Annotated in this window: 50 protein-coding genes (2 of these 50 only partly in view); 31 read left to right on the plus strand and 19 right to left on the minus strand. The window is 70.4% G+C overall.

All coding sequences use genetic code 11. The features are described 5' to 3' along the window. Positions 1-211: the beginning of an ABC transporter ATP-binding protein gene (locus AB0M01_RS26660; RefSeq protein WP_363674098.1), read on the minus strand. Its footprint begins 515 nt before the window's first position; 211 of the gene's 726 nt are visible here — the first part of the coding sequence; its start codon is at positions 209-211; its stop codon lies off the left edge, out of view. Between the two features lie 127 nt (positions 212-338). Here AB0M01_RS26660 and AB0M01_RS26665 point away from each other — a divergent pair, with 127 nt between their 5' ends. The 9 genes from AB0M01_RS26665 to AB0M01_RS26705 all read left to right on the plus strand — a co-directional run bounded on the left by AB0M01_RS26665 (position 339) and on the right by AB0M01_RS26705 (position 7,589). After that, a complete protein-coding gene (locus AB0M01_RS26665) occupies positions 339-1,076 on the plus strand; it encodes a metalloregulator ArsR/SmtB family transcription factor (RefSeq protein ID WP_363674100.1) in 738 nt (245 codons plus the stop codon). Then, complete coding sequence (gene sufB, locus AB0M01_RS26670; protein WP_363674102.1) at positions 1,073-2,485, plus strand: Fe-S cluster assembly protein SufB; 1,413 nt, start codon at positions 1,073-1,075, stop codon at positions 2,483-2,485. The genes AB0M01_RS26665 and sufB overlap by 4 nt, the downstream gene beginning before the upstream one ends. Beyond that, entirely contained in the window at positions 2,485-3,675 is a 1,191-nt protein-coding gene (gene sufD / locus AB0M01_RS26675) for a Fe-S cluster assembly protein SufD (RefSeq protein WP_363674104.1), read from the plus strand. The genes sufB and sufD overlap by 1 nt, the downstream gene beginning before the upstream one ends. A gap of 2 nt (positions 3,676-3,677) precedes the next feature. After that, the gene (locus tag AB0M01_RS26680) at positions 3,678-4,013 is read left to right on the plus strand and encodes a non-heme iron oxygenase ferredoxin subunit (protein ID WP_363674106.1); all 336 of its coding nucleotides are present in this window, start codon (positions 3,678-3,680) and stop codon (positions 4,011-4,013) included. Between the two features lie 25 nt (positions 4,014-4,038). Further along, on the plus strand, positions 4,039-4,803 hold the full coding sequence (gene sufC, locus AB0M01_RS26685) for a Fe-S cluster assembly ATPase SufC (protein ID WP_363674108.1): 765 nt from the start codon (positions 4,039-4,041) through the stop codon (positions 4,801-4,803). After that, positions 4,803-6,056, plus strand: coding sequence for a cysteine desulfurase (locus tag AB0M01_RS26690; RefSeq protein ID WP_363674110.1), 1,254 nt, complete (start codon positions 4,803-4,805; stop codon positions 6,054-6,056). Before sufC ends, AB0M01_RS26690 begins: the two co-directional genes overlap by 1 nt. A gap of 3 nt (positions 6,057-6,059) precedes the next feature. Then, positions 6,060-6,518 (plus strand): Fe-S cluster assembly sulfur transfer protein SufU, encoded by a 459-nt coding sequence (gene sufU, locus AB0M01_RS26695; protein ID WP_363674112.1) that lies wholly within the window; start codon positions 6,060-6,062, stop codon positions 6,516-6,518. Beyond that, positions 6,511-6,894 (plus strand): metal-sulfur cluster assembly factor, encoded by a 384-nt coding sequence (locus tag AB0M01_RS26700; protein WP_363674114.1) that lies wholly within the window; start codon positions 6,511-6,513, stop codon positions 6,892-6,894. The genes sufU and AB0M01_RS26700 overlap by 8 nt, the downstream gene beginning before the upstream one ends. A gap of 68 nt (positions 6,895-6,962) precedes the next feature. Next, positions 6,963-7,589 (plus strand): acVLRF1 family peptidyl-tRNA hydrolase, encoded by a 627-nt coding sequence (locus AB0M01_RS26705; protein ID WP_363674116.1) that lies wholly within the window; start codon positions 6,963-6,965, stop codon positions 7,587-7,589. Here AB0M01_RS26705 and AB0M01_RS26710 read toward each other — a convergent pair. From AB0M01_RS26710 to AB0M01_RS26720, 3 genes are all read right to left on the minus strand, one after another. Continuing rightward, positions 7,574-8,119 carry a hypothetical protein gene (locus AB0M01_RS26710; RefSeq protein ID WP_363674118.1) on the minus strand — a complete coding sequence of 182 codons (546 nt, stop codon included), beginning with the start codon at positions 8,117-8,119 and terminating at the stop codon, positions 7,574-7,576. The genes AB0M01_RS26705 and AB0M01_RS26710 overlap by 16 nt on opposite strands. Then, complete coding sequence (locus tag AB0M01_RS26715) at positions 8,119-8,661, minus strand: hypothetical protein (protein WP_363674120.1); 543 nt, start codon at positions 8,659-8,661, stop codon at positions 8,119-8,121. The genes AB0M01_RS26710 and AB0M01_RS26715 overlap by 1 nt, the downstream gene beginning before the upstream one ends. 124 nt (positions 8,662-8,785) lie before the next feature. Beyond that, entirely contained in the window at positions 8,786-15,919 is a 7,134-nt protein-coding gene (locus AB0M01_RS26720; protein WP_363674122.1) for a hypothetical protein, read from the minus strand. A gap of 179 nt (positions 15,920-16,098) precedes the next feature. Here AB0M01_RS26720 and AB0M01_RS26725 point away from each other — a divergent pair, with 179 nt between their 5' ends. The 13 genes from AB0M01_RS26725 (at position 16,099) to AB0M01_RS26785 (ending at position 28,051) form a co-directional block, all read left to right on the plus strand. Continuing rightward, positions 16,099-16,563 carry a hypothetical protein gene (locus AB0M01_RS26725; protein WP_363674124.1) on the plus strand — a complete coding sequence of 155 codons (465 nt, stop codon included), beginning with the start codon at positions 16,099-16,101 and terminating at the stop codon, positions 16,561-16,563. 63 nt (positions 16,564-16,626) lie between these two features. Then, complete coding sequence (locus AB0M01_RS26730; protein ID WP_363674126.1) at positions 16,627-17,349, plus strand: hypothetical protein; 723 nt, start codon at positions 16,627-16,629, stop codon at positions 17,347-17,349. Further along, positions 17,349-18,152: a hypothetical protein gene (locus AB0M01_RS26735; protein WP_363674128.1), complete on the plus strand. Its 804-nt coding sequence runs from the start codon at positions 17,349-17,351 to the stop codon at positions 18,150-18,152. The genes AB0M01_RS26730 and AB0M01_RS26735 overlap by 1 nt, the downstream gene beginning before the upstream one ends. Beyond that, positions 18,149-19,459, plus strand: a complete 1,311-nt coding sequence (locus AB0M01_RS26740; RefSeq protein ID WP_363674130.1) for an ATPase, T2SS/T4P/T4SS family — start codon at positions 18,149-18,151, stop codon at positions 19,457-19,459. Before AB0M01_RS26735 ends, AB0M01_RS26740 begins: the two co-directional genes overlap by 4 nt. Before the next feature lie 9 nt (positions 19,460-19,468). After that, on the plus strand, positions 19,469-20,374 hold the full coding sequence (locus AB0M01_RS26745; protein ID WP_363674132.1) for a type II secretion system F family protein: 906 nt from the start codon (positions 19,469-19,471) through the stop codon (positions 20,372-20,374). Next, the gene (locus tag AB0M01_RS26750; RefSeq protein WP_363674134.1) at positions 20,371-21,291 is read left to right on the plus strand and encodes a type II secretion system F family protein; all 921 of its coding nucleotides are present in this window, start codon (positions 20,371-20,373) and stop codon (positions 21,289-21,291) included. Before AB0M01_RS26745 ends, AB0M01_RS26750 begins: the two co-directional genes overlap by 4 nt. A 100-nt stretch (positions 21,292-21,391) precedes the next feature. After that, the gene (locus tag AB0M01_RS26755) at positions 21,392-21,610 is read left to right on the plus strand and encodes a hypothetical protein (RefSeq protein ID WP_363674136.1); all 219 of its coding nucleotides are present in this window, start codon (positions 21,392-21,394) and stop codon (positions 21,608-21,610) included. 3 nt (positions 21,611-21,613) lie between these two features. Next, positions 21,614-22,126 carry a TadE/TadG family type IV pilus assembly protein gene (locus AB0M01_RS26760; protein WP_363674138.1) on the plus strand — a complete coding sequence of 171 codons (513 nt, stop codon included), beginning with the start codon at positions 21,614-21,616 and terminating at the stop codon, positions 22,124-22,126. After that, a complete protein-coding gene (locus tag AB0M01_RS26765; RefSeq protein WP_363674140.1) occupies positions 22,123-22,557 on the plus strand; it encodes a TadE/TadG family type IV pilus assembly protein in 435 nt (144 codons plus the stop codon). Before AB0M01_RS26760 ends, AB0M01_RS26765 begins: the two co-directional genes overlap by 4 nt. Beyond that, positions 22,541-23,335 carry a Tad domain-containing protein gene (locus AB0M01_RS26770; protein WP_363674142.1) on the plus strand — a complete coding sequence of 265 codons (795 nt, stop codon included), beginning with the start codon at positions 22,541-22,543 and terminating at the stop codon, positions 23,333-23,335. Before AB0M01_RS26765 ends, AB0M01_RS26770 begins: the two co-directional genes overlap by 17 nt. A gap of 23 nt (positions 23,336-23,358) precedes the next feature. Further along, positions 23,359-24,030, plus strand: coding sequence for a hypothetical protein (locus AB0M01_RS26775; protein WP_363674144.1), 672 nt, complete (start codon positions 23,359-23,361; stop codon positions 24,028-24,030). A 93-nt stretch (positions 24,031-24,123) separates the two neighbouring features. Then, positions 24,124-25,056 (plus strand): hypothetical protein, encoded by a 933-nt coding sequence (locus tag AB0M01_RS26780; protein ID WP_363674146.1) that lies wholly within the window; start codon positions 24,124-24,126, stop codon positions 25,054-25,056. A gap of 13 nt (positions 25,057-25,069) precedes the next feature. Further along, positions 25,070-28,051 (plus strand): hypothetical protein, encoded by a 2,982-nt coding sequence (locus AB0M01_RS26785; RefSeq protein WP_363674148.1) that lies wholly within the window; start codon positions 25,070-25,072, stop codon positions 28,049-28,051. 66 nt (positions 28,052-28,117) lie between these two features. Here AB0M01_RS26785 and AB0M01_RS26790 read toward each other — a convergent pair whose 3' ends face one another. Then, on the minus strand, positions 28,118-29,029 hold the full coding sequence (locus AB0M01_RS26790; protein ID WP_363674150.1) for a neutral zinc metallopeptidase: 912 nt from the start codon (positions 29,027-29,029) through the stop codon (positions 28,118-28,120). 106 nt (positions 29,030-29,135) lie between these two features. Here AB0M01_RS26790 and AB0M01_RS26795 point away from each other — a divergent pair, with 106 nt between their 5' ends. Next, positions 29,136-30,734 carry an ABC-F family ATP-binding cassette domain-containing protein gene (locus AB0M01_RS26795; RefSeq protein ID WP_363674152.1) on the plus strand — a complete coding sequence of 533 codons (1,599 nt, stop codon included), beginning with the start codon at positions 29,136-29,138 and terminating at the stop codon, positions 30,732-30,734. A gap of 45 nt (positions 30,735-30,779) precedes the next feature. On the opposite strand, the gene AB0M01_RS26800 is transcribed toward AB0M01_RS26795, so the two are convergent. Next, on the minus strand, positions 30,780-32,270 hold the full coding sequence (locus tag AB0M01_RS26800; RefSeq protein ID WP_363674154.1) for a heme peroxidase family protein: 1,491 nt from the start codon (positions 32,268-32,270) through the stop codon (positions 30,780-30,782). Positions 32,271-32,579: 309 nt separating this feature from the next. Between AB0M01_RS26800 and AB0M01_RS26805 the strand changes: the two genes are divergently transcribed. The 3 genes from AB0M01_RS26805 to AB0M01_RS26815 all read left to right on the plus strand — a co-directional run bounded on the left by AB0M01_RS26805 (position 32,580) and on the right by AB0M01_RS26815 (position 35,561). Further along, entirely contained in the window at positions 32,580-33,350 is a 771-nt protein-coding gene (locus AB0M01_RS26805) for an enoyl-CoA hydratase/isomerase family protein (RefSeq protein WP_363674156.1), read from the plus strand. Between the two features lie 70 nt (positions 33,351-33,420). Continuing rightward, a complete protein-coding gene (locus AB0M01_RS26810) occupies positions 33,421-35,298 on the plus strand; it encodes an ABC transporter ATP-binding protein (protein ID WP_363674158.1) in 1,878 nt (625 codons plus the stop codon). Between the two features lie 68 nt (positions 35,299-35,366). Beyond that, complete coding sequence (locus AB0M01_RS26815) at positions 35,367-35,561, plus strand: hypothetical protein (RefSeq protein WP_363674160.1); 195 nt, start codon at positions 35,367-35,369, stop codon at positions 35,559-35,561. On the opposite strand, the gene AB0M01_RS26820 is transcribed toward AB0M01_RS26815, so the two are convergent. Beyond that, on the minus strand, positions 35,558-36,061 hold the full coding sequence (locus AB0M01_RS26820) for a hypothetical protein (RefSeq protein WP_363674162.1): 504 nt from the start codon (positions 36,059-36,061) through the stop codon (positions 35,558-35,560). The two genes, AB0M01_RS26815 and AB0M01_RS26820, sit on opposite strands and share 4 nt — an antisense overlap. A 68-nt stretch (positions 36,062-36,129) precedes the next feature. Here AB0M01_RS26820 and AB0M01_RS26825 point away from each other — a divergent pair, with 68 nt between their 5' ends. Continuing rightward, a complete protein-coding gene (locus AB0M01_RS26825) occupies positions 36,130-37,194 on the plus strand; it encodes an ATP-dependent DNA ligase (protein ID WP_363674164.1) in 1,065 nt (354 codons plus the stop codon). Here the strand turns inward: AB0M01_RS26825 and AB0M01_RS26830 are convergent. Beyond that, positions 37,191-39,368 (minus strand): glycoside hydrolase family 3 C-terminal domain-containing protein, encoded by a 2,178-nt coding sequence (locus tag AB0M01_RS26830; RefSeq protein WP_363674166.1) that lies wholly within the window; start codon positions 39,366-39,368, stop codon positions 37,191-37,193. The genes AB0M01_RS26825 and AB0M01_RS26830 overlap by 4 nt on opposite strands. Positions 39,369-39,497: 129 nt before the next feature. Here AB0M01_RS26830 and AB0M01_RS26835 point away from each other — a divergent pair, with 129 nt between their 5' ends. Further along, entirely contained in the window at positions 39,498-40,037 is a 540-nt protein-coding gene (locus AB0M01_RS26835) for a DUF1707 and FHA domain-containing protein (protein ID WP_363674168.1), read from the plus strand. 16 nt (positions 40,038-40,053) lie between these two features. Here the strand turns inward: AB0M01_RS26835 and AB0M01_RS26840 are convergent, their stop codons facing one another. From AB0M01_RS26840 to AB0M01_RS26855, 4 genes are all read right to left on the minus strand, one after another. Continuing rightward, positions 40,054-40,824 (minus strand): PIN domain-containing protein, encoded by a 771-nt coding sequence (locus AB0M01_RS26840; RefSeq protein ID WP_363674170.1) that lies wholly within the window; start codon positions 40,822-40,824, stop codon positions 40,054-40,056. 3 nt (positions 40,825-40,827) lie between these two features. After that, complete coding sequence (locus AB0M01_RS26845; protein ID WP_363674172.1) at positions 40,828-41,262, minus strand: hypothetical protein; 435 nt, start codon at positions 41,260-41,262, stop codon at positions 40,828-40,830. 52 nt (positions 41,263-41,314) lie between these two features. Beyond that, a complete protein-coding gene (locus AB0M01_RS26850; protein ID WP_363674174.1) occupies positions 41,315-41,740 on the minus strand; it encodes a hypothetical protein in 426 nt (141 codons plus the stop codon). A gap of 79 nt (positions 41,741-41,819) precedes the next feature. Then, positions 41,820-42,803: a LysR family transcriptional regulator gene (locus AB0M01_RS26855; protein ID WP_363674176.1), complete on the minus strand. Its 984-nt coding sequence runs from the start codon at positions 42,801-42,803 to the stop codon at positions 41,820-41,822. 214 nt (positions 42,804-43,017) lie between these two features. On the opposite strand from AB0M01_RS26855, the gene AB0M01_RS26860 reads away from it, so the two are divergent. Then, positions 43,018-46,332 carry a M28 family peptidase gene (locus AB0M01_RS26860; RefSeq protein WP_363674178.1) on the plus strand — a complete coding sequence of 1,105 codons (3,315 nt, stop codon included), beginning with the start codon at positions 43,018-43,020 and terminating at the stop codon, positions 46,330-46,332. A 111-nt stretch (positions 46,333-46,443) separates the two neighbouring features. Here AB0M01_RS26860 and AB0M01_RS26865 read toward each other — a convergent pair whose 3' ends face one another. Beyond that, the gene (locus AB0M01_RS26865; protein WP_363674180.1) at positions 46,444-47,430 is read right to left on the minus strand and encodes a zinc-binding dehydrogenase; all 987 of its coding nucleotides are present in this window, start codon (positions 47,428-47,430) and stop codon (positions 46,444-46,446) included. A gap of 114 nt (positions 47,431-47,544) precedes the next feature. On the opposite strand from AB0M01_RS26865, the gene AB0M01_RS26870 reads away from it, so the two are divergent. Next, positions 47,545-48,768, plus strand: coding sequence for an ROK family transcriptional regulator (locus tag AB0M01_RS26870; RefSeq protein ID WP_363674182.1), 1,224 nt, complete (start codon positions 47,545-47,547; stop codon positions 48,766-48,768). Here the strand turns inward: AB0M01_RS26870 and AB0M01_RS26875 are convergent. The 6 genes from AB0M01_RS26875 to AB0M01_RS26900 are packed head-to-tail and all read right to left on the minus strand — an operon-like array spanning position 48,765 to position 55,176. After that, a complete protein-coding gene (locus AB0M01_RS26875; RefSeq protein WP_363674184.1) occupies positions 48,765-50,141 on the minus strand; it encodes a GH1 family beta-glucosidase in 1,377 nt (458 codons plus the stop codon). The genes AB0M01_RS26870 and AB0M01_RS26875 overlap by 4 nt on opposite strands. Further along, the gene (locus AB0M01_RS26880; protein ID WP_363674186.1) at positions 50,138-51,175 is read right to left on the minus strand and encodes an aldo/keto reductase; all 1,038 of its coding nucleotides are present in this window, start codon (positions 51,173-51,175) and stop codon (positions 50,138-50,140) included. Before AB0M01_RS26880 ends, AB0M01_RS26875 begins: the two co-directional genes overlap by 4 nt. 38 nt (positions 51,176-51,213) lie before the next feature. After that, on the minus strand, positions 51,214-51,981 hold the full coding sequence (locus AB0M01_RS26885) for a VOC family protein (RefSeq protein ID WP_363674188.1): 768 nt from the start codon (positions 51,979-51,981) through the stop codon (positions 51,214-51,216). A 33-nt stretch (positions 51,982-52,014) separates the two neighbouring features. Continuing rightward, the gene (locus tag AB0M01_RS26890; RefSeq protein WP_363674190.1) at positions 52,015-52,890 is read right to left on the minus strand and encodes a carbohydrate ABC transporter permease; all 876 of its coding nucleotides are present in this window, start codon (positions 52,888-52,890) and stop codon (positions 52,015-52,017) included. Then, complete coding sequence (locus AB0M01_RS26895) at positions 52,887-53,849, minus strand: sugar ABC transporter permease (RefSeq protein WP_363674192.1); 963 nt, start codon at positions 53,847-53,849, stop codon at positions 52,887-52,889. Before AB0M01_RS26895 ends, AB0M01_RS26890 begins: the two co-directional genes overlap by 4 nt. A 4-nt stretch (positions 53,850-53,853) precedes the next feature. Continuing rightward, positions 53,854-55,176 carry an extracellular solute-binding protein gene (locus AB0M01_RS26900; RefSeq protein ID WP_363674194.1) on the minus strand — a complete coding sequence of 441 codons (1,323 nt, stop codon included), beginning with the start codon at positions 55,174-55,176 and terminating at the stop codon, positions 53,854-53,856. A 298-nt stretch (positions 55,177-55,474) separates the two neighbouring features. Here AB0M01_RS26900 and AB0M01_RS26905 point away from each other — a divergent pair, with 298 nt between their 5' ends. Continuing rightward, on the plus strand, positions 55,475-56,734 hold the 5' portion of the coding sequence (locus tag AB0M01_RS26905) for an alkaline phosphatase family protein (RefSeq protein WP_363674196.1). 36 nt of this gene lie beyond the right edge of the window; the window shows 1,260 of its 1,296 coding nt (coding positions 1-1,260); it begins with the start codon at positions 55,475-55,477; its stop codon lies beyond the right edge, outside the window.

Raw genomic sequence — 56,734 nt, forward strand, 5'->3', positions numbered from 1 at the left:
CGGCGACCGGGTCGAGCCCGAGCACCCGGACCGCGCCGGAGTCCGGCCGCCGGAAGCCCTCCAGGGTCTCCACGGTCGTCGTCTTGCCGGCCCCGTTGGGGCCGAGCACGGACGTGACGGTTCCGCCGGTTACGGTGAGAGTGAGGCCGTCGACAGCGGTCTTCTCGCCGTACCGGACGACTAGGTTGTCGATCTCCACCGCGACTGGCACGTGTGCAGTGTAGGAAACGAACCGACGTGACGCTGCTCACGCCTCACCTCGAGCTGAGGCGGAACGGCGTGAACCGGTTAGGGGAGCCTTATTTGAAGGGCCCTGGCAATTACGCGACACTGATGTTGTGAAAACTCCCACGCCTTCGAACCGCACGCCTTCGGGCGCCGCGGCGGCGCGGGACGAGTCCACCCGGGACCGGGTCGCCCGCTCGATCCTGACCAACGGGCCGTCCAGCGCCGCGGTGCTGGCCGAACGGCTCGAGCTGACCCCGGCGGCGGTCCGCCGGCACCTGGACCACCTGCTCGGCGAGGGGCTCGTGGAGTCCCGCGAGGAGCGGGTCTACGGTCCGCGCGGCCGTGGCCGCCCGGCCAAGGTGTTCGTGCTGACCGACAGCGGCCGGCACGCGTTCCACCAGGCGTACGACGACCTGGCCGCGACGGCGCTGCAGTTCATCGCCGAGGCCGGCGGTGACGAGGCGGTGGCGGAGTTCGCGCGCCGCCGGGTCGCCGAGGTCGAGGACCGGTACCGCGAGCTGCTGGACGCGGCCCCGGAGGGCGAGCGCACCCAGGTGCTGGCTCAGGCGCTGAGCAGCGACGGGTACGCCGCCTCCACCCAGCAGGCCGGTGCCGGCGCCCAGCTGTGCCAGCACCACTGCCCGGTCGCGCACGTGGCCGAGCAGTTCCCCCAGCTGTGCGAGGCCGAGACCGAGGTGTTCTCCCGCCTGCTCGGCAAGCACGTCCAGAGACTGGCCACCATCGCCCACGGCGACGGGGTCTGCACGACGCACATCCCCGGCTCGCACCCAGTGTCCGAGCCGGTTTCTCCTGTATCCGACGGCGAATCTGCGAGGACTGCACGATGACGCAAACCGCTCACCCCGAACTGGAAGGCCTCGGCAACTACCAGTACGGCTGGGCCGACTCCGACGCCGCCGGCGCGGTCGCCAAGCGCGGCCTGAGCGCCGACGTGGTCGCGGGCATCTCCACCCTCAAGAACGAGCCGGAGTGGATGCTCGACCTGCGGATGAAGGGCCTGAAGCTCTTCGACCGCAAGCCGATGCCGTCGTGGGGTGCCGACCTGTCCGGGATCGACTTCGACAACATCAAGTACTTCGTCCGGTCGACCGAGAAGCAGGCCTCCAGCTGGGAGGACCTGCCCGAGGACATCAAGAACACCTACGACAAGCTCGGCATCCCGGAGGCGGAGAAGCAGCGCCTGGTGGCCGGCGTCGCCGCGCAGTACGAGTCCGAGGTCGTCTACCACCAGATCCGGGAGGACCTGGAGGAGCAGGGTGTCATCTTCCTCGACACCGACACCGGCCTGAAGGAGCACCCGGAGCTGTTCCAGGAGTACTTCGGCTCGGTGATCCCGGTCGGCGACAACAAGTTCGCCGCGCTGAACACCGCGGTCTGGTCCGGCGGCTCGTTCATCTACGTGCCCAAGGGCGTCAAGGTGGACATCCCGCTGCAGGCCTACTTCCGGATCAACACCGAGAACATGGGCCAGTTCGAGCGGACCCTGATCATCGTCGACGAGGACGCCTACGTGCACTACGTCGAGGGCTGCACGGCGCCGATCTACAAGTCGGACTCGCTGCACTCCGCGGTCGTCGAGATCATCGTGAAGAAGGGCGCCCGCTGCCGCTACACGACGATCCAGAACTGGTCGAACAACGTCTACAACCTGGTCACCAAGCGCGCCACCTGCGAAGAGGGCGCGACGATGGAGTGGATCGACGGCAACATCGGTTCCAAGGTGACGATGAAGTACCCGGCCGTGTACCTGATGGGCGAGCACGCCAAGGGCGAGACGCTGTCGGTCGCGTTCGCGGGCGAGGGCCAGCACCAGGACGCCGGCTCCAAGATGGTGCACAACGCGCCGCACACCTCCAGCTCGATCGTGTCGAAGTCGGTGGCCCGCGGTGGCGGCCGGACGTCGTACCGGGGTCTGGTCGAGGTGGCGCCGGGTGCGCACCACAGCAAGTCCACGGTGCGCTGCGACGCGCTGCTGGTCGACACCATCAGCCGCTCCGACACCTACCCGTACGTCGACGTCCGCGAGGACGACGTCGCGATGGGGCACGAGGCGACCGTCTCCAAGGTCAGTGACGACCAGCTCTTCTACCTGATGAGCCGCGGGATGGCCGAGGACGAGGCGATGGCGATGATCGTCCGCGGCTTCATCGAGCCGATCGCCCGCGAGCTCCCGATGGAGTACGCGCTGGAACTGAACCGACTGATCGAGCTGCAGATGGAAGGGGCCGTCGGCTGATGACCGCCACCGAGACCCTGGTTGCCACCGGCAACCGGGCGCACTCCCACGGACCGGGGTCCCCGGTGCCGTTGCAGGCCCGGAGCGAGCGGACCACGTCGTACGACGTCGCCGACTTCCCGGTGCCGAACGGCCGCGAGGAGGAGTGGCGCTTCACCCCGGTCAAGGCCCTCAAGGGCCTGTACGCCGACGAGGCGGGCACCGAGGCGCCGAAGCTCGAGGCGCGCGGCCCCGAGGGCGTCGTCGTCGAGACCGTCGCCGTCGACGCGCTGAAGGCGCTCACCCCGCAGGACCGGATCGCCGCCGTCGCCTGGAACCACGCCGCCGACGCGCTCGCGGTCCGGATCCCGGTCGAGGCCGAGCTGTCCGAGCCGGTGCACGTGAACGTCGCGAGCCTGGGCGGCCGTGGCTACGGGCACCTGGTGATCGAGGCCGGCCGGCACAGCCGGGCGACCGTGATCGTCGACCACACCGGCTCCGGCGAGTACGGCGCCAACGTGGAGATCGTCGTCGGTGACGGCGCCGAGCTGCGGGTCGTCTCGATCCAGCAGGGCGACCACGAGTCGATCCACGTCGGCCAGCACGACGCCGTCGTCGGCCGCGACGCCAAGCTGAACCACGTCGCGGTCACCCTGGGCGGCAAGATCGTCCGCCTGTCCACCAACGTCCGGTACGCCGGTCCCGGTGGCGACGCCGAGCTGCTGGGCGTGTACTTCGCCGAGTCCGGTCAGCACCACGAGAACCGGCTCTTCGTCGACCACGAAGCGATCAACTGCAAGTCCAACGTGCTCTACAAGGGCGCGCTGGCCGGGGACGATGCCCGCTCGGTGTGGATCGGCGACGTGCTGATCCGGGCCGCGGCCGAGGGCACGAACACCTTCGAGCTGAACCGGAACCTGGTCCTGACCGACGGCGCCCGCGCCGACTCGGTGCCGAACCTGGAGATCGAGACCGGTGAGATCGAGGGCGCCGGGCACGCGTCGGCGACCGGCCGGTTCGACGACGAGCAGCTGTTCTACCTGCAGGCCCGCGGCATCCCCGAGGACGTCGCCCGCCGGCTGGTGGTGTCGGGCTTCTTCAACGACATCATCGGGCGGATCGGCGTACCGGAGGTGGTCGAGCACCTGCACGAGGTGATCGAGCAGAAGCTGGCCCGCACGGCCGAGCTGACCGCGGCGGCCAAGGCCTGAGCATGAGCGACTCGTTCGAACGCGCTTGCGCTGTCGCCGACGTCCCCGACGAAGGGGTCGTCTCGACCGAGGTCGGCGGGGTGGAGGTGGCCGTCGTGAAGAGCGAGGGCCAGTACTTCGCCGTCCGCGACGAGTGCTCGCACGCGCAGATCCAGCTGTCCGAGGGCGACGTCGGCAACTGCGAGATCGAGTGCTGGCTGCACGGCTCCCGGTTCGACCTGCGCACCGGTGAGCCGACCAGCCTGCCGGCCTACGACCCGGTCCCGGTCTACCCGGTCCGGCTCGACGGCGACGACGTCCTGGTCGACGTCAAGAACCCCCTGAACCAAGCTTCCTAAAGCAGACGGAGATAGAAGAAAACCCATGGCGACACTCGAGATCCGCGACCTGCACGTGTCGGTCGACACCGAGAACGGCCCCAAGGAGATCCTGCGCGGCGTCGACCTGACCATCGCCGGTGGTCAGACGCACGCGATCATGGGCCCGAACGGTTCCGGCAAGTCCACGCTGGCGTACTCGATCGCCGGTCACCCGAAGTACAACGTCACCGGCGGCACCGTGACGCTGGACGGCGAGGACGTGCTCGACATGGCCGTCGACGAGCGCGCCCGGGCCGGCCTGTTCCTGGCCATGCAGTACCCGGTCGAGGTCCCCGGCGTGTCGGTGTCGAACTTCCTGCGCACCGCCAAGACCGCGATCGACGGCGAGGCCCCGAAGCTGCGCACCTGGGTCAAGGACGTCAACAAGGCGCTGGCCGACCTGGACATGGACGCCGACTTCGGGCAGCGCAACGTCAACGAGGGCTTCTCCGGCGGTGAGAAGAAGCGCCACGAGATCGTCCAGCTGGAGCTGCTGAACCCGAAGATCGCGATCCTCGACGAGACCGACTCCGGCCTCGACATCGACGCGCTGAAGATCGTCTCGACCGGTGTCAACCGGTTCGCCGAGGCCGGTGACAAGGGCGTCCTGCTGATCACGCACTACACCCGGATCCTGCGCTACATCAAGCCGGACTTCGTGCACGTGTTCGTCGACGGCAAGGTCGCCGAAGAGGGTGGCGCCGAGCTGGCCGACGAGCTCGAGGCCAACGGCTACGAGCGCTTCGTCAAGACCGGAGCGAAGGCCTGATGGGCGCCCGGACCTTCAGCAGTCCGCTGGACCTGCAGTCGGTCCGGGCGGACTTCCCGATCCTGTCCCGCGAGCTCGCGGGTGGGTTCCCGCTGGTCTACCTGGACTCGGCCAACTCCTCGCAGAAGCCGGCGCAGGTGGTGCAGGCGCTCGAGGACCACTACCTGAAGCACAACGCGAACGTCGCGCGCGCCATGCACCAGCTCGGTGCCGAGGCGACCGCGGCGTACGAGGGTGGCCGGGACACGGTGGCCGCGTTCATCGGCGCGGCCAACCGCGACGAGATCGTCTTCACCAAGAACGCCTCCGAGGCGCTCAACCTGGCGGCGTACACGCTCGGGGCCGGCCTGAAGCCCGGTGACGAGGTGGTGATCTCCGAGATGGAGCACCACAGCAACATCGTCCCGTGGCAGCTGGCCTGCGAGCGGACCGGCGCGACGCTGAAGTGGTTCGGCGTCACCGAGGAGGGCCGGCTCGACCTGAGCAACGTCGAGGAGCTGATCACCGAGCGGACCAAGGTCGTCTCGCTGACCTGGGTCTCGAACGCGCTCGGCACCATCAACCCGATCACCGAGATCGCCGCCAAGGCGCACGCCGTCGGCGCCGTGATGGTGGTCGACGCGTCGCAGGCGGTGCCGCAGTTCCCGGTGGACGTCGCGACGCTCGGCGCGGACCTGCTGGCCTTCACCGGTCACAAGGTGGTCGGCCCGACCGGGATCGGTGTGCTCTGGGGCCGGTACGACCTGCTCGCCTCGCTGCCGCCGTTCCTGGGTGGTGGCGAGATGATCGAGGTCGTCCGGATGACCGGTTCGACGTACGCGCCGCCGCCGGCCCGGTTCGAGGCCGGGACGCCGCCGATCGCGCAGTCGGTCGGGCTCGGTGCCGCGCTGGACTACCTGTCCGGGATCGGGATGGACAAGGTCGCCGCCCACGAGCAGGCCATCACGGCGTACGCGCTGGACGGTCTGAAGACCGTGCCGGGGCTGAAGATCCTCGGGCCGACCGACGCGGTCGACCGTGGCGGAGCGATCAGCTTCGAGCTGGACGGCGTGCACCCGCACGACGTGTCGACCGTGCTGGACACCCGGGGCATCGCGGTCCGGGCCGGGCACCACTGCGCGCGGCCGGTGCACGAGCGGTTCGGAATGCAATCGTCGACCAGAGCGTCTTTCTACCTGTACACGACACCCGAGGAGATCGACGCGCTCGTCGACGGACTCGGGTTCGTCCGAAGCTTCTTCAAGGTGGACTGAGATATGCAGCTGGACAGCCTGTACCAGGAGATCATCCTGGACCACTACCGCAGCCCGCACCACGCGGGTCTCGCGGAGCCGTACGACGTGGAGGTGCACCACGTGAACCCGTCCTGCGGGGACGAGGTCACGCTGCGCGTCGAGCTCGACGGCGAGACCGTGACCGGCGTGACGCACCAGTCGGTCGGTTGCTCGATCAGCCAGGCGGCGACGTCGGTGATGAGCGACCTGGTGATCGGCAAGCCGGTCGCCGAGGGAATGGCGACGTACGAGAAGTTCCTGGAGCTGATGCAGGGCCGCGGGAACGTGGAACCGGACGAGGACGTGCTCGAGGACGGGGTCGCCTTCGCGGGCGTCGCCCAGTTCCCGGCCCGGGTGAAGTGCGCGCTGCTGGGCTGGTCGGCCTGGCGCGACGCCACCGCCCAGGCGCTTGCCAAGACAGAGGGAGTCACCAATGCCTGACCAGACCGAAGAGAAGATCGAGCTGCCCGAGGTCGACCTCGAGGCGGCCGCGGCGCCGGCTGGTGGCAGTGTCGCCGTCGAGGACGTGACGGAGGCGCTCAAGGACGTCGTCGACCCCGAGCTCGGGATCAACGTCGTCGACCTGGGCCTGATCTACGGCGTCACCGTCGACGACACCACCACGGCGATCATCGACATGACGCTGACCTCGGCGGCCTGCCCGCTGACCGACGTGATCGAGGACCAGACCCGGATGGCCCTCGACGGCCTGGTCAACGACTTCCGGATCAACTGGGTCTGGATGCCGCCGTGGGGCCCGGAGAAGATCACCGACGACGGTCGCGACCAGCTCCGTGCGCTCGGCTTCAACGTCTGAGCGACACCCCAGTACTGCGCAAGCCCGGGTCAGGTGGCCCGGGCTTTCGCATGCGCTAGCGTCGGCGGGTGACTCGAATCGTCTCCGTCGCCCCCGAGCGGCTCGACCAGTGGCTGACCGGTTTCGGTGAGCGGCACGGCGAGACGTCGTACGACGTGTCGCCCGAGCTGGTGCGGCTGGTGGGGGAGGACGGCGCGGTCGCCGAGGTGTTGGTGCCGTTCGGGCCGCTCGCCGAGTTGAGCCGGGACGGGTTGGTCGCTCATGTGTTGGAGGAGCGGCGGCTTGGGCTGCTGCTGGTGCGTCGGGGTGGTTACGGCGCGGGGGTGTTCGTCGGGCGGAAGCTGACCGACTCCAAGGTCGGCTCGCGGCATGTGCAGGGGACGACGAAAGCCGGTGGCTGGTCGCAGCAGCGGTTCGCGCGGCGGCGGGACAACCAGGCGCGGGAGGCGTTCAACGCGGCGACCGAGGTCGCCGTACGGATCCTGGCGCCGGCCCGGCTGGACGTGCTGGTCACCGGGGGAGACCGGAAGGCGATCGACACCGTGCTGGAGGACCCGCGGCTCAAGGAGCTGCGCGGGCTGGTTCGGCCACCCTTTCTCGGGGTGGCCGATCCCAAGCAGAAGGTGCTCGAGCAGGCGGGCGTGGACGCCCGCGCGGTGCGGATCGAGCTGACCGACCCTCAGCCTTCGCCGTAGAGCTTGCGGAAGTCGATCAGCGTGTCGCGGTAGAACTCGTAATCCTCGGTCAGCTTCGCGCGGGTGAAGAGCTCGCGGTCCTCCTCGTGCGTGCGCAGGCCGAGCTCGGTCCAGAAGCCGTCGTCGGGCACCTCGTCGGCGCCGTCGGGCAGGAACTTCAGCGCCTCGGCCATCGCGTCGCGGGCGAACTCCCAGTTCAGCTCGACGGTCGCGCGGTCCTGGCCGGGCTGGCCGGTGTAGTCCAGGTCGGCGTCCTGCGCGCGCTGCGCCCAGACCGACGCGAGCTGCACCCAGTCGCCGGCGTCGAGCAGCAGCGAGTTGCCGAGGCCGAAGCGGGCCTCGCTCAGCCGGGCCGCCTCCTCCGTGCGGTACAGCACCTCGACCTCACCGGCCGCCGAGCTGACCGTCCAGGCCTCCTCGCCCTCGGTACGGGTGGTCTCGGGCGTCGCGGTCACCCGCGGCGCCTCGACGGCGGTGGCCAGCACGCTCAGGTAGACCTCGGCCTCGGCCAAGGTCCTCGCGGTCAGCATCAAAGAACTCCCGGATCGCTGTAGCTGTCTCGGACGACGAGCAGTCTGTCCACCCGAAACCTACCGGGTTCGGCGTCCCGGAGCGCGCGCCCGGCCTCGGTCCAGAAGGCGTCGTCCGGTACGGCGTCGGCGTCCGGCGGGACGAACTTGAGCACTTCCTCGACCGCCGCCCGAGCGACCGCCAGCACCGTGCTCGCCTGCTCGTCGTCGGGTGCGGCGTCGTCCGGGACGGACGCGGCGGCGCTGTCGGCGACCTCCATCCACTGGCCGGCGTCGATCAGCTCGGACGCCTCGGGACCGCCGAAGTTCGGGAACGGGCCGAGGGACTCGCTCTCCGGCAGACCGAACAGGTACTGCCGGGAGGCGCCGCAGCTCGAGCAGACACCGGAGTAGCTGATCACCAGCTCGCCGTCCTCGTCCGCGAGCCCGTGCTCCCACGGAGTGTCGATCGAGCCGCAGTCCGGGCACGGGTTCAGCTCCAGGAACAGCAGCGTCTCGTCACCGGTCCGGGCGATCGCGTACGTCGGTTCGTCGTCGCTCACCGAGCTCCCCTCTCGAAGGACTCCAGTCTCACCCAGCATGCGCGGATGGTGCCGAAGCTGGCCGGATCAGGCCTCGTGGAGACCCGGGCCGGCGTCACGGAGGCCCGGGCCGGCCCGGCGGCGCTCACTGGACGCCCATTCCGCTACCCCGCTTGCCGCGGGCCATCGCCACGTGCCGCGCGGCGTGCGCCTTCGCGCCCTGCGCGCGCTCCGGCTCGTTGTGCGGCCCGGAGCGGCTGTGGTCGAGCCCGGTCAGCGCCGACGCGGGCACGCCCTTGTCCTCCAGCGCCTGCACGACCATCCCGCTGAACCGCTCGCCGGCGCCCTTGGCGTCGTACAGGGCCCGCAGGTCCACCTTCCCCTCGGCGAGCATCGCCAGCGACGGGTGCAGCGCGCCGAACGCGGCGCCGTACCCGTTGTCGTCCTGGCCGACCATCGTGCCGTTCGGCAGCGCCCGGTACTGCTGCTTGCTGCCGTCCTGCTGCTTCATCGTGACCAGCACCTCGACCTGCTCGCTGCGTGCCCGCGCGAGCGCCTCGACCAGCGGCCGGTACGGCGCGACCGTCCGCGACCCGTCGGCCCCGGTGACGACCTCGCTGGCCGACACCCGGCGGACCGGCACCCGCTTGGCCAGCTTCGCGAGCTCGTCGGGGTTCCAGTTCTGCATCGGCGCCTGACCGGCCTCCATCCGGGCCTGCATCGCCTCGAACTCGTGCCGGAACATGCTCAGCGTCACCACACCGGTCGCCGCGTTCTCGAAGGTGGCTTCGTGGGTGGTCTTGGTCTGGTGGTCGCGGGTCGTCCGCTGCCGCCGCGCGTCGACGTGGAAGGTGACCAGGAGCTGCACGGTGACCAGCTCGCCGGACTCGTTGGAGTTGGTCTCGTCGCGGTTGCCGGAGGTGTCGGCGCTCTTCTCCTTGGCCTGCTCGCCGAACGACATCCCGACCGACACCCCGGTGGTCGGGTCCGAGGTCCCGATCTTCCGGCTGATCGGTGCGAGCCGAGTGCTCTCCTGGGTCGTGTTGACGGCGACCTGGTGCCGGTGCGCCTCACCGAGCTGCGCGACCTCCGCGTCGTCGGAGACCAGCTGCAGACCGGACAGATCGGCCCGCAGCCGAAGCCGCACCTGCCGTGACCCGTGACCAGGCACCGGCAGACCAGGCGTCCACGGGCTGCCGGACCTGTCGGAGCGCTCGAACGCGATCCGCCGGGCGCTGCCGTTCAGCTCCTCCCGGATGATCGCCTTGTTCAGCTGTACGCCGGCCCGCGTGAGCCAGCGCCGGTTGCCCAGCTCGCTGGTCACCCGGGTGACCAGCGCGTCGTCGAAGTCCGGGTCGTCGATCGTCTCCTGCTCGTTCGGCAGCTGGCCGTTCTGGTCGTGCAGCTGGATGCCGCGCAGGAACTTCTGCGGCGACAGGACCACCGGGCGGTGGTCGGTGAAGGCCGGCGGGTCGAGCGGCACCTGGTTGACGTCGGACGCGGGGACGAGCAGCGTCAGCCGGCCGGTCGCCTCGCGGCGGTGCGGCTCCGGGCGCTTCTCGTCGTTGCGGAACCGGTCGACGGTCTGGCGCAGCTTGCCCTTGGTGTCGGCACCGACGCCGGGGGTCTCCTCGACGTCGACGACCAGCCGGAAGTCGTGCTCGACCCGCCTGGTCTTGGACCACAGCGCGCGGCTCAGGTGCGTGTTCTGGTCGACGACCTGGGAGGACTCGGCGGTGGTCAGCTCGGTGCTCAGCCCCGCCGACCCGGCGTCGCCGTCGGTGATCCCGCCGCCGAGATCACCGGTGTACCCGGTGCTGCGGGTGATCCCGCGACCTTCCTCGGTGTAGTCGTAGCCCTGCAGGATGATGAGCGCGTTCTCGCTCTGCTCCTTGTCTTCGGCACCTTCCGCCTTGGCGGCGGCCGGCGCCTCGTCGATCGTGATCGCGCTGGTGCGCACCATCCGGACCCGGACCCGCAGGTTCCGCGGAGCCGACGTCCCGGGCTCCGCGCCGCCGAACGGCAGCTCCATCGTGAAACCGCTCGGGTCCTTCATCTTCTCCGCGTGCCCGCGCCAGCGGATCCCGCCCAGCTGGCTGCGGATCGCCGCGCTCACGGCCGGGTCCTCGACCGCGTCCGGGACCGCCTCGGCGACTGCCGCGTGCACCTCGCGCTCCAGCGTGCTGACGTTGCCCTCGCCGTCGCGGAACAGGTCGCGGTCGACCAGCCCGGCGCCCATCGTCGTCCGGTAGTGCTCGGGCAGCTCCGCCTCGGCGCGCTGCTCGGCGATCTCGGCCGCGTCGGCCGCGACCTGCTCGAAGGTCTCCGGCTGCGACCGCGGCTTGGTGACCTTCGCCGTACGGCGCAGCAGGTCCTTCAGCTGGTCGTCGGTGTGCGTCCCGGCGAGCCCGGTCGTCACCCCCTGCTTCTCGACCTGGTAGCGGCGGATCATCGCGGTCGCGGTCCGCCGGTCGAGGCTGAGGTTGCCGTCCTGCAGCCGCTCGACCGCGTCGGCGACCTTCTGCAGCGGCAGTGCGAGCTCCTTCTCGCCGTACATCCGCAGGGCGTCCCGCTCGGGCAGGGTGAGCATCACCCGGCCGCCGTCCAGCGGCACCCGCTTCGGCGTCGCCAGGCCGGACGCCTTGATCCGCGCCTCCAGCTTCAGGTCGCCGACGAACTGGTAGTGCTGCCCGTCCTTGATGTTCAGCCGTTCGACACCACGGATCGCCAGCTCGTTGCTGGAGCTGGAGATGTTGCCGGACCGGTTGACCCCGACGGACACGTTGCCGCCGTTGCCGCTCGGGTCCACCGATCCGGTGCTGAAGCCCGCGCCGACGGTGTTGCCGGTCGAGCTGCCGGTGGTGAACCCGGCGCTGTCCAGGGTCAGGTTGATGTCGCCGATGATCGGGTGCCCGCTGCCGACGTACCGGAGGTTCTCGATCGTGGTGGTCAGCGAGATGCTGCCGCGGCGCGGGGTGAAACCGCGCTGCGCGATCGCCTGGTCGCTGTCGGACGGTGGCGGGCTGACCGCGAAGTCGGTGCTGTACGGCGTGGTCAGCATCTCCGGGTGCGCGTTCAGGTTGCGCACGCTGACGAACCCGGCCAGGTGGTGCAGCGCGGCGGAGTCGGTCCGGGCGACCGCGGGCATCGCCGCCGCGAGCCGGGACGCTACGTCGCCGCCGTCCAGGTGCTGCCAGGTCGCCGACTGCAGCAGTTGCGGGTCGACCTCGCCGTCGATCGCGACGCACTGCTCTTCGCCGCGGTCGCAGAACTCGCTGTCGATCGAGAGCTTCGCGCTGCCCGGGACGGAGACGATCGGGTCGGTGTCGCCGTCGGCCAGCACCTCGGTGACGACCAGCTGGTGGCTGACCCGGAAGTCGGCCAGGGCGCCCGAGCTCTCGGTGAGCGTGACGCCGTTGACCGTCGTACCGGTGACCCAGCCGAAGAACCGGCCCAGCGCCGACCGCCCGTACGACGGCCCGCCGTCCGGCGTACTGCCGGCCTGGCCTTCGCCGGGTTTGTTGCTGAACCCGAACCGGGCCGACCAGGGCAGGCCCTTCGAGCGGCTCCGGGAGCGGCTGGTCGTGTTCGACCCGATGTGCAGGTTGGCGGCGGTCTGCGAGCGGTTCAGCCCGAGCCAGCGCGGCTTCTTGTTCTTGAAGTCCTGCTCGATCGCGACCCGGAACGTGCGCTCGTCGGTCAGGTGCCCGGTGTGGTGCAGCGTCAGCGCGAACACGAAGCCGCCCTGACAGGCCTGGTCGTACCCGGTCTCCAGCCGGTGCTGCGACAGCTGCTGCGCGACCCGCTCGAGGTTCGCCAGCTTGCTGGCCACCAGCGCCGGGTCCTCACCGGCCAGGCTGCTCATCACCGGCTTGAAGTTGCGCAGCTCCGGCACCCAGCCCTCGTCGCTGAGGTGCTGCACGAACGCCTTGAACGCCGGATCGGCGCCACGCAGCTTCTGCACAAGAGCCGGCCCGGCGCCGCGCAGCTGCCCTTCCTCGTCACCCATCCAGACCGGGAGCTTCATCGCCTCACCCGGCTGCGCGCAGCCCCGGGTCAGGACGCCGCCGTCGGCGCTGATCTGGGCGAACCCGTTCTCGTCGAGCACCAGCGCGTCCTTGGAGACCGGCAGGCCGTAGTCGAGCGCCTCGTTCTCCGGCAGCCGGACGACCGCGGCGCCCTCGTGCTCGACCCCGAACGACTCGTCGTCCTTGTCGAGCCGGTGGAAGGTGAGCTTCTTCTTGACCGTGAACTTGACCCCGACGGTCTCCTCGGTGCGCTGCACGCTCGGGTGGATCGCGACGTCGCTGACGTTCAGGCTGTCGCCGCGGGAGACGCTCCGGCCGCCGCGCACGCTGGGTCCGAAGTCGACGTCGGACGTCCAGATGTCGTTCAGCTCCTTGCCGGGGTAGCCCAGCGTGGCCGCGCTGGACGACGACGTCCCGAACGACTGACCGCCGGTGGCGCCGGTGAAGCCGACCCGGATCCGCTCGATCTTGTGCTCGGGGGAGCTGTCGCTGAGCAGCTCGGCCGACTCCTTGACCACCTCGGCCTCGAGCTGCGCGTAGGCGACCGCGCGGCCGCCGTTGTAGATGATCCGGCCGAAACCGCCCGGCCGGGTCGCCTCGGTCAGCGAAGCCGGTGCGTCGTCGGCGCAGAGCGCGCGGATCTGGTCGTGCGCCGACCGGTCCAGCGTGCCGATCCGCGACTGCAGCCCGGCGATGCCCGCGTCGGCCAGGTCGTCCATCCCGTCGACCCGGGACGCGACCAGCTCGGGCAGCTCGTCGGCGCTGATCAGGTCGCCCAGGTCAGCGTCCGGCGCGAACACGAGGTCCTCGCGCCGGACCGTCTCGGCCGGCGGCGCGACCGTGTAGGTGTGGCTGATCCCCATCACCAGCTGGGTGGCGTCCTGCGGGTCGCCGGAGTCGACGACGTTCACCTGCGACCAGGGCTGGGTGACGCCCTGGCGGACCTGCCAGCGCCACTGCGGCGCGTCGGCGGCGTACCGGAGGATCTCGCCGTTGAGGATCTCGACCGCGCCGTAGGTGCCGTTCTCCTGGGCGCCGGTGGCCACCGAGTGGCTGGAGCCGACGGCGTACTCGAAGCCGGGGGTGACGAAGGCCGACGTGACGTTCGCCGCGTGCTTCACCGAGCTGTGGTCGGGGAGGAGGGCGGCCAGGGTCTTCAGGCCGGCGCCGCCGTTCTGGTTGAGGGACTCGACCGTGGAGGTGCCGACGCTGAAGCCACCCTGCCGCAGCTGGGCGAGCGCACCCTCGTCGAAGGTCAGCGGCGAGGACAGCACCTCGCGCAGCTCGCCCGGGTTCAGCTTCACCTTGAACTGGACCAGGCTGTTCGCGTCCGCCCGGGCGTTGCTGCCGACCGTCAGCAGTACGCCGTCCGGCGACAGCACCCGCCGGGTCGCCGACCGGAGCCGCCGGTGCAGCACCTCGGGCGTGTAGCGGAAGGGGTTCTCGCGGCGGGCCAGCTCCTCGTTCAGCTCGCGGGTCAGCTTGGTGAGGTGCGGGAAGCGACCAGAGGTGATGGCAGTGTGCTGGACGTCCTGCAACGGCAGCGTCGCGGCCACCGCCTGCCGGTACGCCGTAACGCTGTCGCTCGCAGCCTTGGCGAGCTCCTGCACCTCCGGCCCGGGCTTGCCGCCAGATGCCTCCAGCTCGTCCAGCTTGCTGAGCAGAGCGCCGTACGCCGTACCTGCCTCGCGGGCCTTCGCAGCTGCGGTGTCACAGGACGCAGCGATCTGCTCGTGCCGCCCGGCCTTCGACTCCGACGAGCGCGCGCTGACGCGGAGCTTGTGGGCCCGGACACCGGCGGCGGAGTCTTTGCGCTTCCCCTCGTCGTCGGCGTTCTTCTTCGCTTCGCCGGCCGCCTTGGTCGCGGCCTCGGCCGTCGTACGGCGGTGCTCGGCGCGATGAGTGAGCTCTTCGGCCGCGTGCTCCAGGCCGGCCATCTCCTGGACCACCTGCTCACGCAGATGGGCAGGCGTGTTCGGCTCCGCTGGAGCGGCGACGGTCTGGGTCTGCGGGACGACCTGCAGCCCACGCTCGGAGTCGGGGAGCGCAGGAGCCGGCTGGCCGGTGCGAGCGATCGACCTGGCCAGCTGCTCCAGCTCGCCGTGCAGCTGGGCCAGCTTGGCAGCGTCGGGGTTGGCTCGCAGCTGCTCCTCTCGCCAGTTCCGGCTGACCAGCCGGAACTGGTCGTACTGACCGGCTGCCTGGCGTTCGCGGCCCTGGAACCTGGGGAACTGCGCCCGGAGCTTGCCGATCAGGCTGGTCGGCACCTTGGAGGTGGACTCCCGCAGAGCGCCACCGATCTGGCTGGCCCAGATGCGGGGGAGCTGCTCGGCCGGCACACGACCGGCGATCCGGACCTGGTGCGGGTCGGTCAGGCTGCCCGCGCGGACAGTCGTGTGCGCGACCAGGCCGTTCGGCGGCTCCTCGTCGACGACGCGGAAGTAGTGGTTGCCATGCTCGGCGGTGGTGACCAGGCCGAGCCCGCGGCCGGTGACGTCGTTCGGGGTGGTGATCTGGCCGGGCAGGTCGCTGGGCTGGACGAGCTTGATCGCCTCCAGCGCCTCGGCTGGGGTCAGGTCGGGCTGTGACTCCGGGCGGCCGGAGGCGGTGAGGCCGCCGATGGCCGGCGTACCGGTGGTGCGTTGGACGGCGCTCTGGTGGCGGATGCCGGCCTGGCGGCGGTGGCGACCTCGGCCGGTACGGCGTACGAGAGCTGGGGGAGTGCCGGGGCGTCCGAGCTGCTCCGCTTCGCGCTGGATGGCTGACGCGTTGCGGACGGCGTCTGCGACCAGGGGAGCGCGCTCGCTGGCCCGCTCGGCCGCCAGACGGCGTACGGCGGAGTCGGTGGTGAGCTGGTTGCTCTCCAGGACGTTGCGCAGCACTGTGCGGGCCTGCTCCTGCACGTCCTCGGAGGCGTCAGGCAGGTCGAGCAACTGGTCCAGCGCTGCCGTCGCACCGTCCACTGGCGACGTACCGCCACGGCTGTGGTCGACCTCAGCGCCCAGCGCGGCGACCGCCTCGACCAGCAACCGCTGATCGGTGACGTCTTCCCTGGCGGCCATCGCGGCGAGCCGCGTGTCCAGCCGAGTCATCGCCGCGTGCTCCAGCAGCTCGCCGGAACCGCCCAGCCGCACCCGGCCGTCGTCGAGCGCGACGGCCTCCGGCGACACCACGCCAAGGGCCACGCCCAACGCCGCGCGCGCCCGCTCGGCCGGTGTGAACCGCAGCCGTGCCTCTGGTGCCTCGGTCATCGCAGCACAGCCCCCGTTCCTCGGTCAGCTCATGGTGACGCAGATGTGACCGCAAAGTAACCGTTGGGGTTCCACCAGGCAACCAACTGTCGATCTCGATCCGAAAACGGTGGGTGATTGACATCGGCCGTCCACTTTCGTTGCCTGATGCATCAACCTGGATGTGCCAGGCTGGGCCGGTGAGCACCGTTCTGTCGCCGTCGCAGTGGACCATCGCCGAAGCCCGCAGCCTGACCGCCCGGCTGCGGCACACCAACGTCACCGGCCCGGAGTACGACGGCCTGGAGCTGTTCGGCGCTCTGATCAGCTACCTCGACGAGCTGTCCGGCGGCGCCGGCTTCGACCGGCTGCTGCCCGAGCCGGAGCGGACCGCGCTCGCCGCGCGGATCCAGACCGTCCGCCGATCGATGGATCTTTCAACTACAGAAGCGGATCCGCGCCTCGACCAGCCGGTGAACGCCGCTGTCACGCTGGCCGAAGGCCGCGAGCTCGCCGCCGAGCTGGCCGCGGATCCGGAGTGGCAGGGCGAGCTCGGCCGCTGCCTGCAGGCGCTCTACACCTATCTGGACCAGTTGTACGGCGGACCGGGTGCGTTCACCGACCTGCTGACGCCCGAGGAGGCCGCGGACGTGTCCGCGCGGTAACAGCCTCGCCACGCTGTGGACCAGACGGTCTGCTTGGCACCCACTGGCCATTACGGTAGGCGCGTGAGTTTCTCCTCCACCAACCGTCCCCAGGCCGCCGGCTCCCGCGCGGCCAAGCCCGGAGGCTCCGGCCGCCGCCTCCCCGGCAGCCGCGAACGCCGCCCCGCGCTGGCCGCCCTGGCGGTGATCCTGATCCTGCTCGGCGCGGCCGGCTCCACGCTGATCGCGCTGCGCAGCGGCGACCGGCAGTACTTCGTGGCGGTCCGGGGGAACCTGCCACCCGGTCACCAGATCGAGGACAAGGACCTGACCCGCGGCGACCTGGCCGGCAACACCGCCGCGCTGGTGCTCTGGTCCGAGCGGGACACGCTCAAGGACAAGTACACGACGTCCTGGATCTACGCCGGCCAGTTCGTGACGCCGCAGAACTTCATCGCCGACCCGGTGCCGGAGGACGGCGCGCTGGTCGGTGTCAGCCTGGAGAGTGGTCGGGCGCCGGCCGAGGCGGTCCAGCAGGGCGACGTCGTCCGGCTGGTCCGGATCCCGGCCGCCAATGCCGAGGGCGGCGTGCCCGAGGTGCTCGCCAACGCGGCCCGGGTGACGAACACCAGCGGCGCGCTGACCGATGCCAAGAGCGGCGCGAACAGCACGGTCAACGTGACCGTGCTGGTGCCCCTCAGCAAGGCCACCACCATCTCCGCCGCCGCCGCGGCGAAGACGCTCGTCCTGGTCAAGCTGTCCGACTCGGTGCGGCCCGAGGTCTCCAACCTGCCCGGAGCCCGCTGATGGCACTGGTCGCGCTGGCGAGCGCGAAGGGCTCGCCGGGGGTGACGACCGCGAGCCTGGTGCTGGGAGCGCTCTGGCCGCGGCAGGTGCTGCTGACCGAGTGCGACCCGGCCGGCAGCGACGTCGCGATCCGGATGACCGCACCCGGCGGCCAGCCGCTGAACTCCGACCGCGGACTGGTCAGCCTGGCCGCCGCCGGCCGCAAGGGCCTCGGCGACGAGGTCATCATGGCGCACAGCCAGCAGCTCGACGGCGGGCTCGACGTGATGCTCGGGGTCCGTTCGCCGGAGCAGATCGGCGGCATGGGCGGTCTCTGGGCGCCGCTGGGTCTCACGTTCAACCAGATGCACAGCACCGACGTACTGGCCGACTGCGGGCGGATCGGGCCGGCGTCGCCGCAGCTGCCCGTCGTACAGGCTGCTCGGCTCGTCGTCCTGGTCTGTACGGCGACCGGCTCGTCCGTGGCGCACCTGCGCGAGCGGCTGTCGTCGCTGGTGCACCACGTGGACGCCAAGCTCGGCGTGGTCGTGGTGGCCGACCCGAAGCGCCGCGACGGCGTGAAGCAGGTCTGGTCTGTGCTGGACGCGATGTCGATCCAGATCCAGCACCGCTGGCATCTGGCCTACGACCCGGCCGGGGCCGCGTTCTTCGACGGGCGCGGACAGGGCCGGCTGGAGAAGACCACGCTGATCCGCACCGGCGCGGAGATCGCGGCCGAGATGGCCGCGGTGGTCGGTGCGCCCTCGCAGTACGAGTACGACATGGCTCAGGCCGCGTTCCCTGACGGGGAGGTACGGCGGTGATCACCGACCAGGAGCTGGTCCGCAAGCTGCGCGTCCAGGTCGCCGAGCGGCTGAACGAGCAGCGCCGCCGCGACCAGGTGAACGGCGTCCCGCCGATGAGCGCCGAGGACGAGCGCGAGTACGCCCGCTCGCTGATCGTCCAGGTGCTCGAGGACCACGCCCGCTACGAGCTCGCCGAGGGCCGCACGCCCCCGACGCCCGACGACGACGCCCAGATCGCCGGCGCGATCCACTCCGCGCTGTTCGGCGTCGGCCGGCTGCAGCCGCTGATCGATGACCCCGAGGTCGAGAACATCGACATCAACGGCTGCGACCAGGTCTTCGTCCAGTACGGCGACGGCCGCGAGGAGCGGCCCGGCCCGGTCGCGGAGTCCGACGAGGAGCTGGTCGAGCTGATCCAGGTCCTGGCCGCGCACGCCGGACTGACCAGCCGCCCGTTCGACTCGGCCAACCCGCAGCTCGACCTGCGGCTGCCCGACGGCTCGCGACTGTCCGCCGTGATGGGCGTGACCTCGCGCCCGGCGGTCTCGATCCGGCGCTCGCGGCTGGGTCGCGTGTTCCTCAAGGACCTGGTGGCCAACGGGACGTTCTCCGACGAGATCGGCTCGTTCCTCAAGGCCGCCGTCGCGGCCCGTAAGAACGTGATGATCGCGGGCGCCACCAACTCCGGCAAGACCACGCTGCTGCGCGCGCTGGCCAACGAGATCCAGCCGCACGAACGCCTGATCACCGTCGAGCGCTCGCTCGAGCTCGGGCTCGGCGAGTTCAAGGACCTGCACCCGAACGTGGTCGCGTTCGAGGAGCGGCTGCCGAACTCCGAGGGCGTCGGCGAGGTCAGCATGGCCGACCTGGTCCGTCGCTCGCTGCGGATGAACCCCAGCCGCGTCATCGTCGGTGAGGTGCTCGGCGACGAGATCGTCACGATGCTGAACGCGATGAGCCAGGGCAACGACGGCTCGCTGTCCACGATCCACTCGAACAGCTCGATGGAGGTGTTCAACCGGATCAGCACCTACGCCATCCAGGCCACCGAGCGGCTCCCGATGGAAGCCACCCAGATGCTGATCTCCGGCGCGCTCGACTTCGTCGTGTTCGTCCGCAAGCACAACGACTACCAGCACGGCGGCACCCTGACCCGGTACGTCGAGAGCATCCGCGAGGTGACCGGCTGGGACGGCCGGGTGCTGTCCGGTGAGGTGTTCGCCCCGGGACCCGACGGCCGGGCGGCGGCGCACGCGCCGATCTCCTGCATGGACGAGCTCGAGCACTTCGGCTACCAGCCGATGGTGCACGGCCGGTGGGCGTGAGGTGATCCGATGAACGACCGGACCCTGATCGCCTTGCTGTGCGGCGCGATCGTCGGCGGCGGGATCCTGCTGCTGATCATCGCCCTGCGGGGCACGCTGCCGCGCGAGGAGACACCGTCGCTGTTCAAGCGCAGCCGCAGTGCCGACAACCGGCGGCAGCTCACCCGGCTCGGCGCCGGTGTCGTCGTCGGGCTGCTCGTGCTGGTGGTGACCCGCTGGCTGGTGCTCGCGGTCGCGCTCGGCCTGCTGGCCGCGATGGCCGACCGCTTCTTCGGCGGTACCGGTGAGGAACGCCGCGCGATCGAGCGGCTGGAAGCACTCGCCACCTGGACCGAGGCGCTGCGCGACACGATCGCCGGCGCGGTCGGTCTGGAGCAGGCGATCCCCGCGACCGCGGTGAACGCGGCCCCGGCGATCAAGCCCGGCCTCAACCTGCTCGTCGACCGCCTGCGGATCCGCGAACCGTTGCCCTCGGCCCTGATGCGGTTCGCCGACGACCTCGACGACCCGTCGGCCGACCTGATCGTCGCCGCGCTGGTGCTGAACGCGCGGCTGCGCGGCCCGGGTCTGCGCGAGGTGCTGACCGCCCTGGCCGACTCGGCCCGCGAAGAGCTCGACGTACGCCGTAAGGTCGCCGCCGAACGGCGCTCCACCCGGCGGTCGGTCCAGGTCGTCGTCGCGATCACGCTGGTGGTCGCGGCCGCGCTGGTGCTGTTCAACCCGGAGTACGTCGAGCCGTACACCAGCTTCATCGGCCAGTTCGTGCTCTTCCTGGTGATCGCCCTGTACGCCGTGGGCCTGGTCTGGCTGCGCAAGCTGGCCAAGATCGAGGTCCCCGAGCGGTTCCTGATCAAGGCCGACGACAAACGGTCCGCGCGGGCCGGCGACGAACGGATGGAGGTGGTGGGCGGATGACCTGGGCCTTCGTCTGTGGCGGCCTGGTCGGCGCCGGGGTGTTCCTGCTGGTCCGGATGCTGGTCCGGCCGGCCCCCAACGTGCTCTCCACGATCGCGCGGATCGACGCCGGCCGGGCCGGCTACAGCAGCGCCTCGACCGCGAGCGCGGCGGGGGAGAAGGTGCTCGGCGGGGTCGACAAGGCCCGCGAGAGCCTCGGCCGCCGGCTCGAGGCCGAGGCCAACGCGCGCGGCTGGGCGTTCGGCAAGCTGCGCCGCGACCTCGCGGTGATGAACCAGCCGTTCGCGGCGATGCTGGCCACCAAGGTGTTCTTCGCGCTCGGCGCGCTGGTCTTCATCCCGCTGGTGCTGTTCGCCGCGGCGTACGTGGGCTTCCCGGCCCCGGGTGCCGCCCCGGCCGTCGTCACGCTGGCCGCGATGACGTTCGCCTTCTTCCTGCCCGACCTGGCGCTGCGCCAGGAGGCCGAGGAGCGCCGACGCGACTTCCGGCACGTGGTCGGCAGCTTCCTCGACCTGGTCGCGATGAACCTGGCCGGCGGCCGCGGCCTGCCCGAGGCGCTGATGACCGCGTCGACGATCGGCGACCACTGGGCGATGGCCCGGATCCGCCAGGCGCTGGCCAACGCCCGCCTGATCGGCATCACCCCCTGGGACGCGATGGCCCGCCTCGGCGAGGACCTCGGCGTCGAGGAGCTCCGCGACCTCGCCTCCGCGCTGGCCCTGGCCGGCGACGAGGGCGCCAAGATCCGCGCCTCCCTGCTGTCGCGCGCCGCCTCCCTGCGCCGCAAGGAGCTCGCCGACGTCGAAGGCAAGGCCGGCGAGCGCTCCCAGTCCATGCTGGTCGCGCAGCTGGTCATGTGCGCCGCCTTCATGCTCTTCCTCGGCTACCCGGCAGGAGCCGCGATCCTGGGAAGTTAGCGGTGACGGCGGATCGGGCAAGGGATCCGTCGAGCGGTTCCGGTCGTCGTACCGGGCATACTGAGGCCCGGTCGGGCTCAAGAGTGGGAAGGCAAATCGGATGAACGTGGAAGTGCAGTTCGTGCGCGCGATGGTCGGGTACGCACTGGCGCGGGCCCACAACCAGCGGGCCCGGGCCCGCCGCGGTGAGAGCGAGCTCGGCGCCTCGGCGCTGGAGTGGGCGATCATCTCGGCCATCCTGGTCGCCGCCGCGATCGCCATCGGCGCCGTGGTCAAGGGCGTCATCGACAAGCGCACCGGCGAGATCCAGAAGGGCTGACGCGTGCCGCAGGGACGCCGGCGCACCACCGCCACCACCGGGCACCGCCTCGCCCGGACCGGCGGAGCCGGCCGCTCCAGGCGGCACTTCGGCGTACCCTCGTCGCGCCGTTCGGAGCGGGGAGCCAGCTCCCTGGAGCTGGCCATCCTCGCCCCGACGATCCTGGCGCTGATCTTCGTGTCCATCCAGGCGGCGCTGTGGTTGTACGGGCGGTCGGTGGCTTTGAACGCGGCCCAGGAAGGTGTCTCGCGGCTGCGGCTCGTCCAGCCCGAGCTGTACACCACGGCGGTCGGTGAGAAGGTCCGCGTCGACATCGAGGCGTACGCGCAGCAGTTGGGCGGCGGCGACTCCCTCGGCGATGTGAAGGTCGAGACGCCGGCGTACAACGATCCCGAAGGTCAGGTGTCCTTCACCGTCACCGGCGAGACCATCTCCCTGGTTCCGGGCCTGAAGCTCACGGTCTCCCGTACGGCGACCGGCCCGATCGAGGAGTTCGAAGCGGACGACGGCGAATGAGCAGACCACGACGGAACGAACGCGGCACGATGGCCTTGGAGATGGTCATTCTCGCCCCCATCCTCCTGATCCTCTTCTTCTTCCTGCTGGCCTGCGGCAGGTACTTCCAGACCTCGTCGTTGCTCGAGAACGCCGCGCGCGACGGCGCCCGGTCGGCGAGCCAGGAGCGCAGCCTCGCCCAGGCCCAGGCCAAGGTCGACGAGGCGGTCACCCGCACCATGGACCAGGCCGTCGAGTCCTGCAAAGCCTCGGCCTCGGGCGCCATCACGACCGGCTTCGTCGCCGGCACTCCGCTGTCGGTCGAGGTCACCTGCACCATCAACTACCGGGACCTCGGACTGCTGGGCATCGGTGGCGACACGACGATCACCAAGCAGTTCTCCAGCTCTCTCGACCCCTACCGCGGAGTCCGGGATGGCGAGAACCCGTGACCGGGCGGGCCGAGCGCCCGCCGTACGCCGAACCCTCACCCGCCTCGGCAGCTGGTTCCGCATCGATGCCCCCGGCAACGACCGCGGCGCCCTCAGCCCCGCGGTCGTGATCCTCGCCCTGATGATCTTCACCCTGGCCGGCCTCGTCATCGACGGCGGCCGCCAGTTGGGTGCTCGCTCGAGGGCCGTCGGCTACGCCCAGGAAGCTGCCCGGGCCGGCGTCAGCACCATCGACTTCAATTCTCCCGAAGCGAAGATCGACATCACGAAGGCAGGCGACGCGGTCGGAACGTTCTGCGCCAAGGTGACCCAGAACGACCCGGCGGTCACCGAGTGCGGGACGACCGTGATCGACACCGAGCACTTGCAGGTCCAGGTCAAGATCGACAACAAGACCACCTTCCTCGGCATGGTCGGCATCCAGAACCTGACCGCCAGCGGAGTCGGCGAGGCCCACACCGAACAGGGCGTCTCGAAGCCGGACGACGCCCCGACGAAGATCCCGCCGCTGGTCGTGGAGACGTCCGGCGACGGCCCTGGCGTCACGGTCAGGCCGACCGCGGAGCCGCCCCCGATCGACTTCCCCTGCCCGAAGTGGACGATCGGCTCGCCGACGCCTCGCTGGGAGCCGCCGATCCCGATCCCGTTCCCGTCGACCTGTACGCCGAGCATCACGCCGACGGACAGCCCGACACCGACCGACGACCCGTCCGACACCACGTCACCCAAACCGACGTCGCCCAAGCCGTCGACGCCGCCGACGAGCGCGGGCGGATGATGAGTACGCCGAGGAGCAGCGCTGTGCGCGTCCGTTCATCCTTTGCCCGCGTCCTGGTGCCGCTCGTCGCGCTGGCGGTCCTCGCGGGCTGTAGCGGCAGCGACGACACGAATCGGGGCGGGATGCCCGAGGGCGTCAGCGAGACCCCCGCGGACGACCCGACGATCACGCTCAGCCCGCCGACCGCACCGCCGGCGTCGTCGACGGTCAAGCCCACCAGGCCGGCGACCACGGTTCCGCCGAAGCCGCCCGCGGGGCAGGTGACGGTCGTGCCAGGCCGCTTCGGCGCAGAGCCTGCCGTGCAGGGGCTGGTCGCGAAGTACCCGCTCTACTACCAGGCGCTGGTCAAGCGTGACTCGAACATCGTCAAGACCAGCTTCCCGGCCTTCTTCTACGCCGACACCGCGATCAACATCGACGCGGCGAAGGCCTCCGGCTGGGTGATGCGCCCGCCCGGCAGCATCGTCGTGGTCGGTACGTCGAAGCAGCCGTACGGCGTGGTGCGGCTCAACCTGTGCCGCTCGCAGCGGTTGCAGTGGTGGAACCCGAAGACGCGGAAGTTCGTCGTAGTCGCGCCGAAAGGGACCGCCGAGGCGATCGACATGGTGCGCAGCGGGGTCGGCTGGACGATGTACAAGGTGGTTCGGCCGGTGCCGAAGGGCATCAACTGCGCCACCGTGCGGTATCCGGCCTAGGCCGGAAAGGCGTGGGGGCAATCACGTGACTCGCTGGGCATGATGCCCCTGAGCGACGATAATCTGCCAGCAGGTCCAGTGTCAGGAGTGAGGATGCGCAACCGGGTCGCCCGTGGGTTCATTGCCCTGAGCACCGTGCTCGCGTTGTTGGTCGCTCTGCCCGCCCCGACTGCCACGGCCGACACCATCCACCTGGGTGACGGTGTCTGCAGCATGTACGCGAACTCGAGCGGCTTCGGCGCGTACTGCAGCGCGGGGCAGATCGCGTGGGGCGATGCTCCACCGCCTTGGCGGGAGAGGCTGGCCGGCAGACCGTTCATCCCGTGCCGCGATTTTCCGGTGCCGCGGGGCATCGAACTGGGGAAGGCGCCGGAGGGCAAGGAATGGGTGCTCCGCCTGACCATCGTCGACTACGACCTGGGCAGCAACTACGGCGGTGAGAAGGCGCACCTGGAGCGGGCGATCGTGCCGGTCTCCGCAGAGGAGAAACGGCAGTGCCTTCCGGAGTCGTACATGGACCAGTTCTGGACCTACTTCGACGAGGCCTACCCCGACCCGGTGCTGCTGGTGAAGCCGACCTACACCCCGCGGGTGAACGTACCGGCGTACTTCGCGCTGGCTCCGGAGACTTCGTACGTGCTGAAGAACTACGGGTCCGACATCGACCGGGCCAACTACAAGCCCGGAACACGGCTCACGATGCGGGCGATGGTGACTCGGATCAAGGTGGATCCCGGTGACGGGACGCCTCCGTTCGACTGCCTCGAGGGCATGCTTCCGCTCGGGTCGGACGGGTACGACGAGGCTCAGGACCCGTTCCACCAACTGAGCGGCTGCAGCCACGTTTACAAGCGATCCAGCGCCAAACAGCAGGACGGGATGTACACGGTCAAGTTGACGATCCACTGGCAGGTCGACTACTGGCGTGGGCCGGACGCGCTGCAGGACTGGACCACCGTCGGCGAGGCGGACGTGCACGCTGTGCAGCGGTTGCCTGTGCAAGAGGTGCAGGGGATCGGTGGCTGATGGAGGGACGACGATGGTGAAGACGACTGACCCAGTGCGCAGCGCGCGGTTGCCGCAGCGCAGCGCGGGGAGTGCGGCGGCGGACCGGGTGAAGGGGTTCGTTTCGCTGCTGGCGGTGCTGGCCATCGTCGGTGGGGTGCCGTACGTGCTGGTGACGTTCTTCGGGAAGCCGTGGCCGGACGAGATGCCCTCGCGGGACGTGCTGTTCAGCGAGTTGAGCATCGAGACGGTGCTGGGGATCATCGGGGTCGTCGTCTGGCTGGCGTGGGCGCACTTCGTGGTGTGTCTTGTCGCGGAGGCGGTTGCCGAGGTGCGGGGGCACGGGTTGTCGCCGCGGATTCCGCTCGGTGGTGGGTCGCAGACGCTGGCGCGGCGGCTGGTGTCGGGGGTGGTGCTGATCGCGGGGGCCGCGAGCGTGACGCTGCCCGTGGCCAGCGCGGTGACGACGAGCGGGGTCGCGCCGACGTCGATCAGCGTGTCGCAGGGTGGGGACGACTCGGTGTCGACGTACCGGCAGACCGAGAAGCGCAGCACGGTGCTGAGTGGCGGGCACACCGGCGTACGGACGAACAACGACCAGTCCGGTCAGGTCGTCAAGTACACCGAGGTGCGGCCGCCCGAGGGGCGTAACTACGACTGCCTGTGGGACATCGCCGAGCGGTACCTGGGTGAGGGCCGGCGGTACAAGGAGATCTACGACCTCAACAAGAACAAGCTGCAGCCCGACGGGCGCCGGCTGACCAACCCGGACCTGATCATGCCGGGCTGGCAGGTGCGGCTGCCGGCCGACGCGAAGGGGCCGGGGGTGCACACGGTCCGGGTCGCGATCGACACCAAGGTGCAGCAGCAGGACGACAAGCTGTCGCCGGACACGACCGACACCAAGGAGAAGGTGACGCCGAAGGTCCCGGCCAAGCCGACGGTGAAGGCCTCGACCGACGCCAAGCCCGGGACCGGCAGCCGCTGGTTCGAGGAGGAGGGCGTCGAGAAGCCGTCGTCGATCGCGATCGGCAGCGGCGCCGGCGTCAAGGACACCAAGCCGGCCGACCCGACCGTCGACGCGACCCGCCCGCACGGCCCCGGTACGACGCAGGCCCAGCCGGGCGACCCGGCCGCCGGCGGTACGACGGTGCCGGTCGCGGTCGCCGAGTCCGGTGACGGGATCAGCGCCACCGAGGCCGGGATCTACGGCTTCGGCGCGACCCTGCTCGCGGCCGGTCTCGCGGTGGCGCTGAAGCGGCGCCGCGGCTGGGCGCTCGGCCCGGGCCCGAAGTCGGCGGCGAACCGGCAGACCGAGGTGGACCTGCGGCTGGCGGCCGACGTACCGACCGCGCGGTTCGTGGACAACTCGCTGCGCCAGCTCGGCGCGAGCATGACCGAGGCGAACCGGCTGATGCCGGTCGTCGTGGCCGCGCTGGTCACCGACCGGGCGCTGACGCTGGTGCTGGAGCCGGGGGAGTCCCAGGCTCCGCCGCCGGCGCCGTGGCAGGTCATCGCCGACGGGCGCCGCTGGGTGCTGCGGCGCGCGTACGCGCCGACGAGCGAGGTCACGGCGCCCGCGCCGTACCCGACGCTGGTGACGATCGGCCGGAACGCCGACGGCGCGACCGTGCTGGTCGACCTCGACACCGCGCGCGGTGTGGTCAGCTTCGGCGGTGTCACCAACGCGTCCCGCGACGTCGTCGGCTCACTGGCCGCTGAGCTGGCCACGAACCTGTGGTCCGAGGGCGCGCACGTGAGCATGGTCGGCTTCGGTGACGACCTGTCGTCGCTGGCTCCGGCCCGGTTGAGCTACTGGACCAGGCTGGACGACGCGGTGCAGCAGGTCACCCGGCGTACGGACGCTCAGGTGCAGGCCTGCGCTCGGCGCGACGCCGACTCGGTCGCGACCGTGCGGATGGCGCAGCCCGACGCGGTGCTCTGGGGCCCGGAGATCATCTTCGTGTCCGCTCCGCCGTCGCTGGAGGAGCAGCAGCAGCTGGCCCGGCTGGCGGCCGACCCGAAGCGCTGCGTCGCGGTGGTCGTCGTCGGCGACGTGCTGGACGCGCCCTGGCGGTTCGTGGTGGACGAGAAGAACCAGGCCGTCTGCCGGCTGCTCGGGCTCGAGGTCGATGCCCACAGCATCAACCCGGCGCAGTTCGCCGACCTGGTCGCGCTGTTCGAGACCGCCGAGTCGGAGGCGCGGGACAAGCGGCGGGTCGAGCAGGACATGCCGGCGTACGAGTTCTCGTCGACCGACCTGAGTCAGGCGGCGCCGGTCGAGGTCGACCTGCTCGGCCCGGTCGAGGTCGACGCCCGCGGACCGATCGACGAGGGCCGCGTGCAGCTCGCGACGGAGATCGTCGCGTTCCTGGCCAGCCAGGACTACGGCGTCCACCCGAACGTGCTGGCCGGGTCGATCTGGCCGCGCGGGATCAGCGACGAGCTGCGCAACGCGGCGCTCGAGCACACCCGGCAGTGGGTCGGTGTCGACGCCATGTACGCCGACGAGTCGGGCCGCTGGATGCTCAACCGCAGCGTCGTCCGGGTCGACTGGGACGTGTTCCGCACGCTGGCCAAGCAGTCCGAGCTGATGGACGACCCGCGGCAGCCGCTGTCGACGGCGCTCAGCCTGGTGCACGGTCAGGCCTGGTCGGGCCTGCCCGCCGGGCGGTACTCGTGGCTCGCGGCGTCCGGCATCGAGCGCCGGATGGCCGAGGCGGTCGTCGACGCCGCGCTGAAGCTGGCCGAGGCCAGCCTGCGCCACAACGACGGCAACCTGGCCCGCACGGCCCTCCAGACCGGCCTGAGCTTCGCTCCCGCCTCGGAGGAGCTGTGGCGCGCGACGCTGCGGCTGGCGTCGCACTTCGGTACGTCGGAGGACGTCAGCACGATCGCCGGCCAGATGTACGCCGCCCTCGCCAAGCACGGCGGCCCCCGCGGCGCCGAGCCGGAGACCGACCACCTGGTCGACGAGCTCCTCCCGGGCTACCGGCGGCCGGCGCAGGTCGCGTAGTACCCAGCACGAACGAAGGGTCCGTTCCCCGGTAGGGGAGCGGACCCTTCGTCGTACCGGGCGGTGTCAGAGCTGGCGGGTGTTCCAGGTGTCGCAGGAGCTCATGTCGCCGGAGTCCATCCCGACCCGGAACCAGCGCTGGCGCTGCTCGGCGGTGCCGTGGCTGAAGTTCTCCGGGGTGACCCGGCCCTGGGTCTTCTGCTGGATCCGGTCGTCGCCGACCGACGCGGCCGCATCCAGGCCGCGGTCGATGTCGTCGTCGGTCAGGCCGGAGATGAACGTGTCGCCCTGGGCGTCCTTGGCGGTGGTGGCGTGGTTGGTCCAGATACCGGCCAGGCAGTCGGCCTGCAGCTCGGAGCGGACCGAGTCCGACGTCGGGCCCTCGCGGGTCTTGATCCGGTCCAGGTAGCCGTACAGGTTCTGGATGTGGTGGCCGTACTCGTGCGCGACCACGTAGGCCTCGGCGAAGTTGCCGCCCTTGGCGCCGAGCTCGGTCTGCAGGGTGTTGAAGAAGCCGAGGTCGAGGTACACCCGCTTGTCCGGCGGGCAGTAGAACGGGCCGACCGCGCTCGAGGCGGCACCGCAGCCGGTGTTCACCTGGCCGTCGAAGACCCGCATCGGCGCGGCCACGTACTTCTTCCCGCGCCGCGGCAGCTCGGCGGCCCAGAAGCCCTGGATCGAGTTCTGGTAGACCACGAAGCGGCAGTTCTCGTTCTTGGTGAGATCGGTGCCCTTCTTGCAGCTGTCCAGGTTCCCCTCGGCGGTGTTGCGGACGGTCGGCTCGTCGGAGCCGCCGCCGCCCACGCCGGGGATGCCGCCGTTGAGCAGCAGTACGACGACGAGCAGGATCAGGCCGCCGATGCCGCCGCCGACGGGAATGCCCATGCCGCCGGGGAGCAGGCCGCCGCCTCCGCCGCCGGTGCCGCGGGTGTCCTCCACGCCGCTGGTGTCCAAGTCGGCGTCCGGGTTGAATTTCACAGCACCTACACTAGACCTGGACACCGATCACAGGCCGCCTCGTCACGTGGCGTCGCCGACGCGTGTCCTCCCGCTGCCACCCGACCTTGAGGACCTCTGCGCCGCCATGATCACCGTCTCCAACGTCGAGGTCCGGGTCGGGGCCCGGCAGCTGCTCGCTCCGGCGTCGTTCCGGGTCGGTCCCGGCGACAAGGTCGGACTGGTCGGGCGCAACGGCGCCGGCAAGACGACGCTGACCAAGATCCTGGCCGGCGAGGGGCTGCCGGCCAGCGGTTCGGTGACCTCCTCGGGTGAGATCGGGTACCTGCCGCAGGACCCGCGGACCGGCGACCTGGCCGTCCTGGCCCGGGACCGGATCCTGTCCGCCCGCGGTCTCGACGAGGTCGTACGCCGCCTGCGCAACGCCGAGAAGCAGATGGCCAGCGCCGACGACAAGACCCGCGAGAAGGGCATGCGCCGCTACGAGCGCGCCGAGGCCGACCTGCACGCGGCCGGTGGCTACGCCGCGGAGTCGGAGGCGGCCCGGATCGCCGCGAACCTCGGGCTGCCGGACCGTGTCCTGGGCCAGCCGCTGAGCACGCTGTCGGGCGGTCAGCGCCGCCGGGTCGAGCTGGCCCGGATCCTGTTCGCGCAGGCCGAGACGCTGCTGCTCGACGAGCCGACCAACCACCTGGACGCCGACTCGATCGTCTGGCTGCGCGACTTCCTCAAGCAGTACCCCGGTGGCGTGATCATGATCAGCCACGACGTGAACCTGCTCGAGGAGACCGTCACCCGGGTCTTCCACCTGGACGCCAACCGGGCCGAGATCGACGTCTACAACGTCGGCTGGAAGGCGTACCTGACCCAGCGCGAGACCGACGAGCGGCGCCGCAAGCGCGAGCGCGCGAACGCCGAGAAGAAGGCGTCGCAGCTGGTCGAGCAGGCGAACAAGATGCGCGCCAAGGCGACCAAGGCCACCGCGGCCCAGGGCATGCTGAAGCGGGCCGAGAAGCTGATGGCCGGCCTGGAGGACGCGCGGGCCGCAGACAAGGTCGCGAAGATCTCGTTCCCGACGCCGGCGCCGTGCGGCAAGACGCCGCTGATGGCCAAGGAGCTGTCGAAGTCGTACGGGTCGCTGGAGATCTTCACCGACGTCGACCTGGCCATCGACCGCGGCTCCCGGGTCGTCGTACTGGGTCTGAACGGCGCGGGCAAGACGACGCTGCTGCGGGTGCTGTCCGGGATCGAGAAGTCCGACACCGGCGAGGTGATCGACGGGCACGGGCTCAAGCTCGGGTACTACGCCCAGGAGCACGAGACGCTGGACATGAACCGGACCGTCATCGAGAACATGAAGTCCGCCGCGCCGGACCTGAACGAGACCCAGGCCCGCTCGGTGCTCGGCTCGTTCCTGTTCAGCGGTGACGACGCCGACAAGCCCGCGCGGGTGCTGTCCGGTGGTGAGAAGACCCGCCTCGCGCTGGCCAGCCTGGTCGTCTCCGCGGCGAACGTCCTGCTCCTCGACGAGCCCACCAACAACCTGGACCCGGCGTCGCGTGCCGAGGTACTGAACGCGATCCGCTCGTACGCCGGTGCGATCGTCCTGGTCACCCACGACGAGGGCGCCGTCGAGGCCCTCGAGCCGGAGCGCGTCCTGCTGCTGCCCGACGGCGTCGAGGACCTCTGGACCAACGAGTACGCCGACCTGGTGTCGCTGGCCTGAGGCACGACGGGTGTCTCCCAACGCCGGGAGACACCCGCCGCGCGGTCAGACGGCGGTCGCCACGACGGCGTCGCCGAGCGGGTTGAGCAGGTCGGGACTGCCCTCGAACGCGAACAGCAGCAGGTCGGTCATCCGGAAGGTGTTCTCGTCCGGCCCGAGCGTGGGACGCCAGTGCGGCTCGCGGCTGATCGACGTCCGGCTGTTCTCCAGCGCCCGGTGGAACGTCTCCGCGACGATCCGGCCGCCGACTTCACCGAGCTGTCCCCTGTTCAGCTCGGTCTCGCGGAGCACGTAGAACCACAACGGCGTCGCGCGGGCCAGCCGCTCCCGCTGCTCCTCCGGCATCGCGTCCAGTACGGCGCCCTGCGCGCCGGTCAGGATCGCCTCGCGGGTCAGTGCCGGTACGCCGAGGAACGCCGCCATCTGCTGCCCGGTCGCGAGCTGGACCATGTCGGCGCGGGTGAGGTTCCGGAACGCCAGGTTGCGCTGCGCCGGCGCGATCGTCGTACCGCGGCCGCCGAACGTACCGGCCGGCAGCAGCGCGAGCGGGTCGACCAGCAGCGAGTCGATCCGCTTCGCGTGGTTGAGCTGGCCGTCCGGCGGGGCCAGGTCGCTGCGCCCGGCCTCGGTGAAGTCGAAAAGCCGCCGGAAATCCACGATCCAGTTGCTCGGCAGCCGTTCCAGCCCGGCCGCATTGACGTCGTCGAGCTGCTCGACGGTGGAATTCGGCGTGAAATTGCCGCTGTCTCCGGTGAACGTGAACAATTGCAGCAGCGTGGCGATCTTGTTCGGCCCGTCGCTGTTGAACAGCCGGTTCCACTGGTAGGCGCCGCGGACCATGCTGTGCCCGAGCCGGTACGCCGCGACCGAGAACTCGATCGGCATCGTGGCCGGCGTGTCGGCCGACCGGCGCCCGGCCGGCGGGACGTCGAAGTATCGGCGGCCGTGGGTGAAGACGTCCTCGACGATCGCCGGGTCGACGATCCGCGGCAGGAAGTCGGTCCGCAGCAGCCACTGGTAGTGCCGGACGACGACGCCGTGCGCCGCGGCGTACAGGTCGTCGGGCGCGGTGCCGCTCGCGGCCAGCCGGTCGACGACGCGGTTGTGGAACCGGATGAACGCCGAGTGCAGCTGCGCGACGACCAGGTTCTCGTCGTTGCGCTGATCCGGTACGACGGCCGCCCGCCGGGCCGCCGGAGTGTCCCCGGCGCTGCTGCGCGGCAGGTCGAAGCCGGGATGGTCCTGGTTCACCACCGGGTCGTCGGGCAGCGGGATGCCCTGCGAGGCGCCGGTCCGGAGCCGGACACCGTCGGCGGCGAAGAAGCGCCGGTCCTCGGCGTCGGCCGGTCCGCGCCCGTACACCGAGTCCAGGTCGAGCGCCGGTGACCGGCCCTGGAGAAGGTCCTCGACGTCGATCGGGCCGCCGAGCTTGTCGACGTTGCGGTCCATGGTCAGGTCGTGGTCGACGAACTGGCCGAGGTAGGTGAAGCCGGCCGGGACGGTCCCGTCGGGCTGGGTGGCCGCCGGCTCGGTCATCGCGGTGGCCAGCGCGGTGTTCAGCGCCTCGCCGCCGGCCGGGCCTGGCGGACCCAGCCGGGAGAAGCGGAACTCCTACTCGTCGGCGACGGTCGGCCGCCGGGTGTGCGGCGTACCGGTGGAATCGGATTCGGCGATTCCCTCGCCGACGATGAAGAAACTGTTCCGTGCGTGTTTTGTCATCAGGTATTACCCCCGAAATCGTGAGCCTCTCGGGAATCAGCCTAGGGATTCGTTCCGCCGAATTCACCGGAATGACAGAAGTGAGCCACCCGGGACGCTGTCGGTGCGATCGCGTATCTTGCGGGCATGGAGAACAGTGGACTGCGGTTGACGGTGGACGGCCCGATCGCCCGCGTGGTGCTGGACCGGCCGGAGGTGCGCAACGCGCAGACGCCGGGGATGTGGCGGGCGCTGGCCGCGTTCGGCGCGAGCCTGCCGGCCGAGGTCCGGGTGGTCGTGGTGTCGGGGGAGGGGCCGTCGTTCTCGGCCGGGCTGGACCGGCGGCTGATGACGGCCGAGCCGGTGGACGGCGAGGAGCCGCTGCTCGCGCTCGGGACCAAGCCGGTCGACGAGGTGCACGCGACGATCGCCGAGATCCAGGCCGGGTTCTCCTGGTTGCGCCGGCCGGAGTTCGTCAGCGTGGCCGCCGTGCAGGGGCACGCGATCGGCGCCGGGTTCCAGCTCGCGCTGGCCTGTGACCTGCGGGTCGTCGCGCCGGACGTGAAGTTCGCGATGCGCGAGACGTCGCTCGGCCTGGTGCCCGACCTCGGCGGGACGCAGCCGCTGGTGCAGCTGGTCGGATACTCGCGGGCACTGGAGATCTGTGCGACGGGTCGTTTCGTCGAGGCGCAGGAGGCCCGGGAGATCGGGCTGGCCAACATCGTGGTCCCCGCGGAGGAGTTGGAGGCGACGGTGAAGGACCTGGCCGACGCACTGCTCACCCCGCTTCCGGACGCCGTACGGGAGACGAAGGCGCTGCTGCTCGGTGCGGCCGACCGGACGTACGAGGAGCAGTTGAAGGCCGAGCGGGAGGCCCAGCAGCGCCGGCTCGCGGCGCTGGCGGCGTACTTGAGCTGATCGCAGCGGGAAGAAGGGCTTGACCTCGAGTGTTGTTGAGGTTGAAAGGTGGACAGCGGGGAGGAGCCGAATGTCGCAGTCGATGATGAGAGGCGGGCCGGGCAGCTGGCGCCGGCAGGACGCCTCGGTGGTCAACCAGAAGCTCGCCAAGGGCACGGTCAAGCGGATCGTACGGTTCGCGAAGCCGTTCCGGTGGCAGATCACCGTGTTCCTGCTGCTCGTGGTGGTGTCCGCGTTCCTGGTGATCGCCTCGCCGCTGCTGTTCAAGAAGATCGTCGACGACGGCATCTCCAAGGGCAACGCCGGCCTGGTGACCGGCCTGGCCCTGCTGGTCGCGCTGCTCGCGCTGGTGGAGGCCGGTCTCGGTCTGGTCCAGCGCTGGTACTCCGCGCAGATCGGTGAGGGACTGATCTTCGACCTGCGGACCAAGGTGTTCGCGCACGTCCAGAAGATGCCGGTCGCGTTCTTCACCCGCACCCAGACCGGCGCGCTGGTCTCCCGGCTCAACACCGACGTGATCGGTGCCCAGCAGGCCTTCACCTCGACGCTGTCCGGCGTCGTCTCGAACATCATCAGCCTGATCCTGGTGGTCGGCGCGATGCTCCTGCTGAGCTGGCAGCTCACCCTGGTCGCGATCCTGCTGCTGCCGGTCTTCCTGGTCCCGGCCCGTGTCCTCGGCCGCCGCCTGGCCGCGCTGACCCGCGAGCAGATGCAGCTCAACGCCGACATGTCCACCGCGATGACCGAACGCTTCAGCGTCGGCGGCGCGCTGCTGGTGACGCTGTTCGGCCGCCCGTCCGCGGAGAACGCGGAGTTCGGCGAGCGCGCCGGACGGGTCCGCGACCTGGGGATCCGGACCGCGATGCTCGGCCGGGTTTTCTTCACCGCACTCACCCTGGTCGCCTCGCTGGCGACCGCACTCGTGTACGGCGTCGGCGGCAACCTCGCTGTCCGGGACACCCTGACCGTCGGCACCCTGCTGGCGCTGGTCGCGCTGCTCGGCCGGCTGTACGGGCCGCTGACCGCGCTGTCCAACGTGCGGGTCGACGTGATGACCGCGCTGGTCTCGTTCGAGCGGGTCTTCGAGGTGCTCGACCTGGAGCCGATGATCCAGGACCGCCCGGAGGCGAAGCCGCTACCGGCCGACGTCGCGTCGGTCGCCTTCGACGACGTCGAGTTCGCCTACCCGACCGCCGACCAGGTCTCGCTGGCGAGCCTCGAGTCGGTTGCGGTCCTGGACAAGCGCGCGTCGTCCCAGGTGCTGCACGACGTGAGCTTCACCGTCGAGCCCGGCCAGATGGTCGCGCTGGTCGGTCCCTCGGGCGCCGGCAAGACCACGATCACCAACCTGGTCGCCCGCCTGTACGACGTGACCGGCGGCGCCGTCAGCGTCGGCGGTCACGACGTCCGCGAGGTGACGCTGGAGTCGCTGCACGACGCCGTCGGGTACGTGACGCAGGACGCGCACATGTTCCACGACACGATCCGGGCCAACCTGGTCTACGCCAAGCCGGACGCGACCGAGGAGCAGATGATCGAGGCGCTCACCTCGGCGCAGGTGTGGGATCTCGTCTCCACGCTGCCCGACGGGCTGGACACCGTCGTCGGCGACCGCGGGCACCGGTTGTCCGGTGGCGAGCGGCAGCGGCTGGCGATCGCCCGGCTGCTGCTGAAGGCGCCGCACATCGTCGTACTGGACGAGGCGACCGCGCACCTGGACTCCGAGTCGGAGGTCGCCGTGCAGCGCGCGCTCGACACCGCGCTCGAGGGCCGGACCTCGCTGGTGATCGCGCACCGGCTCTCCACGGTCCGCAACGCCGACCAGATCCTGGTCGTCGACCAGGGCACGATCGTCGAGCGCGGGACGCACGAGCAGCTGCTCGCCCTCAACGGTGAGTACGCCGACCTCTACCGCACCCAGTTCGCGGAGTCGCCCGCGGGCGTGTAGGGCCCGACCCGTTGGGGCACTCGCCTATCAACCGCCGTACTGTTGAGAGGCGAAAGCATTGTCCTGACGTGAGGGAGGGACTCGGGATGATCAAGTGCGCACTCGTCCTCGGCGCGAGCTACACCGGCTTCCGGCTGGCGTACAACTCCGAGGACGGCATCCACTACGGGAAGGTCGGCGCCCACACCCTGCGGCGCGGGCTGTCAGCGTTCTTCGCCGCCCTGGCCGGCGGCCTCACCTACGCGGCGCTGCTGGTGCACTAACCCTTCTTCGCCTTCTCCGGGTCGTGCTCCAGCAGGTGCAGCACCGGTACGCCGAGGTGCCGGCGCGCTGAGTTCGTCCAGTCCAGGTGGAAGAACTCGGCGACGATGTGCGGCCGGGTCAGGATGATGACCTCCTGGCCGCTCACCTTGTCGACGGTCGCGGTCAGCGCGTCGATCGGGCGGTCGTGCGAGATCCCGCCGACCGCTTCGTGGCCGAGGTCGCGCAACCGCTGCACGCTGCGGCCGGTGCAGTCGCGGGCCTCGCTGTCGATCGCCTTCTGCGCCTCGGCCAGCTCCTCGCGCTGGTCGACCAGACCGCTCCCGTACAGGTCGGCGGTGCCGAGGGCGCTGATCGACGCCTCGACGCCGGCTTCGGCGTTGTGGCACGGCACGAGCACGTGGTACTTCACCGGCTCGGGCATGTCCTGGTGCAGCTCGACGACCCGCTGGGCGTCCTCCTGCGACAGCTCCTGCTCGACGAGCAGTACGACGTCGTACATCGCGGTACCTCCGGTCCCTACCGTGCGGTATCCCTCCATCATGCCCCGTCCGCGGGCAGAATGGCGGCATGCAGCTACCCGTGGTTCCTCCGGTCAAGCCGATGCTCGCCAAGGCGGTCAAGCAGATGCCGGACGGCGAGGTGAGCTTCGAGCCGAAGTGGGACGGGTTCCGCTCCATCATCTTCCGCGACGGTGACGAGGTCGAGATCGGCAGCCGCAACGAGAAGCCGATGACCCGGTACTTCCCGGAGCTGGTCGAGGCGGTCAAGGCCAACTTCCCGGAGCGCTGCGTGATCGACGGCGAGATCGTCGTGGTCGGCGAGTCCGGGGACCGGCTCGACTTCGAGGTGCTGCAGCAGCGGATCCACCCGGCGGCGTCGCGGGTGAAGATGCTGTCCGAGACGACCCCGGCGCGGTTCGTCGCGTTCGACCTGCTCGCGCTCGGCGACACCGACTGGACCGAGCGGCCGTTCGCCGAGCGCCGCGCGGCGCTGGAGGAGGCACTCGCGCCGGCCAAGACGCCGATCCACCTGACCCGGACGACCACCGACAAGGCGCTGGCCACGGAGTGGTTCCACCAGTTCGAGGGCGCCGGGCTGGACGGTGTGATCGCGAAGCCGTTGCAGGGGCTGTACGAGCCGGACAAGCGGACGATGTTCAAGATCAAGCACGAGCGGACGGCGGACTGCGTGGTCGCCGGGTACCGCGTGCACAAGAGCGGGCCGAACCGGATCGGCTCGCTGCTGCTCGGGCTCTTCAACGCCGACGGCGTCTTGGCCAGCGTCGGTGTGATCGGGGCGTTCCCGATGGCTCGGCGCGAGGAGCTGTTCGAGGAGATGCAGGAGCTCGTCACCGACTTCGACAACCACCCGTGGGCCTGGGCGAAGCAGGAGGAGGGCAACCGGACGCCGCGCAACGCCGAGGGCAGCCGCTGGCAGGCCGGGAAGGACCTGAGCTTCGTGCCGCTGCGGCCGGAGCGCGTGGTCGAGGTGCGGTACGACCACATGGAGGGCGTGCGGTTCCGGCACACCGCGCAGTTCGTCCGCTGGCGCGACGACCGTACGCCGGAGTCCTGCACCTACGAGCAGCTCGAGGAGCCGGTGAAGTTCGCCCTGGACGACGTCCTGGGCTAGATCCTCGTCAGCAACTGCTTGACGCCTTCCGGGGTCAGGCCGAGGCCGGGGAACGCGGCGATGCTGGTGAGCGGGAAGTTCCCGATCAGCTTCAGCAGGTCGGGACTCGCGAGGATGCCCTGGGGGTTGCCCTCGGCATCGACGCCGATCAGCTCGCGCAGCGCGGCCGCGCCCGCGGGGTGGTCGAGCCACTCCTCGAGGGTCGCCATCTCGTCGAGGCGGGGGAGCAGCGGCGGGGCGTCCACATCGACCGTGGTCGTCAGCCGGAGATCCCGCGAGGACGCACCGACCGCGAGCTCGAACTCGCCGCCTTCGAGCACCCAGCGACCGTGCTCCGTCGACCAGTACGAGAGGTCGCGCGGGGTAAGGGTGAAGTCGACGTCGACACTTTCGCCGGGTTCCAGGGCGACCTTCCGGAAGCCCTTCAGCTCGCGCACCGGGCGGCGGACCCGTGCGACCGGGTCGCCGACGTACAGCTGGACGACCTCCTGGCCGGCGCGGTCGCCGGTGTTGGTGACCGTGAAGCTGAGGTTGACACTCAGGTCGGCGACGGTCGCCGTCAGGTCGTCGTACGAGAAGGTTGTGTACGACAGGCCGTGGCCGAACGGGTAGCTGACCTCGCGGCCGACGGCGTCGTAGCCGCGGTAGCCGACGAACACGCCCTCGCCGTACCGGACCCGGCCGTGCTCGCCGGGGAAGTTCAGGTACGCCGGGGTGTCCTCGAGCCGCAGCGGCAGGGTCTCGGCGAGGCGGCCGGACGGGTTGATCTTCCCGAGTAGGACGTCGGCCACCGCGCCGCCGGAGGCCTGACCGGCCAGCCAGCATTCGAGGATGGCGGACGCGTTCTGTTCCCAGGGCGCGAGGCGGACCGCCGAGCCGTTGCTGAGCACGACGATCGCGGGGTCGTCGAGGGCCGCGAGGAGGTCGAGTTGCTCGGCGGGCAGGTCGAGGTGGGTGCGGTCGAAGCCCTCCGACTCCTCGGCTGCGGGGAGACCGAGGAAGACGATGACGTGGTCGGCGCGCGCGGCGAGGGCGACGGCTTCGTCGCCGCCGGCGGCGTACTCGAGCTGGACGCTGGAGGGGAGGGCGGCACGCAGCTCGTCGAAGGCGTTTTCGACGCGCGTCGGGTTGACCTGCGAGCTGCCGGCGCCTTGGTATCGCGCGGTGCGGGCGAACTCGCCGATCACCGCGACCAGCTCACCGTCGGCCGGCGCGAGGGGGAGGACGTTGTCGTTCTTCAGCAGCACCACGCTGGAGGCTGCGGCCTCTCGGGCCAGTGAGTGATGCGCTTTCACGTCGAAGTCAGCTGAGGTCGGCTGGGCCTGCGCCGCGAGCTTCAGTACACGTTGCGCTGCTTGATCCAGCACCGCCTCGTCCAGCTCACCGGACGCGACGGCCGCGACGATCGCGGCATCGCTGATCCCGAGCTTCGGCGGCATCTCCAGATCGAGCCCGGCCGCCAGCGACGCGACCCGGTCGTGCACCGCGCCCCAGTCCGACATCACCAACCCGTCGAAACCCCACTCGTCGCGCAGCACCTCGGTGAGCAGCCAGTGGTTCTCCGAGGCGTGCACGCCGTTGAGCCGGTTGTACGAGCACATCACCGTCCACGGCTGGGCGTTCCGTACGACGTACTCGAACCCGGCGAGATAGATCTCCCGGAGCGTTCGTTCGTCGACCTCCGCGCTGACCCGCAACCGATCGGTTTCCTGGTTGTTCGCGGCGAAGTGCTTGAGCGACGCGCCGACGCCCTGGCTCTGCAGGCCGTCGACCAGCGCCGCGCCGAGCACGCCCGAGACGAGCGGGTCCTCCGACAGGTACTCGAAGTTGCGTCCGCACAGCGGCGACCGCTTGATGTTGATCCCCGGTCCGAGCACCACCGCGACGCCCTGCGCTCGCGCCTCGGCACCGATCGCCGCGCCGACCCGGCGTACCAGGTCGACGTCCCACGAGGAGCCGAGTGCGCTCGCGGTCGGGAAGCAGGTTGCGGGCAGGCTGCCGCCGATGCCGACGTGATCGCCGCCGTCGGGCTGCCGGCGGAGGCCGTGCGGGCCGTCGGCCAGCATCACCCCCGGTACGCCGAGCCGCTCGATCCCGGCGGTGTGCCAGATGTCGGCGCCCAGACAGAGCGCCGCCTTCTCCTCGACCGTCAGCTGCCCCACGACGTCATCCATCGGGCCAGCTAACCACCCGGCGCCGGCCCGCCGCGGCGGGCCGGGCGTGCCGCGGGGGCTGACGAGAAGGCGGCGCCGCCGGTTGAGCGTGCTGGACAGTGAACCGCTGGTCAGCGGACAATTTCCGGCATGACCTCCGGCCTGGAACTCACGCGTCCCTCGGACCGGGAGCGGGACCGCGCGCTGGAGATCCTCCGCGAGGGCGCAGGCACCGGACGGCTGTCGCAGGACACCTTCGTCCGCCGGATGAACTTCGTGCTCGGCGCGCAGAGCCGCCGCGAGCTGCGCTCCGCGACGCACGACCTGCCGGGCCGCGAGCCGCGCGTGGTCGAGTGGCTGCGCGAGCAGCTCGCCAAACTCCCACGCATCGGCCCGATGGCTCACCCCAAAGCCCAACTCCCAGGCCTGGCACTCCCGCCCGCCGGCTCCCCGACCATCCGCATCGGCCGCGGCCCGGGCGCGACGCTCCGCATCGCCGACGCCTCGGTCTCCCGCCGCCACGCCGAGCTGCGCCACGTCGGCGAAGGCTGGATGGTCCGCGACCTGAACTCGATGAACGGCACCCACCTGAACGGCTCCCGGATCACCTCACCGACCGCGGTCCGCGCCGGCGACATCCTCCAGTTCGGGTCGATCCTCTACGTGCTGACCTGGTCCGACCCGCGCTGACCGCCGTACGCCGTACTCAGCGCTCGCGCTCCGGCGTCTCCGGTGTCCGGGCAGCAGTCTGAGCCTTCTGCTCGGTGCCCTGCCGATCGGGAGCCTTGGTCCCGGCACCGGGCACACCGTCGAACGCGACCGCGTTGGTGGCCGCGAGCTCCGGATCCACCGCGGCCTCGACCTGCTGCTGAGCCGCGACCTGCTGCGGTGGTGGGAGCGTCGTTCCCCGCTCGTTCTCCGGGACCTCCGCGTTCAGCGCCTGCGCGAACCCCTTCAAGTCCTGCAGCTTCGCCATCCGGTCGATCAGCGCGGGCAGCGTGTTCGGATCACGTTCGTTGCGGCCGATCATCTCGCGCATCGCCGCGACCATCCGGGCCGGGTTCTCCCGGGTCAGGTCGGACAGGAACTTCGACAGCCGCTGCACCGGCATCGCGTGCGGGCCGGTGGTCGGCGGGTTGAAGTCCTTGACGTTCTCGGTCACCAGCACCGTCGACTCCGACGCCACCGCGGCGGCCAGCACGTGCTTGTCCTTCGGGTCGGCCTGCATGTCCGGCTCCAGGTGCTCGTACCCCTCGACCAGCGCCTGCGGAAAAGCCTCGTTCATCTGCGCGAGCCGCTTGTCCATCGCCGCCTCGCTCAGCTTCGGCGGGCGGTTGCGCCGGACCTCGTCCAGCACCTCCGCGTTCCAGCGCGGCTGGAACTCCTCGCGGAAGGCGAGCGTCAGCAGTACGTCGGTCTGCAGCGACCCACGCAGCACGTTGGCGTCGAGGAAGGCGCGCTTGGACGCGTCGGCCATCGGCTAGGCCCGACCGTCGGCGGGGCCGTCGTCATCGGCGTCGTAGTCGGACTCGGCGAGCATGTCGTCGAGGATCGCCCGCTGCCGCGTCTTCAGCTGCCGCTTGAACTCCAGCGCGTCCTCGAGCCGCACCCAGTCGACCGACTCGTCGGAGCGGAACGCGAGCGCACCGGACGCGGCGTACGAGCGCAGTTCGTCCTCGGCCATCCCGATCGCCGCGGCGGCCTCGCGGATCGGCAGCTCGTGCCGGAGCGCGGTCACCTGCACGGCCATGCCCTCGCGGAGCGCGGTCTCGACGAAGCGCAGCGCCTCGACGACCTTCGGCGGCACGTCGTGACGGTTGCCCTCGGCATCGATGATCGCGGGCCCGGCCGGGACGAGGTGACGCTCGGCGGCGGTCAGCAGGAACACCTCGGACTGACTCGGAAGAACCTCCATGGCCGCGATCCTACGCGCCGGTCGGCTCCCGCCGGCGGCGTCGCGGGGCCGGTCACCACTCGTCGGGTTCGAGCTCCTCCTCGAAAACCCCGTGCCCGGTCCGACGCTGCTCGCGCTCCTCGCGCCGGTTCGCGCGAATCCGTCGCTGGAGCTGCAGCACCTGATCGAGCTGCACCCACTCGTCGGAGTCGTCCGGCCCGGTCGACACATCGCCCGCCGGGAGGTACGCGCGCAGCTCGTCCTCCGGGATCTCCAGCGCGATCGCCGCCTCCCGGAGCCGCAGCTCGTGCGGCAGCAGCGTGATCTGTACGGCGTACCCCTCGCGCAGCGCCACCTCGACGTACCGGAGCGCGTCGAGCGCCTTCGGCGGTACGTCGAGACGCACGCCGTGCTCGTCGACGATGGCCGGCCCGTCGGCCACCAACCGCCGCTGCTCGCCGGAGATCATGAAGACCTCGGGCCGGCTCGGCACGCTCATGCCGGGGAGCGTACGGGACCGACCCACCCCGCGCCCCGGCCCCGGACGTCACAAATCGGTGTCTATCCGCGGGGTCGATCTACCCGCACGGCTCCAGCACCGTCGGGTGCGCGCCCGGGTGCGTCGTCCACCACGGCCGCCGGGTCGCGTTCTCGGCGATCGTGGCCCGGTAGGTGTCGATGAACGCCTGGTGCACCAGGTCGACGTCGTCCTGCGTGGTGTGGTCGGTGCGCCAGCGCAGCGTCCGGCGCCAGATCAGCGGGTGGTCGCGGATCGGCCGGACCACCGTGTTCGGGATCTCCCGGACCGTCGGCGCGCAGAGGCTGATCCCGCGCCCGGCGCCGATCAGCTGCTCGATGTCGGGTGTGTCCAGGTTGGAGTAGCGGAACTGCGGGGTGAACCCGCCGATCGCCTCGCAGGTGGTCCGCAGGTAGGCGAGGTCACCGTCCTCCTTGCCCGCCGGCGGGCAGATCCAGATGTCGCCGGCCAGGTCGCCGAGCTCGATGTCGGTCCGGTCCGCGAGCCGGTGCGTCGACGGCAGCGCGACCGCGAACGGCTCCGGGTAGACCATCGTCTGCTCCCGGACGCCGGGCGGGCAGGGCGGGGAGTGCACGTCGTCACATCGCCCCAGCATGATGACGTCGACGATGTCAGCGGCCAGCATGTCGGTCAGGACGGCGCACGACGTGTCGACCTGCGCGACGATCTCGCGCCCCGGCAGCACCTCCTCCAGCCGCGACAGCCAGGCGCCGAACATCACCGTCCGCATCGACCCGAGCCGCAGCGGCCCGGTGCCGACGGTGTACCGGCGGCTGCTGCCGACCAGCTCGTCCATGTCGGCCAGCATCGAGCGCGCCCGCCCCAGCACGTGCTTGCCGAGCGGGGTCGCCTCCACGCCGTACGGGCCGCGCTTGAACAGCGGCCCGCCGATCGCCTCCTCGATGCGTTGCAGCTGCGCGGTGAGCGACGGCTGGGAGATGCCGAGGGCGGCCGCCGCCTTCGACACGCTGCCGCTCTCGGACAGGCGGCAGACCACGCGCAGATGCCGTAGCTCGAGCTCCATAGCGGTGAGGCTATGCCCTGCTGGGATATCACAGCCACAGCTCGCGGGTGCCAATCTCTTTGCACAGAGGACCCCGGGTGTTCACCTGCCCAGTCCGGACCCCCGGGTTCCTCTTCCCCCGCCGCCCGCCGGGCCGGCCTGCAGCCCCCTCGGCCGGCGGCGGGGTCCCGCCCCGGGTGAGTGAGACCGCCCCAAGTGAAGTGAGGAACGTCCCGTGAAGAACACAGCCCTGCGCACTGTCGCAGCCGGCTGCGTGCTGAGCCTCGCGGCCGCCGCCACAGCGGTGGTCGCGACCAGGCTCCCCGCAGCCGACGCCCAGGCCGACCCACCGGTCAATCCGCGTGCCGCCGCCCTGGCGACCGCCGACCGGCTGGTCGAGGGTCGCGCCGCCGAGCTCAAGGCGAGCCCCGGCGACCAGTTCGTCCGCCAGCAGGACATCAGTACGCCGTGGGGCCTGCAGTACGTCGCCTACGAGCGCACGTACCAGGACCTGCCGGTGATCGGCGGCGACTTCGTCGTCACCACGGATGCCAAGGGCAACACCCGGGGCATCTCGGTCGCGCAGCAGCAGCCGATCAACGTCAGCCGCACCCCGGTCGTCACCAAGGCCGCGGCGGAGAAGGCGGCACTGAAGGCCCTCGACCAGGGCAAGGCCGTCCCCGGCGACCCGACGCTGGTCGTGTACGCCGGTGGCGCCAAGCCGGTGCTGGCCTGGGAGTCGATCGTCCAGGGCCGTGACCATGGCGAGGACAGCCGGCAGAAGGTGTACGTCGACGCCCGCACCGGCAAGGTCGTGCACCAGATCGAGCAGACCGCGTCCGGCACCGGGACAGGTGTCTGGAACGGCGCGAACCTGTCGATCGGGACCACGCAGAGCGGTTCGCAGTACACGATGGCCGACCCCGGCCGCCCGAACCTGCGCTGCGCCGACTACAGCACCGGCACCGTCTACTCCGGCTCCGACGACGTCTGGGGGAGCACCTCCAAGACCGACAAGGAGGCCGGCTGCGTCGACGTCATGTACGTCGCCGCCGGTGAGTGGAACATGCTGAAGGACTGGTACGGCCGCAACGGCCTGGACGGCCAGGGCAAGTGGGCCGACGCGCTGGTCGGCCTCGGCGACGTGAACGCGTACTGGGGTCACCAGAGCAACCCCGACGGCGTCGTCTTCGGCTACAACAACAACCGGCAGTGGATCACCGGCACCGACGTCGTCGCCCACGAGTACGGGCACGGCCTGGACGCCAAGACCCCGGGCGGCATCTCCGGCCACCCGTCGCAGGAAGCGGTCGCGGACATCTGGGGCACGCTCACCGAGCACTTCCTGAACAACCCGAACGACCCGCCGGACTACGAGGTCGGCGAGGAGATCAACCTGCAGGGCGCCGGGCCGATCCGGTACATGTACGAGCCGGCCAAGATCTCCGGGCACCCGAACTGCTACTCGACCAGCCTGCCGTCGTCGGTGCACGCCGCGGCCGGGCCGATGAACCACTGGTTCTACCTGCTCGCCGAAGGCAGCAACCCTGGCAACGGCAAGCCGAACAGCCCGACCTGCAACAACAGCACGCTGACCGGCATCGGGCACCAGGAAGCCGGCAAGATCTTCTACAACACGATGCTGGCCAAGACCTCCGGGATGAGCTACCCGAAGTGGCGGGTGGCGACGCTGGCCGCGGCCAAGAACCTGGACAGCAGCTGCGCGCTGCACGCCAAGGTCAAGGCGGCCTGGGATGCCGTTGCCCTGGGCACCCAGTCCGGCGAGGCGACCTGTACGGCGTCCGGCAACGACTTCACCATGACGGTCTCACCGGCGAGCGGCTCGGTGAAGCCCGGCGAGTCCGCGACCGCGACCGTCAACACCGTGATCGGGAGCGGCTCCGCACAGACCGTGCAGCTGTCCGCTTCGGGCCTGCCGAGCGGCGCCACCGCGTCGTTCTCGCCGGCCTCGGTGCAGTCCGGCAACTCCTCGACGCTCACGATCAGCACCTCGTCCAGTACGCCGGAAGGCAGCTACACCGTCACGATCACCGGTGACGGGACGGCGGTCGACCGGACGGCGACGTACCGGTTGACCGTCGGCGGGACCGCCCCGCCCGCCGGCGTACCGGACGTCGACGTGGAGAAGGTCAAGGCGCACCTGGCCGCGCTGCAGCAGGCGGCCGACAACAACGGCGGCAACCGCCGCGCGGGGTCGGCGGGCTACACCGCGTCGGTGAACTACATCGAGCAGAAGCTGCGCGACGCCGGGTTCACCGTCGCCAAGCAGCGTTGCACGAACTGCACCTACCCTTCGGACAACCTGATCGCCGACTTTCCCGGCGGGGACGCCAACCAGGTCATCATGCTCGGTGCCCACCTGGACAGCGTCAGTGCCGGTGCCGGCAGCAACGACAACGCGTCCGGGTCGGCCGTCGTGCTGGAGACCGCACTGACGCTGGCGGCGAAGAACCCGTCGCTGGCCAAGCATGTGCGGTTCGGCTGGTGGACCGACGAGGAGCAGGGCCTGAACGGCTCCGAGTTCTACGTCGGGCAGCTGTCCTCGACCGAGCGGTCGAAGATCAAGGCGTACCTGAACTTCGACATGGTCGCCTCCACCAACGCCGGGTACTTCGTCAACAACATCACCACGACCACCGGCAAGGTGCTGAAGGAGTTCTACGACGGGCTGAACCTGGCGCCGGAGGAGAACACCGAGGGCGCCGGGCGCTCCGACGACGCGTCGTTCAAGAACGCCGGGATCCCGACCAGCGGCGTGGCCGCCGGGGCGAGCGCCCGCAAGACCACGGCGCAGGCGCAGAAGTGGGGCGGTACGTCGGGTTCGGCGTACGACCCGTGCTACCACGGCTCCTGCGACAAGTACCCGGCCAACATCAGCGCGACCGTGCTCGACCGCAGTGCCGACGCCGCGGCGTACGGGCTGTGGAAGCTGGCGGTCGGGGAGACCACGCCGCCGACCGGGAACGACTTCTCGCTGACCCTCGACCCGGCCTCGCGCTCGGTCGCGGCGGGAAGCTCCACGCAGACGACGGTCCGGACCGCCACCACCAGTGGCGACGCCCAGACCGTGCAACTCGCCGCCTCGGGCCTGCCGAGCGGTACGACGGCCTCGTTCGCGCCGTCGTCGGTGACGTCCGGCAGCTCCTCGACCCTGACCCTGGCGACGTCGGCCACAACGCCGGCCGGGACGTACCAGGTGACGGTCAAGGGCACCGGCGCGGTCAGCCACGAGGTCTCCCTCAGCCTCACGGTGACCGGCACGTCGTCGGGCACGGTGACGGTGCAGAACCCGGGCAGCCAGTACGGGTTCGTCGGCTTCCAGAGCTTCCCGTTGCAGATCCGGGCAACGGCCAGCTCCGGACAGCCGGTCACCTTCCGCGCGACAGGACTGCCCCCGGGCCTGTCGATCAGCACCAGCGGCGTCATCTCGGGGACACCGACCAGCCGCGGTTCCTACACGGCAACGGTGACAGCGACCGACAGTGGCGGGGCAACCGGTAGGGCCACCTTCGGTTACTCGATCTGGTAACCCGCGGTTGAGGGCTCCGGGCCGCACACCAGGCGGCCCGGAGCCCGCCGCCGTGAGACCGCCGGCGAAGGCCCGGGCTCCCCGGCATTGAGGCGCAGGGGGATCCTGGGTCTAGGTGCTCAGGACCACCTTGCCGGCGGTCTCACGGTTCTCCAGCGCCCGGTGGGCATCCGCGGCCTTGGCCAGCGGGAAGCTCGTGACCAGCGGCACCCAGTGCCCTTCGGCCGTCTCCTCCAGCGCCTTGATCTCCAGGTCGCGCAGCCGGCGCATCAGCTTCGGGCCGATCGCCCAGGTCGCGCTGAGTCCCCGCTGCATCAGGTCTGCGGTGGTGACCTCCACCGGTCCGCCGCCCGACCAGCCGAACATCAGGATCCGCCCGCCGACGCCCAGCAGTTCGAACGCCTGCCGGCCGACCTCCCCGCCGACGCCGTCGAGCACGACCGTCGGGTGTTCCCCGAGGCCACGATCCGCGAGGAGGCGGCGTACGTTCTCCGCCCAGTCCCGCTGCCGGTAGTCGGCGACGATCTGTGCCCCGAGCTCCCGGACTTCGCGCACCTTCGCCGGTCCGCCCGCCAGGCCGACCACCGTCGCACCCGTGTTGCGGGCGCTCTGGACGAACAGGTTGCCCATCCCGCCCGCGGCGGCAGTGACCAGTACGACGTCGTCGGCGGTGAGCGCGGCCTGCTCCAGGATGCCGATCGCCGTCCGGCCGGTACCGATCGTCGCCACCGCCTGCGCGGCCGTCACATGGTCCGGAATCGGGTGGACGGACTCCGCCCGGGCCACGGCCTTCTCGGCGTACCCGCCGGGGACCGGCCCGAGGTGGACCACCACCCGCCGGCCGACCCACTCCACGCCTACGTCCGCGCCGACCGCCTCGACCCGGCCGGCGACCTCCCGCCCGGGAACGGTCGGCAGCGTCGGGGGAGCGACCGGCCCGCCGCCCGCCGTACCGGCGCGCAGGGCGGTGTCCATCAGGTGCACTCCGGCAGCCTCGACCGCGATCAGCACCTCACCGGTCGCCGGGACCGGGTCGGGCACCTCCTCGAAGACCAGGTTCTCGGCCGGCCCGAACTCGTACAAGCGGATCGCCCGCATCGGCGTACTCCCTCTCTCAGCAGGGTCCCGACGCTAGGACCTGAACTTCGGTTGAGGTCAACCCGCGCCACTTCCTTACCTTGTGTATTAAAGTGCGGACAGGGAGGGAACGACGTGGCGAAGATCTTGAAGGGTGCGACGGCCCAGGAGACGCACAGCGCGATCCTGGACCTGATCCGGTCCAGCGGGACCGTCACGCGGGTGGCGCTGGCCGATCGGTCGGGGTTGACGGGGGCGTCGATCTCGCGGGTGGTGAAGCAGCTGCTGGCCGAGGGGCTGATCGTCGAGACCGGTCTGGGGGACCCGACCGGTGGCAAGCGGGCGACGCTGCTGCAGTTCAACCCGCGGGCCCGGCACGCGGTCGGGATCTCGATCGACACGCTCAGTACGACGTACGTGGTGACCGACATGAACGGCCGCGTGATCGAGCAGCTCGCGTCGAAGGGCATCGGCCGGGACACCCCGGCGACGGTGATCACGCGGCTGGTCGGTGAGCTCGAGGACCTGATCAAGCGAACCGGTATCGAGCCGGAGACGCTGGTCGGTGTCGGGGTCGCGCTGGCCGGGCGGCAGGGGAGTGGGTCGTCGCTGCTGCGGGCCGATCGGGAGCGGTACGCGTGGGAGCCGTTCGCCGTCCAGGGGCAGCTCAGCCAGGCGATCGAGCATCCGGTGGTGGTGGAGAACGACTCGACGTGCGCGGCGATCGGTGAGTTCTGGGCCGGCCGGATTCCGTCGGCCAACGACTTCGCGACGGTCTACCTCGCGGCCGGTTTCGGCCTCGGCCTGGTCACCAACGGCGACGTGTACCGCGGCTCGTCGTCGAACGTCGGCGAGATCGGGCACATGGTCCTGGCGGTCGACGGCCCGGAGTGCTGGTGTGGCGGCAACGGCTGCCTCGAAGCGCTGGCCGCGCCGGCGCGGATCGTCGAGCTGGCCCAGGCCGACCCGGCGCTGGCCAAGGAGCTGCGCGGGAAGCGCACCTCGGTCCGGACGGACTTCGCCCGGATCGCGCGCAAGGCGACCGAGGGCGACGCGCTGTGCCTGGAGCTGATCCAGCAGTCGGCGCGCTACCTCGCCAAGGCGCTGCTCTCGATCACCAACCTGCTCGATCTGTCCCAGATCATCCTGGCCGGCCCGGGCTTCAGCGAGGCCGGCGACCTCTACGTGCGGGCCGCGACCGAGGAGATCAACCGGCTCTCGTTCGTCCGGGCGATCCACCCGACCCGTGTGGAGCTGTCGAAGCTCGGCCCGAGCGCGGCCGCGCTCGGTGCGGCGTCGCTGGTCCTGCACAGCCAACTGACGCCGCACCAGACCTCGAGCCGGGCGCTGACTTCCTAGGCCGGTCGCTCACTTCCCAGGAACGCCTTCAGCCACAGTCCGCTGTTCTTGACCGTCCGCTGCTGGGTCGCGTAGTCGACGTGCACCAGCCCGAAGCGGCGGGTGTAGCCCCAGGACCACTCGAAGTTGTCCATCAGCGTCCAGGCGAAGTACCCCTTCAGCGGGATGCCCTCGGCAACGACCTCGGCCGCTGTGCTGAGGTGCTTCGCGAAGTACGCCTGCCGCTCGGGGTCCTCGACGGTCCCGTCGGCGCTGAGCTCGTCCGGGTACGCCGCACCGTTCTCGGTGATGTACAGCGGCAGCTCCGGCGCCAGCGCGTTGACCTGCGCGAGGATGTCGCGCATCCCGTTCGGGTCGATGCCCCAGCCCATCTGCGTGCGGTCGAGACCGGTGTCGACGGCGTTGACCCGCTCGCTGCCGGGTTGCGTTGTCGGACCGCCGGGCTCGGAGAACTCGCCGTCCTCCGGCGCGGCGACGGTCGACGGGCAGTAGTAGTTCACGCCGAGGAAGTCGAGCGGTGCCGAGATCAGCCGCAGGTCCGCGTCGAACCGCCCGAACCACTCGGTCATCCCGGTGTCTTCCAGTACGTCGGCCGGGTACTTCCCGACCAGCAGGGGATCGAGGAAGATCCGGTTCCGCAGCCCGTCCACGCGGCGCTGCGCGTCGCGGTCGGCGTCGGAGTCCGAGGCGGCGTACACGGGGGCTGGGTTGAGGGCGATGCCGACCGTGTTCTCCGGCGTCTTGATCGCCTGCAGCGCGAGCCCGTGCCCGAGCAGCAGGTGGTGCACGGCCTTCAACGAGTCGGCGCCTTCGACGCGGCCGGGTGCGTGCTCGCCGTTGCCGTACCCGAGGAACGCCGAGCACCACGGCTCGTTCAGCGTCATCCAGTGCGAGATCACGTCGGAGAGCGCTCCCTGCGTGATCGCTGCGTAGTCCCGGAACCGCTCGGCGGTGTCCCGGACCAGCCAGCCGCCGGCGTCCTCGAGCGGCTGCGGGAGATCCCAGTGGTAGAGCGTCGCGTACGGCGTGACGCCGTTCGCCAAGCAGGCTTCGGCCACTCGCCGGTAGAAGTCGAGCCCGGCCTGGTTCGCCGCGCCGCTGCCGGTCGGAACTACCCGCGGCCAGGCGATCGAGAACCGGTACGCCTTCAGCCCGAGGTCGGCGAGCAGGCGGATGTCCTCCTCGTAGCGGTGGTAGTGGTCGTCGGCGACGTCGCCGGTCGAGCCGTCGGCGATCTTGCCGGGCGTCGCGGCGAAGGTGTCCCAGATGCTCGGCCCACGGCCGTCCTCGGTCGTCGCGCCTTCGACTTGGTACGACGCGGTGGCGGCGCCCCACACAAAGTCTGTGGGAAATGCCTCTTTGGAGCTGCTCATCGGGTTCCTTCCAGCCAGTGCTTGCGGTCGGGCATCAGTTCGGCCAGGCGGGCGGTGAGCTCCGCGGGGATCTCGGTCTCCAGCGCGGTGACCAGCTTGTCGACCCGGGCGGGCTTGGTGATCCCGACGACCGTGCCGGTGATCTTCGGGTCGTTCACCGAGGCCTGCAGCGCGGCCGTGGCGAGGTCGATGCCGTGCTCGCGGCAGGCCTTGTCCATCTGCTGCACGGCTTCCAGCACCTCGGCGGGGGCGTCGCGGTAGCCGTACTTGGTCAGCCCGCCCTGCGGGTTCGCCAGGATGCCGCCGCCGTAGATCGCGGCGTTGACCACCGCGAGACCCCCAGAGAGCGCTTTCTCGATCAGGTCCTCGGCGCTGCGGTCGACCAGGCTCCAGCGGTTGTGGACGAGCAGCACCTCGAAGCCGCCGAGGTCGAGGTACTTGGCGAGCTCGTGCACCGAGCCGCCGGCGAGGCCGACGTGCCCGATCTCGCCGTCTTCCTTCAGCTGCATCAAGGTGTCGACCGCGTCCCGCATCGCGTCGAAGTCGTGGAACTCGGGGTCGTGCAGGTAGACCAGCGGCAGCTCGTCCAGCCCGAGCCGTTCCTTGCTCTCGGCAACACTCGCCCGGACGCGAGCACCGGAGTAGTCGTCGCCGAGAGCGTCCACCTTGGTTGCCACCAGGAACCCGTCGGGAAGCCCCGCCGCGCCGCGGCCCGAGCCGGGCGCGCGCGAGCCGGATGCGCGGGTGCCGGACGCGCCCGAGTCAGATGCGGCCGAGCCGGACGCGCGCGCCTCCAGTGCCTGGCCGATCCGGATCTCGCTCTCCCCGGCGCCGTAGCCGTTCGAGGTGTCGATCCAGGACAGCGGGCCGTCGAGGACCCGGTCGACGACGGCGACCGCCTCGGCGCGGCTCACGTCGTACCCGAAGACCTCGGGCATCCCGGCGATCCCGCTGCCGCCGGCGCAGACGGCGGACACGGTCAGACCGGTGGAACCGAGCGGCCGCAGCCAGTCGTCGCTTGCAGGGTCAGTCACGAGAACCAGCTTTCGGAGAAGGAGGCTAACCGGTTAAGTCAGATGGTAGCGAAGGCGAAGCCGTCCGGGTCCACATGGACCTGCGTGCCGTCCGGAGCCGCCACCGCCGGCAGCTCGGCGGCAGCGCCCGCCAGTACGGCGTACGAGAAGCCCGCGACGTCGAGCTGCGGCTCCCGGTCCGCCTTCTCCCGGTCGTAGGTGAACACCTCGATCACCGTGTCGCCGCCCTTGAGGTAGCCGATGCTGAACCCGCGCGGGTCGTGCGGCTGCTCGATCGTCCCGATGAACGAGAAGCCGTAGTGGTCCCGGTAGTACTCGTGCGTGCGCTCCCGCTCCTCGACCGTCACCGCGACGTGGTCGAACCGCGGCCGCGCCGGTACGCCGAGAGCGCGCTCTCTCGCGACCCCGTCCGCGTCCAGCACGGCGGCGTACTGGAGATCGCCCTGGATCATCTCCAGCAGCGTCCCGTCGGGGTCGAAGAAGAAGCAGATCCGGACCGCGCCCTCGGCGTCCAGCGGGTCGAGCTTGAACTCGACCCCGGCCGCCTTCAGCACCGCGGCCCGCTCGTCGAGCCGGTCCACCTTGAAGCCGACGTGCCGGAACCCCTTCTGCAGGTCGTCGCCGACCCAGGTGCTCTCGGCCCGCCCGCGCTCGACCCGGCGCAGCTCGACGGTGGCCGTGACCGCGTCCAGGAGAGCGCGCTCTCCGGTGACCTCACCGATCACCGGCAGCTCGAGGAACTTGCCGTAGTACTCGACCGAGGCCGCTACGTCGGTGCAGTTGACGACGACGTTCTTGATCGGCATGGATCTCCTTAGGTACGACGAGAGGTGGGGGAGTCAGTTCTTGACGGCGCCGAGCATCATCCCGGCGACGAACTGCCGCTGCATCCGGACGTAGACGATGACGACCGGGACGACGGACAGGGTCAGACCGGCGGTCAGCGCCGGCCAGTTGGTCGAGTACTGGCCCATCAGCGTGAACAGCACCGGCTGCAGCGGCAGCGCGTCGGTGTCGCGCAGCACGGTGTTGGCGATCAGGAACTCGTTCCAGGTCTGCAGGAACTGGAAGATCACCACGGTCGCGATCCCGGGCCGGGTCAGCGGCAGGATCACCCGCCAGAAGATCACCAGCTCGGAGCCGCCGTCGACCCGGGCGGCCTCGAGCAGCTCGTCCGGCAGGGTCTGGAAGAACGCCCGCATCAGGAACATCGCGAACGGCGCCGACCCGGAGATGTAGAGCACCAGCAGACCGGTCTGGGTGTCCAGCAGCCCGAGCGTCTTGAGCTGCAGGTAGAGCGGGATGATCAGCGCCGTCGACGGCATCATCAGCGTGGTCAGCAGCAGCACGAACAGCGTGTTGCGGAACGGGAAGTCGAGCTTGGCGAACGCGTAGCCGCTCAGGGTGGCGAAGACCAGTACGCCGATCACGGTCACCGAGGTGATCCACAGGCTGTTCCAGAAGTGCAGCGGGAACTCGATCTTGGTCCACGCCGTCGAGTAGCCCTGGAAGGTCAGCTTGTCCGGGATCACCGGCCCGCCGAAGATCGTGCTCGGCTCGCGCAGCGAGGTGAGCAGCATCCAGACGAACGGGAACGCCATCAGCACGCAGAACGGCGCCAGCACGAACGCCGCGAAGCTCTTCCCGAGCGGGAACCGGAACGGTTTGTGCTGCTCGGTCGTACGCCGGTCCTGCTGCACCGTGGAAGCGGTCACCGGTCCGCCCTCCGGGTCAGCCACAGCTGCGCGATCACCGCGACCGTGCAGAGGATCATCGTCACGACGCTGAACGCGCTCGCGTACCCGAGCTGCGGGATCGAGCCGGACGTCGAGCCGAAGGCGAGCGAGTACAGGTAGGTGCCGAGCACCTCGCTGCCGTGGTTCGGGCCACCGCCGGTCATCACGTAGATGATGTCGAAGGCCTTGAACCCGTTCAGCAGCCCGAGACTGACCACCAGCCCGGTCACCACCCGCAGGCTCGGCACGGTGATGTTCCAGAACTGCTGGACGGTGTTCGCGCCGTCGACCGCGGCCGCCTCGTACAGGCTCGGGTCGATGCCCTGGATGCCGGCGAAGAAGATCAGCATGTTGAAGCCGAGGCCGCCCCAGACGGTGACGAGGACGATCGCCGGGAGCACCGTCGCCTTGTCCGCGAGCCAGGGGTGCTGCAGCGAGTCGAGACCGATCGACCCGAGCAGCTGGTTCAGGGTTCCGATGTTCGGGTCGTAGATCAGCTTCCAGAGCACACCGGAGACCACGAACGAGACGATCCCGGGGATGAACAGGATGGTCCGGACAAGTACGCCGACGTGCTTCCACACGACGTTCACCAGGACCGCCGTGAGCAGACCGAGGAAGGTCAGGATCACCGTCGTCACCGCGGTCAGCACCAGCGTGACGACCAGCGCCCGCTGCGCGACCGGGTCACCGACCATCCGGGTGTAGTTGTCCAGCCCGATGAACTTCGGCTCCCCGAAGCCGCCCCAGCGCGTGAGGCTCAGGTACGCCGTACGCAGGATCGGCCACAGCACGAAGCCGAGGAAGAGCGCGAACGTGGGCAGCACGAACAGGTAGCCCGCGACGCGTTGCGAGCGGCGCAGCGGGGAGCCGAAGCGGCTCTCCCGCGTACGCCGTACTGGTGCTGCGGTGGCCCGCGTGGTGGTCGTCGTCGCCACCCGATCAGCCGCCCTTGGCGTTCTGCACCGCCTGCTGCATCTCCTTGGCGACCGCGGCCGGCTCACCGGTCCCGTCGAAGATCTTCGACAGCGGATCGCCCGCGGCCACCGAGCCCGGGCCGAACGGGATGTGCGGGCAGCCGTCGCCGTCGGTCAGCCAGGACGTCATCTGCTTCATGATCGGCAGCTCGATCCGGGCCGCGGCGCTCTTGGTCGCCGGCATCGAGTTCGAGTCGTTCATGGTGGGGGAGTACTGGTCGGCGGAGTACAGGAAGCGCAGGAACTCCAGCGCGGCGTCCTTGTTCTTGCTGGTCTCCGAGACCGCCCAGCCGGCGCCGGCCTGGTTCGCGCACCAGTGCCGCTTGCCCGGCGCGATCGCGGGCGTCTTCATCACCTTGTACTTCTTCGCGAACGCCGGGGGAGCATCCTTGGACAGGCCCTGCGGCGACCACGAGCCGTTGAACAGCATCGCCGACTTCTCGGTGTAGAAGATCTGCGGGACCTGCTCGCCGCTGGTGCCCGTCGTACCGGGCTGGAAGACCCCGCCGTCGACGATCTTCTTGTTCAGCTCCAGCGCCTGGACCACCTTCGGGTCCTCGTAGGTGAGACCGTCCTGGAGCTGGTCGAGCTTCAGGTAGAACGTCGGGTCGTCGGCGACCTGGGTGAGCAGCGGCAGGAAGAAGTCCAGCGAGCTGGTCGTCGGGTTGCAGCTGAGCGCGACCGCGTGCTTGCCGATGGCCTTGATCTTGGCCGCGGCCGCGATCAGGTCGTCCCAGGTCTCGATCTCGTCCTCGCCGACCCCGGCCTTCTTCAGCAGGTCCGGGTTGTAGAACAGGCCGAAGGTCTGCGCCATCCAGCCGACGGCGTACTGCTTGCCGTCCAGCGTGTACTCCTGGTTGGCGGAGTCGAAGAAGTCCTTCAGGAAGTCGTCGCCGAGATCCTTCTTCAGGTCGGCCGAGATCCCGCCGGTGCCGTAGGTGAGCGCTCTCGTGTGCGGCGCGAAGATCTCCGGCACGTCGCCGCCGGCGACCGCGGCCTGCAGGGCCGGCAGGTACTGGTCGGGGGTGCCGAAGATCCGGTTCTCGATGGTGATGTTGCTGTGCGCGGCCTGGAACTTCTCGATCAGCTTCGGGAACTGGTCCTCCTGGTCGCTGTACCAGGACCAGACCCGGACGACGGCCTTGCCGCCGCTGCTGCTCGACCCGCCGTCGTCGCTGCAGGCAGCCAGCGAGGACCCGAGCCCGAGCGCCGCGGCCCCGCCGAGCGCGCCCTTCAGCAGGGTCCGTCGTCGGAACGGAGTGGATGGGAGTTGCCGATCACCCTGCATGCTGACTCCTCGCTCGTTCAGCCCGGCTGCGGTCCCCGATGACAACTTCCTAACAAAAAGTAAGAAAGATGACCAGAGGTCGGCGCGGCCGAAGTTGCCGGGGCCGGAGTCGGATGGGGGCGTTCCGGCTTCCGGATGGAAGACCCCCGGCGGTCCGTCGGCCGCTGGGCTGTCGCTGCTGCTGGTCGTTGGATGTTCAACCAGCTGTCACCACGGTCACCTGCGGCTGCCACGTGGCGGTTCGACGGTGAAGGAGCGCCGGGTGTCCGGCGCGTCATCGTCCGGAAGTGAGGCTTCCATGAACGACTCCTCCGACGCGACCGCCGGGATCAGCCGGCGGCGGTTGATCGGTGGCGGCGCGGCCGCCGCGGGGATGGCCGCGGCGTCGCTCGCGCTCCCCCCGAACGTGCGGGCCGCGCTGGCCCAGCCGGCGCCGAAGCACGGTGGGCTGAAGGACATCAAGCACGTCGTGATGCTGATGCAGGAGAACCGCAGCTTCGACCAGTACTACGGCACGCTGAACGGCGTCCGCGGGTTCGACGACCCGCACGCCGCCCGGCTGCCGAACGGCCGCAACGTCTTCTTCCAGCCGGACCCGTCGAACCCCGACGGCTACCTGCTCCCGTTCCGGCTGAACACCAAGTTCACCGCCGCGCAGGCGATTCCGTCGACCAGCCACGAGTGGGCGGTCCAGCACCAGGCGCTCAACGGCGGCCGCAACGACAACTGGGTGCCCGCGCACCGCGCCGCCGACGGCGAGGTCAACGGCCAGTACACGATGGGGTACTACACCCGCGAGGACCTGCCCTTCCAGTTCGCCCTGGCCGAGGCGTTCACGCTGCTCGACGGGTACCACTGCTCGGTGCTCGGCCCGACAGCACCGAACCGGCACATGTGGATGTCGGGCACCATCGACCCCAACGGCCTGGCCGGCGGACCGTCGCTCACCACTGGCGGACCGGCCAACCAGTTCAGCTGGAAGACCTACCCGGAGCGGCTGCAGGAGGCGGGCGTCAGCTGGAAGATCTACCGCCAGCCCGGCGGCCAGACCGGGGCGACCTTCGTCGCCGGCAAGATCGACGCGATCGCCGCCAACCCGGAGGTCTGGGCCAAGACCGTCTTCATCCTCTCCTACGACGAGAACGACGGGTACTTCGACCACGTCGTCCCGAAGACCCCGAAGCCCGGTACGCCGGACGAGTTCGTCCACAAGACCTCCAACACCGGCGTCGACGGCGGCGGCCTGCCGATCGGGCTCGGCTTCCGGGTGCCGTGCATCATCGTGTCGCCGTGGACGACCGGCGGGTACGTGTTCTCGGAGACCTCGGACCACACCTCGCAGCTGCGGTTCCTCGAGCACATCACCGGCGTCAAGGAGACCAACATCAGCCGCTGGCGGCGGGAGACCGTGGGCGACCTGACCGGCGCCTTCCGCTTCGGCGACTCCAAGAAGCACGCGCCGACGCTGCCGGACACCACGGGGCAGTACAACCTCGCGCAGTACCAGGCCGCGCAGCTCCCGCTCCCGCCACTGCCGGGGAGCAACCAGAAGGTTCCC

It is taken from the genome of Kribbella sp. NPDC051770, from assembly GCF_040681455.1.
Taxonomy (GTDB): domain Bacteria; phylum Actinomycetota; class Actinomycetes; order Propionibacteriales; family Kribbellaceae; genus Kribbella.

Bases quoted from the DNA above. Each gene is read 5' to 3' on its own strand.
- sufB (WP_363674102.1), top strand. From the start codon at position 1,073: ATGACGCAAACCGCTCACCCCGAACTGGAAGGCCTCGGCAACTACCAG.
- sufD (WP_363674104.1), top strand. From the start codon at position 2,485: ATGACCGCCACCGAGACCCTGGTTGCCACCGGCAACCGGGCGCACTCC.
- AB0M01_RS26680 (WP_363674106.1), top strand. From the start codon at position 3,678: ATGAGCGACTCGTTCGAACGCGCTTGCGCTGTCGCCGACGTCCCCGAC.
- sufC (WP_363674108.1), top strand. From the start codon at position 4,039: ATGGCGACACTCGAGATCCGCGACCTGCACGTGTCGGTCGACACCGAG.
- AB0M01_RS26690 (WP_363674110.1), top strand. From the start codon at position 4,803: ATGGGCGCCCGGACCTTCAGCAGTCCGCTGGACCTGCAGTCGGTCCGG.
- sufU (WP_363674112.1), top strand. From the start codon at position 6,060: ATGCAGCTGGACAGCCTGTACCAGGAGATCATCCTGGACCACTACCGC.
- AB0M01_RS26700 (WP_363674114.1), top strand. From the start codon at position 6,511: ATGCCTGACCAGACCGAAGAGAAGATCGAGCTGCCCGAGGTCGACCTC.
- AB0M01_RS26710 (WP_363674118.1), bottom strand. From the start codon at position 8,119: ATGCTGACCGCGAGGACCTTGGCCGAGGCCGAGGTCTACCTGAGCGTG.
- AB0M01_RS26720 (WP_363674122.1), bottom strand. From the start codon at position 15,919: ATGACCGAGGCACCAGAGGCACGGCTGCGGTTCACACCGGCCGAGCGG.
- AB0M01_RS26735 (WP_363674128.1), top strand. From the start codon at position 17,349: ATGGCACTGGTCGCGCTGGCGAGCGCGAAGGGCTCGCCGGGGGTGACG.
- AB0M01_RS26745 (WP_363674132.1), top strand. From the start codon at position 19,469: ATGAACGACCGGACCCTGATCGCCTTGCTGTGCGGCGCGATCGTCGGC.
- AB0M01_RS26750 (WP_363674134.1), top strand. From the start codon at position 20,371: ATGACCTGGGCCTTCGTCTGTGGCGGCCTGGTCGGCGCCGGGGTGTTC.
- AB0M01_RS26755 (WP_363674136.1), top strand. From the start codon at position 21,392: ATGAACGTGGAAGTGCAGTTCGTGCGCGCGATGGTCGGGTACGCACTG.
- AB0M01_RS26765 (WP_363674140.1), top strand. From the start codon at position 22,123: ATGAGCAGACCACGACGGAACGAACGCGGCACGATGGCCTTGGAGATG.
- AB0M01_RS26770 (WP_363674142.1), top strand. From the start codon at position 22,541: ATGGCGAGAACCCGTGACCGGGCGGGCCGAGCGCCCGCCGTACGCCGA.
- AB0M01_RS26780 (WP_363674146.1), top strand. From the start codon at position 24,124: ATGCGCAACCGGGTCGCCCGTGGGTTCATTGCCCTGAGCACCGTGCTC.
- AB0M01_RS26785 (WP_363674148.1), top strand. From the start codon at position 25,070: ATGGTGAAGACGACTGACCCAGTGCGCAGCGCGCGGTTGCCGCAGCGC.
- AB0M01_RS26795 (WP_363674152.1), top strand. From the start codon at position 29,136: ATGATCACCGTCTCCAACGTCGAGGTCCGGGTCGGGGCCCGGCAGCTG.
- AB0M01_RS26800 (WP_363674154.1), bottom strand. From the start codon at position 32,270: ATGACCGAGCCGGCGGCCACCCAGCCCGACGGGACCGTCCCGGCCGGC.
- AB0M01_RS26805 (WP_363674156.1), top strand. From the start codon at position 32,580: ATGGAGAACAGTGGACTGCGGTTGACGGTGGACGGCCCGATCGCCCGC.
- AB0M01_RS26810 (WP_363674158.1), top strand. From the start codon at position 33,421: ATGTCGCAGTCGATGATGAGAGGCGGGCCGGGCAGCTGGCGCCGGCAG.
- AB0M01_RS26820 (WP_363674162.1), bottom strand. From the start codon at position 36,061: ATGTACGACGTCGTACTGCTCGTCGAGCAGGAGCTGTCGCAGGAGGAC.
- AB0M01_RS26825 (WP_363674164.1), top strand. From the start codon at position 36,130: ATGCAGCTACCCGTGGTTCCTCCGGTCAAGCCGATGCTCGCCAAGGCG.
- AB0M01_RS26830 (WP_363674166.1), bottom strand. From the start codon at position 39,368: ATGGATGACGTCGTGGGGCAGCTGACGGTCGAGGAGAAGGCGGCGCTC.
- AB0M01_RS26835 (WP_363674168.1), top strand. From the start codon at position 39,498: ATGACCTCCGGCCTGGAACTCACGCGTCCCTCGGACCGGGAGCGGGAC.
- AB0M01_RS26840 (WP_363674170.1), bottom strand. From the start codon at position 40,824: ATGGCCGACGCGTCCAAGCGCGCCTTCCTCGACGCCAACGTGCTGCGT.
- AB0M01_RS26845 (WP_363674172.1), bottom strand. From the start codon at position 41,262: ATGGAGGTTCTTCCGAGTCAGTCCGAGGTGTTCCTGCTGACCGCCGCC.
- AB0M01_RS26850 (WP_363674174.1), bottom strand. From the start codon at position 41,740: ATGAGCGTGCCGAGCCGGCCCGAGGTCTTCATGATCTCCGGCGAGCAG.
- AB0M01_RS26855 (WP_363674176.1), bottom strand. From the start codon at position 42,803: ATGGAGCTCGAGCTACGGCATCTGCGCGTGGTCTGCCGCCTGTCCGAG.
- AB0M01_RS26865 (WP_363674180.1), bottom strand. From the start codon at position 47,430: ATGCGGGCGATCCGCTTGTACGAGTTCGGGCCGGCCGAGAACCTGGTC.
- AB0M01_RS26875 (WP_363674184.1), bottom strand. From the start codon at position 50,141: ATGAGCAGCTCCAAAGAGGCATTTCCCACAGACTTTGTGTGGGGCGCC.
- AB0M01_RS26885 (WP_363674188.1), bottom strand. From the start codon at position 51,981: ATGCCGATCAAGAACGTCGTCGTCAACTGCACCGACGTAGCGGCCTCG.
- AB0M01_RS26900 (WP_363674194.1), bottom strand. From the start codon at position 55,176: ATGCAGGGTGATCGGCAACTCCCATCCACTCCGTTCCGACGACGGACC.